Source organism: Pseudomonas sp. A125 (assembly GCF_055409485.1).
In genome coordinates this window covers 1-55,730 of record NZ_JBUZVP010000023.1, presented here as the reverse complement: position 1 = coordinate 55,730, position 55,730 = coordinate 1, and the positions used below count along the sequence as shown (strand labels likewise).

Sequence of the window (55,730 nt, the reverse complement as noted above, 5' to 3'; positions counted from 1 at the left end):
CAAGGGCACGCTGCTGGAACTGGGCCTAGGCCTGCTCGCCGCGATCGTTGGGTTGTTGCTGGTGTGGCTGATGGCCCGCAGCGTGACCCGGCCGATCCTCGGTGTGGCGCGCATGCTGGAAGACATTGCCAGCGGCGAAGGCGACCTGACCCGGCGCCTGGCCTACGACAAACACGACGAACTCGGCGAGCTGGCCGGCTGGTTCAACCGGTTCCTCGATAAGCTGCAACCGATCATTGCCCAGGTCAAACGCTCGGTGCAGGACGCCCGTGGCACCGCCGACCAATCGGCCGCGATTGCCACGCAAACCAGCGCCGGCATGGAGCAGCAGTACCGCCAGGTCGACCAGGTGGCCACCGCCTCCCACGAGATGAGCGCCACCGCCCAGGACGTCGCCCGCAGCGCAGCGCAAGCCGCCCAGGCTGCCCGCGATGCTGACCAGGCCACGCGTGAAGGCTTGACGGTAATCGACCGCACCACCACCAGCATCGGCCACCTTGCAGCAGATATGAGTACGGCGATGAGCCAGGTTGAAGGACTGGCGGCCAACAGCGAGAAAATCGGTTCGGTACTGGAAGTGATTCGTGCGATTGCCGAGCAGACCAACCTGCTGGCACTGAACGCCGCCATCGAAGCCGCCCGCGCGGGTGAAGCCGGTCGTGGTTTCGCCGTGGTCGCCGACGAAGTGCGCAACCTGGCGCGGCGCACGCAAGAGTCGGTTGAAGAAACCCGCCTGGTGATCGAGCAATTGCAAAGCGGCACCCAGGACGTGGTCGGCTCGATGAGCAACAGCCATCGCCAGGCCCAGGGCAGCGTCGAACAGGTGGGCCAGGCTGTGACAGCGCTGCGCCAGATCGGCGATGCGGTGACAGTGATCAGCGACATGAATCTGCAAATCGCCAGCGCCGCCGAAGAGCAAAGTGCGGTGGCCGAGGAGATTAACAACAACGTGGCGACGATTCGGGATGTGACGGAGTCGTTGTCCGAGCAGGCGAATGAATCGGCGCGAGTCAGCCAGGCGCTGAACAGCTTGGCGAACCAGCAGCAGGGCCTGATGGATCAGTTCAGGGTTTGATGAGCTGCTGGATACTCCGGCAATAAGCCCGAGTATCCCGTAGCAGCTGTCGAGCCTCGGCGAGGCTGCGTTGGCGGTGTGTCAGGCATACCGCAACGCAGCCTCGCCGAGGCTCGACAGCTGCTACGGTTTGTTTTCAATGGCGGCGTGGCAGGTCGATAACTACCTTTAACCCGCCCAGCTCGCTCTCCTGCAACAAAAGTCCCCCGCCCCACACCTCGACGATATCCCGCACGATCCCCAGTCCCAGGCCATGGCCGTCAGTCTGCTCATCCAGCCGTGTGCCTCGGCTGAAGACCTGGTCGCGCTGGCTCTCGGGAATTCCCGGCCCGTCATCTTCCACCGCCAGCCGAAAGCCTTCGGCGGTTTCGCCGATGCTCAACACGATCTCCGCATCCGCCCATTTACACGCGTTATCCAGCAGGTTGCCCAACAGCTCCAGCAGGTCCTCGCGGTCCCACGGCAATTGCAAACCGGGGCGTACGCGGTAACTCAAATCCAGATGTTCGCCATGGATCATGTTCAAGGTCGCCAGCAGGCCCGGCAACTCGCCATCGCAGTCAAACAGGGCGCCGGGCAGCGTCTCGCCGGCCAGGCGGGCACGATTGAGTTCGCGGTTAAGCCGTTGCTGCACCTGCTCCAACTGTTCGCGCAGCAACTTGCTCAACTGCGGGTGGTCCTTGAGCTGCTCGCTGGACGCCACGCTCAACAGCACCGCCAATGGGGTTTTCAAGGCATGGCCGAGGTTGCCCAAGGCATTGCGTGAGCGCTTGAGGCTGTCTTCGGTGTGGGCCAGCAAATGGTTGATCTGCGCCACCAGCGGTTCCAGTTCCACCGGGACCTGGGTGTCCAGTTGCGAGCGCTGGCCTTGTTGCAGTTGGGCGATCTGGTTACGCGCAGTCTCCAGCGGGCGCAAGGCGCGGCGCACGGTGACCCGCTGCAGGATCAGGATCAGTAACAGCGCCGCCAGCCCCAGCACCAGGCCAATCTGGCGCATCAGGCGAAAGCTTTCCCTGACCGGGGTGTAGTCCTGGGCCACGCTGATGGAAATCGACTGGCCGAAGCGTTTGTAGTCCGAACGCAACACCAGCAACTGTTGGCCCTCCGGGCCCAATTGCAGGTTGCCCTTGAGCCCGGCCTGGGGCAGCTGTGGCAGTTCCTGGTCCCATAACGAGCGCGAACGCCAGTGTGTGTCGGCAAAGTCGATACGAAAATAGTGCCCGGAAAACGGCCGTTGGTAGGCCGGCGACAGCCGTTGCTCATCCAGCTGCACACCCGCTGGCCCACGCACAAGCGCTACCAGCAGGTTCTCACTGTCGTTGCGCAAGCCCGATTCCAGGTAGCGCTGCAGGCCCATTTCGAACAGCCACAGGCTGGTCTGCGCCAGTACCAGGCCGACGATCACCATCACGCTGATCAGCCCCAGGCTCAGGCGCCGCTGGATCGACTTCATGCAGGGCTGGCGCCAAACCGGTAACCCTGGCCGCGCCGGGTCTCGATCACGCTGCGGCCCAACTTGCGGCGCAGGTGATTGACGTGCACTTCCAGCACATTGGAATCACGCTCGGTCTCGCCATCGTACAAGTGCTCGGCCAAGTGGCTTTTTGAAAGGATTTGCTCGGGGTGCAGCATGAAGTAACGCAACAACCGAAACTCGGCGGCGGTCAGCTGGATCTCCTCGCCGTCACGCATCACGCATTGGCGGCCTTCGTCCAGATGCAAGCCGGCGGCTTGCAAGGTGGGCTGATTGGCCTGGCCATGGGAGCGCCGCAGCAACGCCTGGATACGCAGGTGCAGCTCCTCGGGATGGAACGGCTTGCTCAGGTAATCATCGGCCCCGGCCTTGAGCCCTTCGATGCGTTCGGCCCAGGAGTCGCGGGCGGTGAGGATCAGCACCGGCGTGGCCAGGCCAGCGGCGCGCCACTGCGTCAATACCTCAAGCCCCGGCAAACCCGGCAGGCCGAGGTCGAGGATGATCAGGTCGTAGGGTTCGCTGCGCCCCTGGTACACCGCATCGCGCCCGTCCGCCAGCCAGTCCACCGCATAACCCTGGCGGTTGAGGCCGGCCATCAGTTCGTCGGCCAGGGGTACGTGGTCTTCCACCAGGAGCAGGCGCATCAGTCGTCTTCCTTGTCTTTGAGCAGTTGGCCGGTGTTGGCGTCGAGTTCGATCTCACGCACCACGCCTTCCACCGTCAACAGTTCGATTTCATAGATATAGCGCACAGGGCGATCCTTGTGCTCTTCAAGCTCGGCGTCGAGCAGCTTGGCGCCCGGGTAGCGCTCGAACGCGGGGCCCAGCAGATGTTCAAGCGGCGCGATCACGCCCTTCTGGCGCAGGCGCAGCGCTTCGTCCGGGCCCAGGTCCCGAGCAGCCAGGCCTGAGCAAAATGCCAGGAGCACCAGTGCCATTTGAGCGCTGGTGCGCAGATTTACCTTCATTACGTATCCTGATGATCCTTGAGGACAGCCCCGGTGACGGCGTCCAGTTCCAGGTCCCACTCAACGCCCTGGGCGTCACGCAGTTCAACCTGATAAAGGTATTTGCCGTATTCCTCTTCAAGCTCGGTTTCATGAACGGTGGCGCCAGGATGTTTGGCCAGGGCCGTGGCATTGAGCTTCTCGAAGGACACGATGGTACCAGCGTCGCGCAACTTCAGTGCTTCGTCCGGCCCCAGGTCGCGAGCCTGGGCGACACCCGCGGTGAGGGTGATGATACTGCTGGCGATCAAGGCTGTGAGGGTTTTCATGGTGAGTCTCCGTTTCAGGATATTTTGCCTACGGGCTCACGGTACTGGATCCAACTTAACTGAAACTGAATTGCCACCATGGCAATTCTCTGCAACACCTTTGCCTGCAACCGGCCAGGATTTTCTATACTGCCCTGCTTGCGGTAAATGAGACCGGTATGACTGCTATCCATATGAAGTTCCCAGCCTTGACCCTCAAGGCCGGCAAATGTGCCTTCGCGCGCATCCGCGAGCAGGGCCTCGCGCCTGCAGATGTCGGCATCCTGCCCGGCGCCGCCGGTGGCCCCAAGGCCTTGGGTATCCAGGGGCTGGACCTGGCGCTGTTCGGTGACTGGCTGCCGCGCGCGCCACGCGAGCGTGCGCTGATCGGCGCCTCGATTGGCTCGTGGCGTTTCGCCAGTGCCTGCCTGCCCGACCCGGTGCAAGGCCTGCTGGACCTGGGCCGGTTGTATAACGAACAGCGCTTTGCCAAAGGCGTGACCATGGCCGAAGTCAGCCAGAGTTGCGTACGCATGCTCGACGACCTGCTGGCCGGCCGCGATGCGCGGGTACTCGACAACCCGAACTACCGGCTGAACATCATGGTGGTCAAAAGCCACGGCCTGCTCGCCGACGACCACCGTGGTCGTCTCGGCCTGGGCCTGTCATCCGTGATCGCCGACAACCTGCGGGGCCGCGCACGCCTGTCACGCCACTTCGAACGGCTGATCGTCCACGACCCACGCCAGGCGCCACCGCTGCATGCGCTCACGGATTTCCCCTCGCGCTTCCTTAACCTGGAACTGGGCAACCTGCGCCAGGCGCTGCTGGCGTCCGGCTCGATCCCCATGGTGATGCAAGGTGTGCGCGACCTGCCGGGTGCAGGCACAGGCACTTACCGCGATGGCGGCCTGCTGGACTATCACCTCGACCTGCCCTACCACGGCGATGACATCGTGCTGTACCCGCACTTCACCGACCGGGTTATCCCCGGCTGGTTCGATAAAGGTTTGCCGTGGCGGCGCGCCAATCAACAAGGGTTGCAGGATGTATTGCTAGTGGCGCCGTCGAAGGAGTATCTCGCCCGCCTGCCTCACGGCAAACTGCCAGACCGCAGTGACTTCAAGCGCTTTATGGGCGATGACCCTGGCCGTAACAAGTACTGGCAAACCGCGATGAGCGAAAGCCAACGGCTGGGGGATGAATTTTTGCAACTGGCCGATAACGGGCAATTGGGCGAACGCCTGCTGGCTCTCTGACGCCCCCCGTAGCAGCTGTCGAGCCCAAGCGAGGCTGCGTCAGCAGCACCTCGGTTTGCCAGACAAACCGAAAACGCCGCCTCGCCAAGGCTCGACAGCTGCTACGCGGTATGTGCGCGGCGAGGTAACAAACTGTTAAACTCGCCGCCTGCCAGACACCTCACCGAGCTGAAAAACCCTGTGGAAATCTTCAAAGAATTTACATTCGAATCTGCCCACCGCTTGCCCCACGTTCCGCAAGGCCACAAATGCGGGCGCCTGCATGGCCATTCGTTCAAGGTGGCGATCCACCTCAGCGGCGACCTCGACCCGCATACCGGCTGGATCCGCGACTTCTCGGAGATCAAGGCGATTTTCAAGCCGCTCTACGAACGCCTCGACCACAACTACCTCAATGACATCCCAGGCCTTGAGAACCCGACCAGCGAAGTGCTGGCCAAGTGGATCTGGACTGAATTGAAACCGCTGTTGCCGGAACTCAGCGCGATTCGCATCCATGAGACCTGCACCAGCGGCTGCATTTATCGCGGCGAATAAGCGGCGATGTAAAAAACCACTGTGGTGAGGGGGCAAGCCCCCTCGCCACAAGTGATTCTGGAGGTCCGCCGCGATGCCAACCCTTATCCGCCCCGCCACCGTTGACGATATCGCAACCATCGAGACCATCGTCCACGCCGCCTACTCCCCTTACATCGAACGAATCGGGCGCAAGCCAGGGCCGATGCTGGATGACTATCGTCAACAGGTCGCCGCTGGGCGGGTACACGTTCTGGAGCGCGCAGGCCAGGTGCACGGCTTTGTCGTGCTGATCCATCACGACGAGTACCTGCTGCTGGACAACCTGGCGGTCGACCCGGGCGCGCAAGGTCTGGGTTACGGGAGCCTATTGCTGGCGTTCACGCAAAGCCAGGCCACCCATGGCGTCATCCGTCTCTACACCAACGAAGCAATGACCGAAAATATTGCGCTGTACGCCCGCAAAGGCTATACGCAAACCCATCGCACCGAGGAAAACGGCCTGCGCCGGGTCTACATGCAGAAAGACCTCGGCGCTTCTCACTGAAGGAGCTCCCATGGAAAACACCTGGCTCGCCCAAGCCAAGCGCTTGCAAGCATTGGCCTCCACGGGGCTGCACTTTTGCACCGATGACTTCGAACGCGAGCGCCTCGAAGAAATCGCCCAGATTGCCCACAGCATGCTCGCGCAGTTGGGCGAGGTGCCGCTGGAACGCATCAGCGGGCTGGTGCCGGATTTTGCCAAGCGCTATTCGACGCCGATGATTGATGTGCGCGGCGCGGTAATCGACGGCGACCGGATCCTGTTGGTGCGTGAACTGACAGATGGCTGCTGGGCGCTGCCCGGCGGTTATGCGGACATTGGCCTCTCAGCGGCTGAAAACATCATCAAGGAAATCCACGAAGAGGCCGGGCTGACCGTCACTGCCCGGGCGCTGTACAGCGTCACTCACAAGGCCAAAGGTTTGTACCGGCCGGATATCCGGGACTTCTACAAACTCTACTTTCTGTGCGAACGAGTGGATCAACGGGCGCCGATGGCCGGTTTCGAAACCACCGAAGTCGGGTTCTTCCGCCTCGACGAACTGCCACCGCTGTCCCGCGGCCGCACTATCGAAAGCGACCTTGAAGCCGCCTTTGCGTTTCATCGCGGGGAAACCACCCACACCCTGTTCGATTGAATAAGGGTGATCCAATTTGTATCACCGCTGCACCGCTTTCGCGCCTGACTGGGCACAAAGACCAATCCCGCCGGCATGTTCTGCCGCTTTTGCTATAAATACTGTGCAGTATGCACAGCCCCCACCGTGCGCCGGTCACTGGCCTGCACTTGGCACGACGGGTGCAACGGGCCTGCGTCACTCATTCAGGGAGAAAGGCACATGACGCAGAACGAACCGGGCAATGACTACCCTCTCAGCGAGGTGCCCATGCACGCCCGCAAGGGCCTGGCCTCCACCGCAATGGTGTTGTTGGGCTTTACCTTTTTTACCGCGACCATGTTCGCCGGCGGCAAGCTGGGGGTGGCCTTCAGCTTTACCCAGATGCTCGGCGTCGTGGCCCTGGGTAACCTGCTGTTGGGTATCTACGCCGCAGGCCTGGGTTACATCGCGTTCAAGAGCGGTTTGAATTCGGTGCTCATGGGGCGCTTCTGCTTCGGCGAAGTGGGCAGCAAGTTGAGCGACTTGATCCTCGGGTTCACCCAGATCGGCTGGTACGCCTGGGGCACCGCTACCGCCGCCGTGGTGCTGGGCAAGTATTTCGAATTGGGCCAGGGCAGCGTATTGGGACTGATGGTGCTGTTCGGCATGGTGTTCTGCGCGACGGCCTACGTGGGCTATCGCGGGTTGGAGATCCTGTCCTACATCGCCGTGCCGGCCATGGGCATCTTGCTGTTTCTGTCGATGTGGGTGGCCACGGTCAAGGTCGGCGGGCTGGACGGGCTGCTGGCGGTCGTGCCCACGGGTGAACTGGACTTGTCCACTGCGATCACGTTGGTGTTCGGCACCTTTGTCAGTGGCGCGACCCAGGCCACCAACTGGACGCGGTTCTCGCGCTCGGCCAAGGTCGCGGTACTGGCCAGCCTGATCGGCTTTTTTATCGGCAATGGCTTGATGGTGCTGATCGGTGCTTATGGCGCCATCGTCTACCAGCAACCAGACGTGGTCGAGGTGCTGCTGTTGCAAGGCTTTGCCATGGCCGCCATGGCAATGCTGCTGTTGAATATCTGGAGCACCCAGGACAACACCATCTACAACTTCGCCGTCGCCGGCTGCAACCTGCTGCGCACCAAACGGCGCAAAACGGTAACCCTGGTCGGTGCAGTCATCGGCACCGTGCTGGCGCTGCTGGGCATGTACGACATGCTGGTGCCCTACCTGATCCTGCTGGGCACGGTCATTCCGCCGATTGGTGGCGTGATCATGGCGGACTTCTTCTACCGCTATCGCGGCCAATACCCGCGCCTGGCCGAGACGCGTTTGCCGGCATTCAATTGGCCGGGGCTGATCGCCTACGCGGTGGGTACAGTGCTGGCGTTTCACTCACCCTGGGTGGCGCCGTTGGTGGGGATTGTCGCGGCGTCGCTGACCTACATCGTACTGACCAGTGTGCTGCGGGTGCGGGCACCTTTGGCTGACGCCCGGGCATGAGCCTGACGATCGCCGATGTGCTGGCCTTGCCCGGCCTGGAGTCGATGTGCCTGCGGGCCGGGGAAGCTGGCCTGCAGAACACCGTGCGCTGGCCCTATGTCGCAGAAAACAGCGGCATCGCCGAATGGGTGCTGGGCGGCGAGCTGGTGTTCGTCACTGGCATCAATCATCCACGGGATGAGGCCAACCTGCTGGTGTTGCTGGACGAAGCGTGTCAGCGCCAGGTGGCTGGCCTGGTGATCCTCACAGGCGCGGATTACATCCAGGCCATTCCCCAGCGCTTGCTGCAAGCGGCGCAAGAAGCGGGCATGCCGCTTATCGAACAGCCATATTCCTTGAAGATGGTCCTGGTAACCCAGGCGGTCGGTTCGGCGCTGATCCAGTCGCAACAGCTGGGGCGCTCGCGGCATGACGTACTGGAACGCCTGTTGGCTGGTGATTATCAATCCCTGGATTTGCTGCTGCATCGCGCCGCGCAGTTGGGCATGCCGTTGGCCGGGCATTGGCAGCTCGTCCAATTGCAACTGGACGGCAGTGATGCCCTGTTTGCCCAGGCAGAGGCGCCCGTGGTCGAGGCGCAACTGGCACGTCAGCACGATGCGATTACTCGGCGTTTGCGCCAGTTTTCGGCGCAGCACCCCTCGCGCCTGCCGGTGCTGGGGCGCGCCGGGCAGTGGACGTTGCTGCTGCCTGCAATGGATGCGGGTGCCGCATTGGCCAACCGCCAGTTGTTGGCGGGTTGGTTAAAAGGGCTGAACCTGCGCCTGGCACCGTTGAAACTGTTTATCGGCCTGAGTGCTGCCGCACACCCGCCCGCTCGGCTGGCCCAGGCATTGGATGAGGCACGCCAGGCGCTGGCCGCAGCACGACGATTCAGTGAGCGCGCCGGGTTGTGTGTCTACGACGAGTTGGGGGTGCTCAAGTTGCTCAGTGGCGTGCGAGATCGCGCCCTGCTCGACCAGTTTCTTAACGAACGCCTGGGGCCGCTGCTGCGCCACGACCTGCACCACGGCCCGAGCCTGATGCCAACCCTGCAAGCCTGGTTCCACGAGAATGGTAACCTTGTGGCCGCCGCGCAGCGGCTGGCGGTTCACCGCAACACCCTGACGCACCGCGTCCAGCGTATCGAGGCCCTGTGCGGGCTGAAGCTGGACAACTCTTATGACCGCCTGGACATCGGCATCGCGCTGATGATCTGGCGGCTGTCTGCCTGATTGTTTTTTGCCAAGAGGAACTTGCCCATGCACATCATCAACGCCCGCCTGCGCAACCGTGAAGGCCTGCATGATCTGCACCTGGAACACGGCCGGATCGCCAGCATCACCCCCCAAGGCGCAGCCCCCATAGCAGGCCCCGAAGACCTGGATGCCGCCGGCAACCTGGTGGTGCCGCCCTTTGTCGAACCGCACATCCACCTTGACGCAACGCTGACCGCCGGCGAGCCGCGCTGGAACATGAGCGGCACACTGTTTGAAGGCATCGAATGCTGGGGCGAACGCAAGGCCACCATCACCCTGGAAGACACCAAGGCCCGCGCCAAAAAAACCATCCATACCCTGGCCGCCCATGGTATCCAGCATGTGCGTACCCATGTCGACGTCACCGACCCGGGTCTCACCGCGCTCAAGGCCATGCTCGAAGTGCGCGAGGACAGCGCCCACCTGATCGACCTGCAAATCGTCGCGTTCCCGCAGGAAGGTATCGAGTCCTACCGCAATGGCCGCGAACTGATGGAAGAAGCCATCCGTTTGGGCGCCGACGTGATCGGCGGTATCCCGCACTTTGAATACACCCGCGACCAAGGGGTGAGTTCGGTAAAGTTCCTGATGGACCTGGCCGAGCGCACCGGCTGCCTGGTGGACGTGCACTGCGACGAAACCGACGACCCGCATTCGCGTTTTCTCGAAGTGCTGGCCGAAGAAGCCCGCAGCCGCGACATGGGTGCCCGCGTGACCGCCAGCCACACCACGGCCATGGGTTCCTACGACAATGCCTACTGCGCCAAACTCTTCCGCCTGCTGGGGCATTCGGGCATCAGCTTTGTCTCCTGCCCGACGGAAAGTATTCACTTGCAGGGCCGCTTCGACAGCTTCCCGAAACGTCGGGGCGTAACCCGGGTGAACGAATTACTGGAGGCTGGCATGAACGTCTGTTTCGGCCAGGACTCCATCGTCGACCCTTGGTATCCGCTGGGTAACGGCAACATTTTGCGAGTGCTGGAAGCCGGTTTGCATATCTGCCACATGCTTGGCTACCGCAACCTGCAAAGCGCGCTGGACCTGGTGACCGACAACAGCGCCAAGGCCATGGCCCTGGGCGATCGTTATGGCCTGGAGCCGGGGCGCCCGGCGAACCTGCTGATCCTGTCTGCAGACAGCGACTACGAAGTGATTCGCAGCCAGGGCTTGCCGTTGTATTCGATTCGCGCAGGCAAGGTGCTGATGAAGCGCCAGCCGGCGCAGGTGGAGTTTTTATAAACGCCGCGCCGTTCCGAACAGGCTGACGTGCAGCAACTCACCCGCTTGTGCGTGTAAGCGCACCGGCGCCGTACCGCCGGGCATCACCACCGCCACTTCCCCGGCAGCCACCCATCCTGCAGACCAGGCGGCGCACGCCACGGCACTGGCGCTGGTCCCGGAGGACGCCGTTGGCCCCTCGCCGCGCTCAAATACACGGGCGACAACACGATTGCCTGAATCCCGGGCCGCCCACTGCAGGTTCACCCCCGAAACACACGGTTGACCGGCCCCGGCAGGCGGCGCAAAAGCGATCGCCCTCAGCGGGTCGAACAACGCTGGCCGATGCATCTGCGCGTTGTCCGGCAACGCCGACGCATCCTGCACCAGCGTCACGCAATGAGGGTTGCCCACGCGCACAAACTGGCTGTAACTCCACTCGGGGTTGAGTGCAGCCAGCGGCGCAACATGGCTCACCTCGGTGCCTTCAAGCCAGACCACACCAACGCCAACCGCCCCCACCGCCGAAGGCCCCCATTCGGGGCGCCCCAGCGCCAGCCAGAAGCCCTGCACCTCCTCGTACACTGCAGGCTCAACCCGTGTAACCACCGGAGACTGTGCATCCGCCTTGTCGTGATGCACCCGCAGGTCACAGGCTTGAGTCATCAATGCCTGGTCGGTCAACGACTGGGCAAAAATCGTCAGGCCATTGCCACTGCGCTCCGCCAAGGATCCATCGGTGTTGACGATCAGCAGGTCAAACGGCGGTTCGGCCTGGAACGGTCCCACCAGCAGACCATCACACCGATGAGCCTTGGCCTCGGACGGGCGCGGTTGCGAACCCCAACCGCACTCTGAAGCAATCGCCGCCAGTGCCCAGGCGCTCCGACTGTTTGCGGCCAAGGCGGCGTTGTCCGGCACCTCGACACCTTTACTGCGCAACAACGCCGGGCTGGTCACACCGTAAATATTGCCCCGCGCATCGTAGAAAACGCTCATTGCGCAGTCCGCATAAAGATCCGTACCACCTCTTCCAGGTGCTTGCGCATGGCCTGGCGCGCACCTTCCACGTCCCGCTGCTCCAGGGCATCGAGGATCTTGCGATGCTCGTCTTCCGAACGATGGGGCATGTCGTCCGAGGTGTAGTGCGCCTGCAACCGCTGGAACATGCTGCCGTATCGATGCCCCAGCAAGTGCGCAATCATCAGCGCATAGGCCGGATTGCCCGAGGCCTGGGCGATGCGAATGTGGAACAGGCGATCACCCGGATGGGTGTGGGAGCCTTCGCGGTTGTCCTGTACGTTGCGTTCGAACGCCTCGCGGATACCCGCCAACTCTTCATCGGTAGCGTGTTTGGCGGCCAGGGCAGCGGCTTCCGGCTCAATCAGGCGACGGGCTTGAAGCAAGGAAAACGGCGGGATTTCGGCATTGAAGTCGACGTGCAGATTGAGTTCCGGATCGAATTCTTTCCATTGGTCCCGGGTGGCCTGGGCCATCACCGGTTCTTGGCTGACTTTGGGCTGCACCGGTTCGCACACCAGCACGCCATTGCCCACGCGCACGTCCACCAGGCCGATCACTTCTAGGGCAATCATCGCTTCGCGCACAGAGGCGCGACTCACGCCCAACAGTTTGGCCAGCTCACGTTCGGCTGGCAGACGGCTGCCCGGCGGAAATTCTCCACTGTCGATCAACGCCCGTAGCTGGTCGGCAATCTGTCGATAAAGACGTTGGTTATCAATAACTTGAAATGGCATCTAGGTTCAGCTCGATTCATGCACGGCACGGTCCAAATGATCAACTCGCGAAAAAGCCGCTTGTTGACCGCGAGAACCCATGCTAAAAATTGGATCAATGGCCTGACCATTGGATCGTTTCCAGTGTGCTGATCATAGCAAACCCACCACGGTTCGCTATGCCGCAGATGCAGGTGTTTTACGCCCTTAATGGCCTGACCATTGCGCCAATAATAACAATCTAGGGAGTCTGTCATGGACCTCACCGGTAAACGCGTGCTGATCACCGCCGCCGCCCAGGGCATTGGCCGCGCCAGCGTCGAAGCCTATCTGGCGGCTGGCGCCGAAGTGATTGCAGCCGATATCAATCAACAGGCGCTCGCTGACCTGCCGGGCGCGCAAACGGTAGTGCTGGACGTGACCGACGCCAGCGCCATCCAACGCCTCGCCGCCGAGGTCGGCCCGCTCGATGTGCTGTTCAACTGCGCAGGCGTGGTGCACGCCGGCACTATCCTTGAATGCCCGGAAAGCGACTGGGCGTTTGCCCTGGACCTCAACGTCACTGCCATGTACCGCATGATCCGCGCGTTTCTGCCGGGGATGCTGGCGGCGGGCGGCGGCTCGATTATCAACATGTCGTCGGTGGCCTCCAGCCTCAAGGGCGTGCCCAACCGCTTTGCTTACTGCGCCAGCAAGGCCGCGGTCATCGGCCTGACCAAATCCGTCGCGGCCGACTTCGTCACCCAGCGCATCCGCTGCAACGCCATCTGCCCCGGCACCGTGGAGTCGCCTTCGCTGCAGCAACGCATCATCGAACAAGCCAGCCGCGAAGGTCGCCAGCAGGACGAGGTGTACGCCGCCTTCACTGCGCGCCAGCCGATGGGACGCCTGGGCACGCCCCAGGAAATCGCCCAGTTGGCGCTGTACCTTGGCTGCGATGCCAGCGCGTTTACCACCGGCACCACCCAGATTATTGACGGCGGCTGGAGCAACTGACCGCCCACTGCCTAACAAGAGGACTGCTCATGAAATTGCTGCGCTATGGTGAAAAAGGTCAAGAACGCCCGGCCCTGCTGGACGCCGACGGCCGTCTGCGCGACTTGTCTGCCCACATCAGCGATGTGGCAGGAGATGCTTTGCTGCCGCATACCCTCGCTCGCCTGCAAGCACTCGACCCTGCGAGCCTGCCCTTGGTACCGGGTAATCCGCGCTTGGGCGCCTGCGTCGGCCAAGTGGGAAAACTCATCTGCATCGGCCTGAACTACGCCGATCACGCCGCCGAAACAGGCGCGCCGATCCCCGACGAGCCGATCATCTTCAACAAATGGACCAGCGCCATCGTCGGCCCCAATGACAATATCGAGATCCCGCGCCACTCCACCAAGACCGACTGGGAAGTCGAGCTGGGCGTGGTGATCGGCCAGGGCGGCCGCTACATCGAGGAAAGCCAGGCCATGCAACACGTGGCCGGTTACTGCGTGATCAACGACGTCTCCGAGCGCGAATTCCAGCTGGAACGCGGCGGCACCTGGGACAAGGGCAAAGGCTGCGACACCTTCGGCCCGCTGGGCCCGTGGCTGGTCAGCCGGGATGAAATCGCTGACCCGCACCAGCTGTCGATCTGGCTCGAAGTCGACGGCCACCGCTACCAGGACGGCAACACCCGCACGATGATTTTCCAGATCCCCAAGCTGATCAGCTACCTGAGCCAGTTCATGAGCCTGCAACCGGGGGATGTGATTTCCACCGGCACCCCGCCCGGTGTCGGCCTGGGCATCAAGCCGACGCCGGTCTACCTCAAGCCTGGGCAAAAGATCCGCCTGGGCATCGAAGGCCTTGGCGAACAGAACCAGACCACGGTCGACGCCTGACAAGAGCCAAGGAGCCGTTCATGACCACCATTACCGCGATTCGCGTCGAAGATATCCGCTTTCCTACGTCCCAGTCCCTGGACGGTTCCGATGCCATGAACCCGGACCCGGACTACTCGGCCGCCTACGTGATTTTGCAGACCGACAACCCGGCCCTTGAAGGCCACGGCCTGACCTTCACCATCGGCCGTGGCAACGAGATTTGCTGCGCGGCGATCCAGGCCATGCAGCCGCTGCTGGTGGGCCTGACCCTGGAATGGATCGCTGAAGACATGGGCCGTTTCTGGCGGCATGTCACCAGCGACAGCCAGTTGCGCTGGATCGGCCCGGACAAGGGCGCGATCCACCTGGCCACTGGGGCAATCGTCAACGCCGCGTGGGACTTGTGGGCCAAGGCCGAAGGAAAGCCCTTATGGCGCCTGGTGGCCGACATGAGCCCGGAACAGCTGGTGCGGTGCATCGACTTCCGCTACATCACCGACTGCATCACCCCAAGCGAAGCCCTGGCCTTGCTGCGCCAGCGCGCCGAAGGCAAGGCCGAGCGCATGGCCGACCTGCAAGCCAATGGCTACCCCTGCTACACCACCTCCGCCGGCTGGCTTGGTTATGGCGACGAAAAGCTGCGCAGGCTGTGCCAGGAAGCGGTGGATGCCGGGTTTAACCACGTCAAACTCAAGGTCGGCCACGACTTGCAGGACGACCTGCGCCGCGTACGCATCGCCCGTGAAGTGCTGGGGCCGGACCGTCAGTTGATGATCGATGCCAACCAGGTCTGGGAAGTCGACACCGCCATCGACTGGGTGCGCGAATTGGCATTTGCCAAGCCGTGGTTTATCGAGGAACCCACCAGCCCCGACGATATCGAGGGCCATCGCAAGATTCGCTTGGGTGTGGCGCCGGTCAAGGTCGCCACCGGCGAGATGTGCCAGAACCGGATCATCTTCAAGCAACTGATCATGCGTGAAGCCATCGATGTGGTGCAGATTGACGCCTGCCGCCTGGGCGGGGTCAACGAGGTGCTGGCGGTGATGCTGATGGCGGCTAAATATGGCCTGCCCGTTTGCCCACATGCCGGTGGCGTCGGGCTTTGCGAGTATGTGCAGCACCTGTCGATGATCGACTACCTGTGCATCGCCGGTACCCATGAAGGCCGGGTGATCGAGTATGTCGACCACCTGCACGAGCATTTCGAGGACCCTTGCGTGGTGCGCGGCGCGGCGTATCTGCCGCCGCAAGCCCCGGGCTTCTCGATCCAGATGAAAGCCGCGTCCCGGGAGCAATACCGCCACCGGCCGTGACCTGAAATGCATTTTTGAATGGACGGAGCACAATAATAATGTCGTCCCCATCACCTCTGAGGCTCGATGCACACCAGCACTTCTGGCGCTACCGGCCCGCTGATTATCCGTGGATCGGTGCGGCTGAAGCCGACCTGCGGCGGGACTTTCTCCCACAGGATTTGCGGCCGTTGCTCGATGCAGCCGGCCTGGATGGCTGCATTGCCGTGCAGGCTCGCGCCGGTGAACAAGAAACCGATGCGCTGCTGGACATGGCGCGGCAGCACCCGTGGATACTCGGCGTCGTCGGCTGGGTCGACCTGTGCGACCCAACCCTTGAACAACACCTGGAACAGTGGCGTGACGCACCGCGCCTCAAGGGCTTTCGGCATCAGATTCAGGATGAGCCTGCGCCTGCCAGCTTTATGGCTGACCCGGGGTTTGCCCGTGGCCTGCAGCACCTGCAGCAACAAGGCTACGTTTACGAAGTGCTGATCCGCTGCGCCGATCTCGACGCCGCCACAGCCCTGTGTCAGCGCCATGACCGTCATCATCTGGTGCTCGATCACCTGGGCAAACCAGACATCGCCAACGGCCCAGCAGGTTGGGCCGAACACCTGGCGCCGCTGGCCGCCCTGCCCCACGTCAGCTGCAAGCTGTCGGGCCTGCTCACCGAAGCCGGTCCCGACCAACGCAACGCCCGTGCCCTGCGCCCTTACATCGAACTGGCCCTGGAACTGTTCGGCGCCGACCGCCTGATGTTCGGCTCGGACTGGCCGGTTTGCCTGTTGGCCGGCGAATACCAGGGCACCTGCCAATTGCTGCAACAGACCCTCGGCTTACTGTCGCCCGTTGAACAGCAGGCGATCTGGGGCGGCACCGCCCAGCGGGTCTATCACCTTGAAGGAAACTGCCCATGAATCTGCACTTGCAGGACCGCGTGATCATCGTCACCGGCGGTGGCTCCGGGATTGGCGCCGCCATCTCCCTGGGGCTGATTGCCGAAGGCGCGATCCCGGTGATTTTCGGTCATCAACCGTTGTCGGCGGCTTTCGCGGCCGAGCTTGAACAGCAAGGTCAAAGCCACTTCATCCGCGTCGAACTGCGCGACGAAGACGCCTGCCGCGCGGCGGTCAACGACGTGTTGCAACGTTTCGGGCGCATCGACGGCCTGGTGAACAACGCCGGGGTCAACGACGGTGTAGGCCTGGAAGCAGGCCGTGCAGCCTTTGTCGAATCCCTGGAAAAGAACCTGATTCATTACTACCTGATGACCCACCTGTGCCTCGACGCTCTCAAGGCCAGCCACGGGGCAATCGTGAATATCAGCTCCAAGACCGCCCTCACCGGCCAGGGTGGCACCAGCGGTTATACCGCGGCAAAAGGTGCGCAATTATCCCTGACCCGGGAATGGGCAGCCTCGTTGCTGGAATTCGGCATCCGGGTCAATGCCGTGGTGCCCGCAGAGGTCTTGACGCCGCTGTACCAGCGCTGGATCGACGGCTTCGACAACCCCAAAGCCAAGCTCGCCGCCATCGTCGAAAAAATCCCCTTGGGCAAACGAATGACTAGCCCTGAGGAAATCGCCGACAGCGTGCTGTTCCTGCTCTCACCCCGCGCTTCCCACACCACCGGGCAATGGCTGGTGGTGGACGGTGGCTACACCCACCTCGACCGGGCACTGACATGAGCGGCCAACGTTACTGCCTGGCCCTGGACCTGATCGACGATGAGGCATTGATCGCCGAGTACCAGCAGTTGCATCAACGCATCTGGCCCGCCGTGGCTGGGCATCTGCGCAGCCAGCACATCGCGCAAATGCAGATCTGGCGCCTGGGCACGCGGCTGTTCATGGTCATGGACACCACCGCCGGGTTCAGCTTCGAAGGGCTCGACCAGGCCGCCCGCGACAACCCTGAAGTGCAAGCCTGGGAAACCCTGATGTGGCGTTTCCAGGCGCCCACGCCATGGACCGACCCCGGGGGCAAATGGCAGCCCCTTACGCAGATTTTCAGCCTTACCGACCAACCTTGATACCCGCTGCATCGCACGCCTTGATCCCATAAAAACAACAGGAGAAGCGTCATGTTAAGCAAAGACACACACCTGCCAGGCACCCGCGCCGTGCCGACTTATCGTTGGGCACTGATGCTGGTGACCAGTCTGTTCTTCCTGTGGGGCTTGTCCTACGGTTTGCTGGACGTCCTGAACAAGCACTTCCAGGAAGTGTTGCACGTCAGCAAGGCCCAGTCCGGGCTGCTGCAAAGCGCGTATTTCGGCGCGTATTTCCTGATCGCCCTACCGGCGGGGTTGCTGATGGACCGCCATGGCTACAAGGCCGGGATCCTGCTGGGCCTGTGCCTGTATGCGGCGGGCGCGTTGCTGTTCATGCCCGCGGCAGCGGCGGCGAGTTTTCCGTTCTTCCTGTTCGCGCTGTTCGTCATCGCCTGCGGCCTGGGTTGCCTGGAAACCGCTGCCAACCCGTATGCCACCGTGCTGGGCGAACCTCAGGGCGCCGAGCGGCGGTTGAACCTGGCGCAATCGTTTAACGGCCTTGGCCAGTTCTTCGGCCCGCTGATTGGCGGCGCGATGTTTTTCAGCGCCAGCAGCACACCGGCCTCGGACATGAGTTCGTTACAAACCACCTATGTGGTGATTGCCGTTTTGGTGTTGCTGGTGGCGCTGTTGATCGCCCGCACGCCGTTGCCGGATTTGCGTGCCCAGGAGCAGGCACTGCAACCTGTGGCCGGCAAGGGCTTGTGGCAGTACCCGGAATTCGTCGGAGGGGTAATCACGCAGTTTTTCTACGTGGCGGCCCAGGTCGGGGTCGGTGCATTTTTCATCAACTATGTCACCGAGCACTGGGCGCAGATGGGCAATCAGCAAGCGGCCTACCTGCTGTCGATCGCGATGCTGGCCTTTATGTTCGGGCGTTTTTTCAGCACCTGGCTGATGGGACGGGTCAGCGCGCAGAAACTGCTGCTGATGTATGCGCTGATCAATATCGGGTTGTGCGCGCTGGTGGTGGTCGGGTTAGAGGGTATCTCGGTGATCGCGCTGATCGCGGTGTTCTTCTTCATGTCGATCATGTTCCCGACGCTGTTCGCCATGGGCGTGAAAAACCTTGGGCCGCACACCAAACGCGGCAGTTCGTTCATGATCATGGCGATTGTCGGCGGCGCGCTGATGCCCTACTTGATGGGTAAGGTGGCGGATAACAGCACGGTTGCGCTGGCTTACCTGTTGCCTATGGGGTGTTTCGTGATTGTGGCGGTGTATGCCCGTAGCCGTTTGCGCCATCCATAAAACAGTGAGTGAGAGGGTCGGCCTGGAAGGTGGTAATCCACCGCAAGAAGCCCGGGGTTCGCCAGTTCTTGCAGGGATTACGCACCTTCCAGACCACCTCGTACATCAAACCACTATTTGCCCTACAAGCTGGTAGTGGCCCAAAAGGGCAATAGCGTTCCATGGTCATGGAAAAAATGCAGACGACGGCAGGCACGCCAAGGGAACCTGGCTCGCTCGATACGGCCTGATGTGCAAGGATGTTGCGCTGCACATCGTTCGTTGAACGCAAAACCAAGGATTTGTCATGACCGCCATCAGCACCCCAGCGCCCGTGGTACCCGGGCGGCTGGAACAAATGTCGACCCGCATCGCGTTTTTTATCGCAGGTTTCGGCATCGCCGCCTGGGCCCCGCTGGTGCCGTATGCCAAGGCCCGCGCCCAACTCAATGAAGGCACCCTCGGCCTGTTGCTGCTGTGCCTGGGGGTGGGGTCGATGATCGCGATGCCGGTCGCTGGGGCCCTGGCCTCGCGCCACGGTATCCGGCGCGTGGCCACCGGCGGGACGATCCTGATTTGCCTGGGCCTGCCGATGCTGGCCACTGTCACCTCGATTCCGTTGCTGATGGCCGCGCTGTTTGTGTTCGGGGCCGGCCTGGGCACGGTGGACTCCACCGTCAACCTGCAAGCGGTGATGGTCGAACGCGCCAGCGGCAAGACCATGATGTCGGGCTTCCACGGGTTATTCAGCCTGGGCGGGATCGTCGGTGCGGCGGGTGTCAGCGGGCTGCTGGGGTTGGGCTGGTCGCCATTGCAGGCGACCTTTGCCGTCGTCGTCATTATCGCGCTGGCCTTGCTCAAGGCCGGGCCGCACTTGCTGCCCTATGGCAGTGAAAGCTCAGGGCCGGCGTTTGCCGTGCCCCATGGGGTGGTGCTGTTTATCGGCTGCCTGTGCTGCATCGTGTTTCTCGCCGAAGGCGCCGTGCTGGACTGGAGCGCGGTGTTTTTGAGTGCCGAGCGCGGCCTTGACGAAGCCTATGCAGGCCTTGGCTACGCCGCATTTGCCTTGACGATGACGGTCGGGCGCCTGACCGGCGACGGGATTGTTCGCCGCCTGGGCGCAACCCGGGTGATTGTATTCGGCGGCGCACTCGCGGCCGCCGGTATGTTGCTGGCCACGCTATTGCCTGCCTGGGAAACTGCCCTGCTGGGGTATGCACTGGTAGGTGCCGGGTGTTCGAACATCGTACCGGTGCTGTACACCGCCGTGGGCAAGCAGACCGTCATGCCGGAACACATTGCCGTGCCGGCCATCACCACGCTGGGTTACACCGGCATTCTCGCCGGCCCGGCGGTGATCGGCTTTATTGCCCACGGCAGCAGCCTGAGTACGGCCTTTGTACTCATCGCCGTGATGCTGATCGGCGTGGCGATCAGCGGCAAAATACTTCGGGTATGAGGCCTTACCGGGTTTTTTTGAGTTCAAGCCAGCGATCGAGGGTTTTGCTACTGAGCCAGCCCTCCTGGTAATGGCTGCCAAAGATCCGCCGCCCGCTGCCATGGGCGGCTTGCAGGGATTGCAACAACCCGGGTCTGTCCACGATATTCTTCGCCAGATATACCTGCTGTTCATCGTACTTTTTGCGCGCCAGCCCCGTGGCGGGGTCGAGCACCGGTTCGCTCCGGCTGTCGAGTTCGTCCGGGTCTTTGCTCATGTTAACCAGCACCTCGATGTTGACGTAGCCGATGTGTTCAAAGAACCCCTTGCGGTCCCGGCTCCTGTCACGCAATTGGGTAAACATCGCCTTGAACACTTCAATGAGCTCGGCGTTGCTCTTGGCGTGGAAAGGATCCGGGCTGAACGCACCCGGGTCGCTGTTGCCGAACACCACACTCTGGGCCCTCGAAAGGCCTTCGCTGGTGATATTGCCGTCCTTGTCGGTGATCGCATCGATCAGCCGCGGGCGCTGCACAAGCGCCTTGGCCAGCAGGATGGCGCTATCGGCTTGCGGGTTTACGCCGAGCTTTTTGCCGGCGATTCGCTGCAGCGAGGACAGCATCAGCCCATCACTTCTCATTGAGTTTTTTCAGCATGGGAAATTGGCTGCTCACCGCTTTCAACAACTCGCTGTCCGGAAAGTCAATGTAGGGGTTGGACCGCCGGGAGTGGTTGACAGCATCGTTCTGGAGCGGCAAATGGTTGAGCAAACTCCTCCAGTGATTTTCACCGCGCAACGGTGGCCTGTAACCGGAAGACCTAAAAGCCGTGGCGCCCGGTTGATGATTGGCTTGCCGGCAAGCATCAACCGGTTCATTTGAAGCCACCTGCGCGGTACGCACGCCCTCATCCGGTGTCACCTCAAATCGGCCCGTACCACCGGGCTGCAAGTAGCCTGACCCGCGATCAATTCTCATGATTCATCTCCACCAATTTTAGATCCACGCTTGCCTGGTCATCACATCGGTAACGGCCGTTTCGCTCGCGCGATTAACAAGCCAAAAGTGTGTGGTGCCCCGACGGCAATGGTTCCGCACTCGCGAAGCGTTCCCATGACAACATGTAAAAATCCCTGGATCAGTCAGGTTTCCGCGCCGCTGGACAGCTCGGTTTCTTCACCTGCCAAAGGCTTTTTATCGCACTGACCATAGACCCCACCACGCTGCAAAACTGGCGCACCGCAGAAGCTTGCGTGGCAGGCAACTGCCCGTGGGGCAACATGCCTTTGATGAAATCGTCAGCAGCGGGGACCTGAAACGTGTGCTGCCCGGTAAAGTTCTTCACGCGACGGGCTTCGGCACCCTCCACGCGGTTATTGCCCTTGGATACAGCGACGCTGCCCGGCGGCGCACCACAGGCAGGCTTGGGGCAGGCATTGGGGTGGCCAAACGAAATTGAGGCCATGTCTAAACCTTGGCGCAGGATATAGAAGCAGCAAATTCATCAACACGGTAAATCACGCCACGATGCAGTCGCGGCGTGATCAGGTCCAAACGGGTTTAGCGAGACAACCAGCGCAGGGCGTGCTTGCTGATTTTGCCGTTGGCGTGTCCGCTGCTACCCTTGTCCATTGCTTCCAACAGGCTGGAGCGCTGGGTGACTTCCCGTGCCAACTGGATGAGTTGGTCCTGCTTTGGGTTCCCCGACAAAGGCGCCGCGGCCAGGCGTCGCAGATCGCTGATACTGACGGACTTTCTCCAGAAACCGCCCTTCAGGCCATTAAAGTCATTCAACATCTGTTCGGCGATCTGTTTGTCGCTCTGGTACTTCAACGGGTTGTCGGAGCTGAGTACGGCATCGAGGTCCTGCCGGGTGATTCGACCATCCAGGTTGCCGGTTCCACCGCTTCGATCAAAAGCTTGCATTACCTCGGGACGTCGCAGCAGTTCCCGGGCCAAAAGAATGTTCTGGTCATTGGCCTCGTTACCGGTCAACCGCTTGCCGGCCATGTCTTCCAGGCTTTGTTTCGTGACATGGGACCTGCCTGGCGCCTTGAATGCGTTGAAGTTGTCCTTGAGCAACTCCCCCAGTTGATCGTTGCTGCGCCTCGAATAATGTGGGTCCGGGCGGCCGTAGCCGGGCGAGGGCTTGGCAGGAGTCGGGCGGCAATACCCGGGCGTTGGCCGGGCGGGATCGGGCCGGCCATTGAACAGCGCCTTGATGCGGTCAAACAGTGCCTGCAACTGCCCCATCAGGCCGCCCGGAAGGCTGTTGGCGTTTGACGCAGTAGATGAACCGCGCGGTTCCATGGGGCTGTGCATCGGCGAGTTTGCGAACATCGGGCCGGTTTTATTCTCCGGCGCGCCGAAACTGACGGAGACCGATTCTTGCCCGGAAGGTGAGCGTGCCAGCGTCAACGTGACGGTATCAGCCGGGGGCTGCGCGGGATTATTGGGGGAATTGGCAACGGATTGATTGAGCACGGGTACCGACATCTGCATCTCCAGTTCGGCGTATTGACACGATTCACTCCCGGATCAAAGGCACCTCGGCGATGCAAGGTATCCCCTGGAAAGTGGGCACCTCCTTGTGTGGCGAACGGGTCGAATTCAGTTCCTGCAGACGCAGAAATCGCTCGAAAAAGAGTAGGAAGAAAGGCTGAGGCGAGAAGGCTTGCCCTCCTCGCCACATCGGTGTGCCGATGCCTTGGATCAGCTCACATCAACCACCCATCAAAATCCTACGCTGGCCTGCACGAAAAACGTGCGCGGCGCGCCCAGGTAAAGCCCCGCGTTGTTGTCGCTGGAGCGGGTGTAGTGCTCCTGGTTGAACACGTTTTTAACCCCTACGCCCAGCTTCAGGTTCGACAGTTGCGCGCCAAAGTCATAACCGCTGCGTACGTTGACCGAAACGTAGCCCGGGATATCACCGTATTGGCCATCGGCCGTGCCCTGGGTAACGTAAGTGGTGCCGGTGCCGGGCGCGCGCTGGCCGGACTGGGCGTAGACGTCCAGGTTGTGGGTCCAGTGGTTGATGTCGTAGCGCAGGCCTGCCGTCGCCACTTCACGGGAGTACAGCGGCAGGTCACGGCCCTTGAAGGCTACATCACCTTCCGAGGTGGCCTTGGTGTAGGTAAAGCCTGCGTTGGCGGTGAGACCGTCGAGGCGCGGGTCGAGGTTCGACAGGTCGTAATGGGCCGAGGTCTCGATCCCCTGGTGCTTGGTGGCGCCCAGGTTGGTCCAGCCCACATCGTTGCTGACGTATTGCAGTTCGTCGGTAAAGTCGATGTAGAACAGAGTGACCTCGGCGCCCCACACGTTGTTGTTGTAACGGGTGCCTATTTCATAGGTCTTGGCTTTTTCCGGGGTCAGGCCGTTGGCGGTCTGGTCACCGTTGCCACCCTGGATCACCTGGGCATATTGCTGGCTGCCGAAAGACGTTTCGTAGTTGGCGAACAGTTTCCAGGCATCCGACACGTGGTACATCACGCTCAGGGCCGGCAATGGCTCGTTGCTGTTGACCTTGCGGTTTTTCTCCAACACACGCTGGCCATTCAAGGCGACGACCGGGCGATCATGCAGGTGCGTGTTGATCCGCTCAAAACGGATGCCCGGGGTAATCGTCCACTTGCCCACATCGATCTTGTCATCGATGTAGAACGCATTGGCCTCGGTGCCGCCGGTGCGGTCCTGGTAGACGTGGCCGTCGTTCTGGCCAACCGGCGTCGGCACGTTGTTGACCAGTGCCAGGCTGCTGGCCTGCTCATGCATGCCCTCCTTGAGGTAGCGATAACCCACGCCCACTTCCTGGGTGGTGGGGCCCAGGTCGAACACCGTGGACACCCGTGGCTCGATGCCAAAGGTGTAGTAACTGCGCGGGTAGACACCCAGGGTCTTGAGGTCGCGGTTGGCGATGTGGCTGCCACGGAAGCTGTCGGTGTAGTACGTCAGCACTTCGGCCTGGGTGCGGTCGCTGATTTGGCGGATGTAGTTGAAGGACACGTCCTTGCGGCGGCCCGTGAAGTCGTCCCAGTCACGCACCGACTGGTACGGGTTGGCGTTGAACTGCTTCTGGGTCAGGCCGCCCGGCATGTCGGCGGTGGCGTCGTAGTAGTGGAAGTTGAGGGAGAAATCGTCTTGGTCGGTCGGTGCCCAGTGAGTCTTCAACAGCACATCGTCAATGTCATTGGAATTGTTGCGGTCGCGGTAGCCGTCACCCTTGGTGCCCGAATACAACAGCGCTGCGCCAATGCCGTTGTCAGCGGTGCCACCAATAAAGGCGTTTTCGATGTGCTTCCAGCCGCCGTGGGCCGCAGTTTCCAGGGTGGTGCCGACTTCACCGGAGAATTTCTCGGGAATGGCGCGGGTCACAAAGTTGATTACACCGCCGACGTTTTGTGGCCCATAACGCACCGAACCGGCGCCGCGCACCACGTCAATGCTGTCCAGGTTGCCCGCGGAAATCGGCGCCATCGACAACTGTGGCTGGCCGTAGGGGGCAAACGCCGCCGGCACGCCATCGATCAGCACGGTGGAGCGCGGCGACAGGCGCGAGGTCAGGCCACGCACGCCGACGTTGAGTGACACATCACTGCCGCCCGTACCGTTGGCTTCCTGTACCTGCACACCCGGAACCCGGCGCAGCACGTCACCGACGTTCATCGCGCCCTGCTCCACCATGGCTTCGCGGCGCACTACAGTGCGCGCACCCGGGTGGTTTTGCACCACTTCGGCGTTCGCGTCACTCAGCCAGTCACCCACTACCTTAATGTCGGTGGCACCTAGTTCCAGCGGGGAACCTGCTTCGCCGGTGCCTTTGGTCAGTGGGTGCAAGGTCACGGAGCCCGCATCAATCTGGTAATCCAGGCCGCTGCCTTGCAGCAATTGGCGCAGGGCCTGTTCGGGCGACAGGTTGCCGTCCACGGCCGGGGCTTGTTTGCCGGCCACCATGTCGGGGCTGAAGAACACTTGCAGGGACGTTTGCTGGCCCAACTGGCTCAGGGCCGAACCCAAAGACTGGGCCTTGATATGAATGCCATCGTCGGCAAACGCCGAAGGCATCGCGGCGCTTACCGCCAATGCCAGCGCAAGAGGTGCCCAGCGGGATGATTTATTGTTTTTCACGGCGAGTTTTTTCACGTCGAACGGAGTCCTGTGATCGCAAGAGAGTGCGGCTGTTAATGCAAACCAGTTGCAGTTGCACAAGAAGACGAAGAACTCGGAAAAAACCTGAATCTATCGTGAAATTATTTCCTGGCTACCGTCAGGCAGGGTGCGCAAGGCCACCGGAAGGATGTGCGGCAAGGCCTTGAGCAAGGCGTCGGTGTCGGTGGACTTGAACACGCTGGTCAATCGCAGGTTGCTCACCGCCGGTGCACTGACCCGCAACGGTTGCTCGCGGTACCGCGAGACTTCCCGGGCCACTTCGCCGAGGGTGGCGTTGTTGAACACCAGTTTGCCGGTGCGCCAGGCGGTCAACTCTGCGGGGTTGACGGCGTAGGCCGTTGCCACCTGGCCCCGGGCATCCACATGAGTGCCGAGGCCGGCCGTGAGCATTACGATTTCATCCGGTGAGCGCCCTTGCACCTTGACCGTACCGGCCTCGACCACCACGCGGGTCTGGTCTTCATCGCGGCGCACATCAAAGCGCGTACCGGTAACCGTCACCTGCCCTGCCCCGGCCGCCACCACAAAGGGCCGGCTGGCGTCGTGCTCGACGCTGAACATCGCCTCGCCCTGTTTGAGTTCGATGCCGCGCCGGCCTTTTTCATAGTGCACCGCCACCACGCTGCGGCTGTTCAAATCCATCAGCGACCCGTCGGGCAATGCCACCTGCCGGCGCTCCCCCAGCGCCGTGCGGAACTCGGCGCTGTACGCCGCCGGATGGTCCAGGCCACTGAACAAACCCAGGCCCAAGGCCACCGCCAGCACACTCGCCGCCACCGCATACCGCAGCACGGGCCGGCGCTTTGCCCGTGGCGCGGGGGAATCGCACAACGCCTGCAAGCGCGCCTTGGGCAACAGGTCGGTGGCGCTCCACACCCCTTGCAGCACATCAAATTCGTATTGGTGTTCGGCATGCTCGGCACGCCAGGCGTCAAAACGCTCGCGTTCTTCGACGCTCAACGGGCTGTCCTGCACACGCACAAACCACTGCGCCGCCTCATCGCGGGCCGTGGCACTGCCGCAGGCACACTCACGGGTATCCATCATGGAAGATCCTGTTTCAAACCGGGCATTGGTCATGGGGCCATCGCGTCCAGGCGGTCACGTAGATGCCGCAGGGTGCGGATCATATACTTTTCCACCATGTTTTTAGACAGGCCCAGGCGCTCGGCGATTTCCTGTTGGGTCAGGCCTTCGATTTTCTGCCAGATAAAAATCTTGCGGCAATTGAGCGGCAGCTCGGCCAAGGCCCGCTCGATGGAGTCCGCCAGCTGGATCGCGTGCATGAAATGCTCCGGGTCGCCACTGTGCGGCGAACTCTGATCAAACGCTTCCAGGGCCATCGCCTCCCGACGGTCTTCGCGGCGATAAGCGTCAACCGCGATATTGCGCGCCGTTTGATGCAGGTAGGCGCGAGGTTGCGCAACCGTGGTGGACGTGGACTCAAGCACCCGCACAAAGGTGTCGTGGGCCAGGTCCTCGGCCTGCTGGCGGTTTCTCAGGCGGCGCGTCCAGGTTCCGATCAACTCTTCGTAGTGCTCGAAAAAGCCTGTTCTGCGGGGCGGCTGAGGAGTCATCGGGGGAGCACTGGGGAGGCGGGGCGTGAATAGTAATGCTTCCTATTAAGCAGGGCAATTGCTTCCCGTCGCCCGAGGCCAGGTGTGACCGGCTCCGCGCCTGCGGCAGGTGTGGAGTCAAGCGTTCAGATCCCGCTGAACCAGTTGTAGCCTTGGTCTTCCCAGTAGCCCCCGGGGTTGTCATTGCCAATGAAAACCTCGACCACATGCTTGGGGTTCTTGAAGCCCAGCTTGGTGGGCACGCGCACGCGCAGCGGATACCCATACTCCGCAGGCAGTGCAACTTCACCGTAGTCCAGCGCCAACAGGGTTTGCGGGTGGAGTGCGGTGGGCATGTCCAGGCTGGAGTAATAACGGTCGGCACACTTGAAGCCCACATACTTGGCGGTAGTGTCTGCGCCGATGTGTTCCAGAAAGGTCTTGAGCGGCACGCCGCCCCACTGCCCGATAGCGCTCCAGCCTTCCACGCAGACCAAGCGCGTGATGTCGGTTCGTTGCGGTAGCGTGCGCAACCCTTGCAGGGTCCAGGGTGCTTTGTCTCGAACCAGGCCAGACACGGCCAGCGAATAACTCGACAGATCGACTTCGGGTATGTCGTCCTCGCCGTAGAACGCGTTGAAGGGAAATGGCGTGGTCATTTGCGCCTTGCTGAAGGTCGGTGCCAGTGTCTGCCCACTGAACAGCCAGGCCTGGACCCGGTCGTTCCAGCGCGACATGGCCCATAACACTTTGTCTACCTGGTCGCCGTCCTGCAAATTGCAGCCGGTGAGCATTGCCATGGCGCCGACGGTCAGGCCGCCGCGCAAAAAGTGCCGACGCTGGATACTTTCCAGCTGAAGCTGCTGGGCGGGCTCGAGCCTGATGCGCTGAATCGTGGTTTTTTTGGGTTCATTCATGATCGAAGCTCCCCTTTTCAATTGGCCGTACGCCACCTGTGATCATGGGCAACAGGGTTTTCGGCACCAGCAGCACCAATACCAGGTGCACGACGACAAACGCGCCAATGGCCGCCATCGCTGCAAAATGTACGTAACGCGCGCTGTCATAGCCGCCGAGCAGCGCGACCAATTTCTGCAACTGGATCGGCTTCCAGATCGCTACGCCCGAAACCACCACCAACGCCCCGGCCGCCAGCACCACCCCATACATCAGGCGCTGTACCGCGTTGTAGACGCCCTTCTCATGGGCCAGGCGAAAATGCAGTGCATCGTTCAGATCACGCTTGACCGCCTGGACGGTAACGGGCAGGAAATCACGCTGGAAATGGCGGCTGAACAGGCCGTAGAGCACGTAAACAAGGCCGTTGATCACCAACAACCACATAAACGCAAAATGCCAGGCCAGCGAGCCGCCCAACCAGCCACCCACCGTCACCTGCACTGGAAACCTGAACGCAAACAGCGGGGACGCGTTATAAATCGCCCAACCGCTCATGAACATACACACCATGCACATGGCGTTCAGCCAATGGGTGAGGCGCACAGGCCAGGGATGGATTCGCTTTCGTTTCATGCTGCTCCCTCCTGCAACGGCGAGGCGGCGCCTGCGGGAACGAGGCCCGGGGGCCTCGCTGCCACAGTACCGACGTTTTACATAGGTGGCTGGAAGCCGTCCTTACCAACCGCGACCCCGCGTGCGCTGCCATCTTGTGCAGGGAACACCACAATTTTCGCGCCTTTTACCAACTCATCGGCCTTGCCAGGCTCGACGTAAGCAATGGGCACATCAGTGGGCACGACCAGCTGTTTCTCACCGCCTTTGTAATTGACGGTCAGTGTGCGGCCGCTGGCATTGGACAACTTGCCTACAGTGCCATTGGTCATGGTGCCCGTCGTGCCATCGGCATTTTGCCAACCGTAGTGGCCCTCACCGCTGCCCTTGAGGCTGGATTCGAACACGGTGACTTCCAGTGCCTTGAGCGTGCCGTCCGCTTGCGGCGTGGCGGCCGAACCCACAAAGCTATCGGCCTTGATTGAATCGATATCCGCCTTGGACACCCGGACAATGCCGGTCTTGTCGGTCAGGCCGATGGTTTGGTGGGCACCGGTGCGGGAGGTAAAGGTCAGGGTGTTGTTGTCGACACTTTCGACCACGCCGCGCAACGGCTTGATCACCGGCATATCCGCCGCGGCGGCAATCGCGGCAGCGCCCACCATGAATAAACCAAACGTGGTGGACAGAGCACTCTTGAGCTTCATGTTGGGGATTCCTCACTGGTTTAAGTGGGTTCATCTTCCAAACCCAACCGGGCCTCCACGATGACCTGCAGATGACATTTTTGTCATCGACGGCCCCGGCACCGCGAATGACAAAAATGTAACCCGCGACAATCCCATAGCTGGTTAAACTTTGTTTCATATTAGGCTTGTAGCCATCTGGCAGAGAGAGCCGAGCACACCTGAATGCATATTTTGTTGATTGAAGACGACGCGAGCACCGGCGAGTACCTGAAAAAGGGCCTTGGCGAGTCCGGCTATAAAGTCGATTGGACCCAGCACGGCGCCGACGGCCTGCACATGGCACTGGAAACAGCCTACGACCTGATCGTGCTGGACGTGATGCTGCCCGGCATCGACGGTTTTCAGATCATCGAACTGTTGCGTGCCCGGCAAGACGTCCCGGTGCTGTTCCTGACGGCCCGCGACCAACTGCACGACCGCATTCGCGGCCTGGAACTGGGGGCCGACGACTATCTGGTAAAACCCTTCTCTTTCACCGAACTGCTGTTGCGCATTCGCACTATCCTGCGCCGTGGAGTGGTCCGGGAAATCGATCACTTTCACCTTGCCGACCTGGAGCTGGACCTGGTCCGCCGTCGTGTCACCCGCCAGCAGCAAGTCATCGTATTGACCAACAAGGAGTTCGCCCTGCTGCACCTGTTCCTGCGCCGGGAAAGCGATGTGTTGTCCCGGGCACAGATTGCTTCGGAGGTCTGGGACATGAATTTCGACAGCGACACCAACGTGGTGGATGTCGCTGTCAAGCGCCTGCGCAGCAAGGTCGACCTGCCCTACCCGGTCAAACTGATCCATACGGTGCGCGGCATCGGCTACGTCTGCGAGGTACGGTCATGTGGCCCCGACGCCAGCCATCCCTGACCCTGCGCTCGACGCTGGCGTTCTCGCTGGTCGCCATGCTCGCCGTGGCCGGTGCAGGCTTTTACCTGTACGCCTCCATGCGGGCGTCAGTGCTGATGAACACCGACCATGCCGTGATGGGACGCCTGGACCACTTCCGCAAGCTGCTGCACTACGAGCTCGCCCTGGACAAGCTGCGCGACAGCCCGCAAATTTTCAAGAACATGCTCGACAGTGAAGACGACATCTTCATCATCGGTGAGCCCGGCCAGGAGCCCGTGATCAAGGTCAACCCACTGGGTGTTGTACTGCCGGACCTGCCCGTGATCAATCCGGACGCCGCGATGCGTGTTGAGGACCTACGCAGCGCCATGACCGACGCCGGCGTGCCGCTGCGCGCCGCCACCGTGCAAACGACTTCCGAGGGCCGCGAGGTTCGGCTCACCGCCGCGCACCTCATGGACAAGGAAATGGCCATGCTCAAGGACTTTCGCGAGCGCATCTACCTGGCGGTGAGCCTGGCATTTTTGGTCACCGCGGTGCTCGGCTACTTACTGTTGCGCCGCGGCCTGCGCCCGTTACGCAAAATGGCGGTACACGCGGCGAACATCACGCCTCAGCGGCTCGACAGCCGTATGAACAGCGCAGACACGCCGGTTGAATTGCAGCAACTGAGTGACGCCTACAACGCCATGCTCGACCGACTCGCCAACGGTTACCAGCGCCTTGTACAGTTTTCTGCCGACCTGGCTCACGAAATACGCACCCCGCTTGGCTCATTGATGGGGCATTTCCAGGTTGCACTGCGCCAGCCACGCACCCTGGATGAGTACCAGGCACTGCTCGCTTCAAACCTGGAAGAACTGGAGCGTATTTCCCGCATCGTCGAGAGTATTTTATTCCTTGCACGGGCCGACGAAGCGCAGGCGCTGGTGGAGCGTCAACCGCTGTCGCTGCATGACGAAATCCAGCGCATCTGCGACTACTTCGAAGGCCTGGCAGAGGAGCGCCAGATCACCCTGCAGGCTGTCGGCAATGGCATGGCCAACGCAGACCCATTGCTGCTGCGCCGGGCATTGAGCAACCTGGTAGCCAACGCCATTCGCTACGCAGACGAAGGCAGCAAGGTTTTGATGCGAGTGGCCGCGACCCGGTCCGGGTGGCGCATTGACGTGGAAAATCAAGGCCCGGTGCTGGCCGATGAAACCCTGCGCAAGTTGTTCGACCGCTTTTACCGAGGCGATGCGTCCCGCCACCAGAGCTCCGATTCATACGGCCTTGGCCTCGCAATCGTTGCGGCGATCATGCAACTGCATGGCGGTCAGGTAAGCGTCGAACAACCAACGCCGGGGACCATTCGTTTTTCGTTGTGCTTCCCCGCTGACTGAGCCGGCAACCGTCCAGGCGGCGGGTACCTTCATTTATTTTGCAGCAGAGAAGGCGCAGGCAAGGAGCCTTTCAAGGATTTTATGTCGGCTTGATGAAAAATCCGGTCTGGCCGCCCACCATTGCCACCATTGTCCAAATTGCGCACAAGGGTGGAACGCCTCTCGCTGAAGAGCTCACGGGCTACGGCTTGTGCCTCACGACTGAACACCTGGGTGGTTGGCCGTAGCCCGGCCGCCTCTTCAAGCGTGTCGTAGCCAACAAACTTGCCCTGGTTGTCACCGAAGGCTGCCATGAGCTCATCGAAGACGCTCGCCAGGCGGTCAAGAAGATCCTGGTCACTCGTGTTGGCATACGGGTTGATGAACTGATCGAGCGAGTCCCTGGAAATTTTACCGTCGAGTTTCCCGTCGCCTTTGTCGAACTGGGTAAATAAACCGCCCTTGTCCAGAATCGCATTGGCCAGGTTGATCTCCGCCTGCGAAGCCGGTGTACCGTCCGAATGTTTCCCGGAGGCGACTATGGCGAGGGACTTATCGGTGATAAACCCGTCTGCGTCTGCCAGTGAACTGAAACGGGCCAGCGCGTAATCGGCAAGTTGCGCGCCACTGTTGCCCGCATAGGGGTTGGGCTGCCCGGTGCCCTTGTCAGCGTTCTCAACCCGTTGGCGCGCCAGGCCATCGCCCTGCGCCCCTACCGGCAAATCCTTCTTTTTTTCATCTGTTTTAGGGGCTTCCCACTCATACTGCGGCACCAACGTTTTATTCAACTCAGGGCGTCGCAGGATTTCAGTGGCCAACACCGTCATATTGTCGTCGGCCACCTTGCCGGTCAGTGGGCGATTGGCAATTGCGCGAAGTCGCGCCTGCGTCGGCTTCCCGGTTTCTTCGTCGGTAAAAATGTCCACATTGACTTTAAATGCCGCACTGATGTCTCGATTGTTTGCATTCTCATAGGGGTTAAACACTGGTTGAGAATTAGTGTTCTGACCGTACTGATTCGATCCGGGCATTTGGATGTGCGGCATGTTGATTGATGACATTGAGACTGACTCTCCAATAGGTTGGGTTTTGTAATTCCCTCTGGGGCCGAGGTGCATCGACCCCCTGACTGGCCACCTTGCCAAGCAGGAAGATGGTCCACTGTTCTGTGGTAATCCGCGCAAAAACAGTTCCAAAGCCGCAGCTTCCCTGAGGGAAAAAGCCCATCACGCCGTAAGAAAGTCACACCAACCGTTTGATCTGCTTGTGCCTCCACACCAATCGGTAATACGCCGTCTGCAACCCCAACATCGCCAGGTAGGTCACCGGAAACGCCATCCACACCCCTTCCAGCCCAAACCGCGCATTGAGCAGGTACGCCACCGGCAGTTCCACCCCCAATACGCAAACGATCGAAATCCCCACCGGCACCAGCACCACGCCGCTGGCGCGCATGATCCCGCCCACCACCGCCTGGAAGCCAAACACCAGAATGCTCCAGAGCATGATATGCAGCAGGTGCTCGGCCTTGAACCGTGCATCCTCGTCGGTGATGAACAACCCCAGCAGCCAGTGCGACAACCCATACCCCAGCACAATCAACCCGCCTGTCAGGCACAGGTTGATCAGCAACCCGGTGCGCAGGATCGGCCCGATCCGTTCCAGCCGCCCGGCCCCGATTGCCTGCGCCCCCAGGATCGATGCGGTAATGGCAATCGACAGCGCCGGAAACTGCACATAGTTGACGATCTGCGTCACCGCCCCATACGCCGCAGTTGCCTGGGAACCGTGGCTGTTGACCAGCGCCAGGATCACCAACTCCGACAGCGACAGCACCACCATCTGCAACCCGGTCGGCAATCCAATACGCAGCACCTTGCCCAGGATCACCCGGTCCAGCCGCAGCGCCGCCAGTAACTCGCGATCCGGCGCCATCACGTGGTTTTTATGGCGCAGGCGCAGCACCAGGAAGGTCATTGCCAGGGTATTACCCACCAGCCCCGCAAGCACCGCGCTCTGGATGCCCATCGGCGGCAAGCCCAGCCAGCCCTTGATCAGCGCCGGGGTCAGCACCAGCCCCACCGTGGTCGAGACCACCAGCGCCAACAACGGCGACACCGTGTCGCTCACGCCCCGCAGCAGTTGGGTGAACAGGATGAACACCAGCAGCAGCGGCATGATCAACATCATCATCTGCGCGTAGCCTACTGCGTCATCCAGCACGTCCACCGGCGTGCCCAGGGCCTGCATGGCCGGGCGCGCAAACACGCTGCCCAACACGGCCGCGATCACTCCGATCAAGGCACCGAGGGTCAGGGTGGCGCCGGTGATCGACTTGACCATCGAGGTTTCCTGCGCGCCCCATGCCTGGCCGATCAACACCGAGGCGCCCGCCCCCAGGCCGATCACCAGGGCGATGAAGAAAAACACAATGGGGAACATCCCCGACACTGCCGCCAAGGCCTGGGTGCCAAGCATTTGCCCGACGTAGATCCCGTTCAGCGTGCCGGAAAAACTCTGGAGGAAATTGGATAGCACCATGGGTGCCAGAAAGATCAGGTAGATCTGCCATAACGGTCGCTGCTGGGTGACTTCCATGAAGGTTCGAATCTCAATGCAATCAGGTAGGGAAAGCGTTGCGTGACAACCAGGCCAGGTACAACTTCACATCCACCGGCCAGTGCGCAATCTTGTTGGAAAATTCAGCGCCGTCCTCGGCAAACAACGCCCGTGAGGCTTCTTCAAAACCTGGCAGGTCGCCGCCGATGGCGCTCATGAAACGATAGCTGGATTCTTTGGCCTGGCGGCGCTCATCGTGCTCGGCATGGGCGTTGCGCGCTTCATCCACCAGCCGGCGCAAGGCCGCCGAGGCGCCGCCGCGCTGTTGCCCCAGCCACTCCCAATGCCGTGGCAGCAGGGTGACTTCACGGGCGACCACGCCCAGCTTGGGTCGCCCTACAGCCGGTGACGCCGGCACCTGCGCCTGCGCCTGCGCGGCCATTGGCTGTTCGGGCGCATAACCGGCGGGCCACGGATGGTCGACTTGAACACCGCTGGCGTCATCGAACACCAACAGGCTGCCCGCCGACAGTTCGAGGCTGGCCAGGTGTGCGGCGACGTCAGAATAGAAACCGGCAGCCACGCGTTGGTGGCCAAGGAAGGCAGTGCAGCAGGGAAAATGGGGCGAGCTCATGATTTTTACCCGGGCGTTATTGTTCTACCCGGGTGATATTAGCCTTAATCTCATAGGTTGCAAGCCGCAAGTCGTGAAACGAGCACACGGTCACCCCCGGCTGTCGCAGCCATGCTGCGCACGCCCGGGTCACGCAACAGGCATTCGGCAATCGCCGGTTCAAGCTCCACCCGCAATCGCCGGCCCAGGGCGCGTGCGCCAAACCGTACGTCATGGTCGCGACACAGCCAGGCCCGTGCAGGCTCATCCAGCACCAACGAGCGCTGCTGCACCGCAAGGCGTTGATTGAGCTTGCCCAGTTCCACCTCCAGCAACGCTTCGAGCCACGGATGATCGATGGGCTCGAACATCAGGATGCGGTCGATGCGATTGAGAAACTCCGGCTCGAAATGGCTGTGCAGGGCGTCCTCCAACACCCTCGCCTCACCACGGCCCCACCAGCGCAACGGGGCAAACCGCTGCCGATGCCGACGCGCTTGCTGCGCGCCGATATTGCTGGTCATGAAGATCAGGCTGTTGCGAAAGTCCAGCGTGCGAGCGCCGCCCGCCAACGTCAGCTGGCCGTTTTCCAGAATGCCCAACAGGCTGCGTACCACCTCCTGGCTGGCCTTTTCCAACTCGTCGAACAACACGATGCCGGGGCGGCTGTAGCTGCCCTGGATCAGTTCGCTGTTGAACAGGCTGATGCCCTCCTTGCTGCCGACATAACCGGGTGGAGCACCGGTGAGGGCGGCGGCGTAATGTTCCTGGGCCAGGGTATGCATGTCGATACGGCAAAAACCATCAGTACGCCCGTGCAAAGCCAGGGCCAGCAGGCGCACGATTTCCGTCTTGCCGACCCCGGTAGGCCCCATGAACAGGTTGACGCTCAACGGCCGCTCGCGCTCACCGATGTCGGCCTTGACCACGTTGAGCAACCCTTCCACCTGGGCCAGAGCGGCCTCCTGGCCGATGATACGGCTGCGCAGCAAGGCCATGACCTGAGCCGGTTCAAAGGTAAACCGCATGCCTTAACCCGCCGTTTTTTGTTTACCGCCATGGGGCAATTGCCCCACCGGGCATTCGGCAACACCGACGGTATTGCGGGTGAATGCTTCGACATTCTCCTGGGCCTTTTGCGCATCCAGCACCCAGGTGCGATAGAACTCGAACGGGCAGTCCGCCACGCCCTTGTCGCCGTCGCCCGAGGCATGCATGCCGGTGTAGCCACGGTGCAGCAGTTTGAACAGATGGTTCTGTGACTGGTCGTTGGCCCGCGCATCGCGGATCTGCGAGACCGACAGCTGGGCGTATTGAATGCCCATTTCTTCCTCGCCACATTCGCCCAGGGTACGGCCATCAAAACCGATGATCGCCGAATGCCCGAAGTACGAATACACCCCATCGAACCCCGCCGCGTTCGCCACCGCCACGTAGCAATTATTGGCCCAGGCCATGCTCTTGGACATCTGCACCTGCTGCTCCTTGGCCGGGTACATATAGCCCTGGCAGCGCACGATCAGCTCGGCGCCTTTCATCGCGCAATCGCGCCAGATCTCCGGGTAGTTGCCGTCGTCGCAGATGATCAGGCTGATCTTCATGCCCTTGGGCCCGTCGCACACGTAGGTGCGATCGCCCGGGTACCAACCCTCGATCGGGCACCACGGAATGCACTTGCGGTAACGCTGCACGATCTCGCCGAGGTTGTTGATCAGCACCAGTGTGTTGTACGGCGCCTTGTGCGGATGTTCTTCGTGCCGCTCGCCGGTCAGGGAGAACACGCCCCAGGTGTTGGCCTGGCGACAGGCCGCCGAGAAAATCGCGGTCTCCTCGCCGGGGATGCTGGCGGCAGTAGCCATCATCTCATCGTGGTCGTACATGATGCCCATGGTGCTGTATTCGGGGAACACCACCAGGTCCATGCCGGGCAAACCCTGCTTCATGCCGACGATGATCTCGGCAATCTTCTTCGCGTTATCGATGACCTCGGCCTTGCTGTGCAGGCGCGGCATCTTGTAGTTCACGACAGCAACGCCGACCGTGTCCGGGCTGCTGGATATGTCGCCATGGCGCATTGCAAATCTCCTCGGTCAGTGACTGATCATCCAGGGCCGCGGCCCGGTTTTGGTCTTCAGGCCCAACGGGTTGGCCTTGCTTGGCACCACCGGTTTGCTGGTGCCACAGCAACTGCAGCCAGCCGGGTGCTTGCGTGCTTCCTGATATTCGCTGACGGTTTGCGGTGCGTGGGCGCTGCGTTCGTTGCCGGCGATTGCCTTGCGCTGGTTGGCCGACAAGCTGGTCAGCGCCGGTGCCGACAACTGCAACGGCCCGCCCGGGCTGTCGCAGTACGGGCACTGGCTGGGCGCGTGACGCTGGGCCATGGGCCGCAGCATCGTGAAGGTGCCGCAGGACTCACAGGCGTATTCGTAGGTCGGCATGGCTACAGGTCCGGGGCAATGGGCAGGTCGATGCTGCCGTCGAGGAACTTGGTGGGACCGTTGGCGTTGGGGTTGATATCGAACTCGAAGATTTCCGTCGGCAACCACAACGTCGCGCACGCGTTGGGAATATCCACCACGCCGCTGATATGCCCCTGCACCGGCGCCGAGCCGAGCAACGCATAACCCTGGGCCGGCGAGTAGCCGAACTTGGTCAGGTAGTTGATTGCATTGAGGCAGGCCTGGCGGTAAGCAACGTTGACGTCCAGGTAGTGCTGCTGGCCCTGTTCGTCGACGGAGATGCCTTCGAAGATCAGGTAGTTTTTGTAATTCGGGGTGATCGGGCTGGGCTTGAACACCGGGTTCTTGATCCCGTACTTGGCCATGCCGCCCTTGATCAGCTCGACCTTCATGTGCACCCAGCCGGCCATTTCGATGGCGCCGCAGAAGGTGATTTCGCCGTCGCCCTGGCTGAAGTGCAAGTCACCCACTGACAGGCCGGCACCGTTGACGTACACCGGGAAGTAGATCTTCGAACCGCGGGACAAGTCCTTGATATCGCAGTTACCGCCATGCTCACGCGGCGGCACGGTGCGGGCACCAGTGGCGGCCGCGTCGTCACGCGCCGAACCCTTTAGTTTGCCCATGTGTGCGGTGGCGGCCAGCGGCGCGTTGGCCAGGGGCGGCACGCGGGTCGGGTTGGTGTCGATCAGTTCCTGCTCGCGGCGGTTCCAGTCGGCGAGCATCACCGGGTCGGGCAGGCAACCGATCAGGCCGGGGTGGATCAGGCCGGCGAAGTTGACGCCCGGGATGTGCCGGGAACTGGTGAACATGCCCTTGAAATCCCAGATGGCTTTTTGCGCGCTGGGGAAATGGTCGGTGAGGAAACCGCCACCGTTCTGGCGCGAGAAGAAACCGTTGAAGCCCCATTGGGACTCGGCCTTGGCGCCGATGTCGAGCAAGTCGACCACCAGCAGGTCGCCGGGTTCGGCGCCGTGTACGCCCACCGGGCCGGAGAGGTAGTGCACGGTGGAGAGGTCGACGTCGCGCACGTCGCTGGCGTCGTCGTTGTTCTTGATGGCGCCGGCGGTCCAGTCATAGGTTTCGAGGATGAAGTCATCGCCGGGTTTGACCCAGCACGCCATCGGGATATCCGGGTGCCAACGGTTGTGGATCTGCTCGTTTTCGGTGACGGGTTGGTTGAGGTCGACTTTGATCAGCGTATCGGTCATCTGCGTGCTCCCGAGGGATGGCGTGGGCGTTGGGGCCAGTCTCCGGGGAATGGGGTGAAACGGGGAATACGTTGGATGACGTATCTGGGGTTGATTGGGGGGTATCTCCGTTATTTGGGTAACGCCCGCCCAGGGTTCCAATTTCAGCCATCACCCAAATAACGGATATGTACCCCAAAAAAATCACACAGACAGGTAACGGCTGATGGTCGCCTCATCCACTCGATCCCGAGTCTCCTCAATCACAAAACGACCTTTTTCAATTACCAAAAACCGATCAGCAATCTCCAACGTAAACGACAACACCTGCTCCGACACCACAATGGTCAAGTCCCGCAAATTGCGGATCTCCTTCAAGGTGCGCGCGATGTCCTTGATGATCGAAGGCTGGATGCCCTCCGTCGGCTCATCCAACAACAATACCTTCGGATTCGTCGCCAAAGCCCGGGCAATCGCCAACTGCTGTTGCTGGCCGCCCGACAGGTTGCCACCCTTGCGCGAGCGCATGTCATGGAGCACCGGAAACAGTGCATACAGGTCTTCAGGCACTTTGCCCCGGGCCGACGCCGGCAACCCGGTCTGGATATTCTCCAGTACACTCATGCTGGGGAAAATCATCCGCCCCTGAGGCACATAGGCAATCCCGCGCTCCACCCGCTCATGGGTTTCAAGACGCGACACATCGTGCCCGTCCACACTGACCTGCCCTTGCCACTGCGGCAAAATACCCATCAGGCTCTTGAACAAGGTGGTCTTGCCCATGCCGTTGCGGCCCATCACCGCGACGATCTCGCGCTTGGCCACGTTCAGCTCCAGGTCGTGAAGAATCTGGCTCTGCCCGTACCCACACGACAGTTTGTCGATCTTGAACATGCCCGACTCCTCAGTGGCCCAAATACACTTCAATGACTTTCGGATTGCTCTGCACCGACTCCATGCTGCCCTCGGCCAGCACCTTGCCCTGGTGCAGCACCGTGACTTTGTGGGCGATACTTTTGACGAACTCCATGTCGTGCTCGATCACCAGCACCGAGCGGCCCTGGCTGATGCGCTTGAGCAGCTCGGCGGTCTGTGCGCGCTCGTTGACGCTCATCCCGGCCACCGGTTCGTCGAGCATCAACAACTCCGGGTCTTGCATCAGCAGCATGCCAATTTCCAGCCACTGTTTTTGCCCGTGGGACAGCAGGTCGGCTTGCTGGTCGAGCAGCTCGCCAAGGAAGATCTCCCGCGCCACCTCCTCGACCCGCGCGATCACCTGGGCATTGCGCTTGAAAAACAGCGCGCCCCAGACCTTGCGCCCGGCCGGGTACGACATCTCGAGGTTTTCAAAGACTGTGAGGTTTTCGTAGATCGACGGGTTCTGGAACTTGCGCCCCACGCCTGCACGCACGATGTTGTACTCGCGCATTTTGGTCAGTTCCTGGCCATCGAACTGGATGCTGCCGCTGGTGGCGCGGGTCTTGCCGCAGATCAGGTCCAGCACCGTGGTTTTGCCGGCACCGTTGGGGCCGATCACCACCCGCACTTCATTACGGTCGATATACAGGTTGAGGTTATCGACAGCCTTGAAGCCGTCGAACGATACGGTGAGGCCTTCGATAGCCAACACGGGTTTTTTCATTTCAAAACCAACGGCGGTCATGGCTGTGTCTCCAGGATCTTGGCTTCAGCCTTGGGTTTGATCTTCACAGGTTCAGCTTTGACCACCGGCGGGCGCCGCAACAACCTGGCCAGGGCCTGGCGACCATGGCTGTCCCACAACCCCGCCAGGCCGTTGGGAAAGTACATGACCACGGCGATAAACAGCCCGCCCATCAGGTACAGCCACAGCTCGGGAAACGATTCGGAAAAGTAGGTCTTGCCGTAGTTCACCAGCAACGCGCCATACACCGCGCCCAGCAGCGACATGCGCCCGCCGACCGCCGCAAAGATCACCATCTCGATCGACGGCACGATGCCCACGAACGAGGGCGACATAAAGCCCACCTGCAAGGCAAACATCGCCCCGCCAATCGCCGAGAACGCCGCCGCCACGCAGAACACGAAGATCTTGAAGCTGGCCACGTCGTAGCCGGAGAACCGCACCCGCTCTTCCTTGTCGCGCATCGCCATCAACAGCCGGCCCAGCTTTGACGCGAGGATGAAACGCCCGATGAAAATGCAGCCAAACAGCAACCCGGCGTTGATGAAGTACAAGATCATCTTCGCGCCGTCACCGCGCAGGTCCCAGCCCAGCAGGGTCTTGAGGTCGGTGATGCCGTTGACGCCGCCGGTGAGGCCCTGCTGGCCGACGATCAGTACCGTGAGGATCAGCGCAATCGCCTGGGTGACGATGGAGAAATACACATCACCCACCCGCCGCTTGAACAGCGCCATGCCGATAATGAACGCCAGCAGCACCGGCACCGCAATCACCGCGAACAGGGTGAAGGTGAAGCTGTGGAACGGCACCCAGAGCCAGGGCAGTTCGGTGATCTGGTTCCAGTCCATAAAGTCCGGTATGCCCGGCGTCGACTGGATTTTGGTGCTGATCGGGTCCGAGGCCTCGAGCTTCAGGAACATCGCCATGCAGTAGCCACCGACGCCGAAAAACACCCCCTGCCCGAGGCTGAGGATCCCGCCATAACCCCAGCACAGCACCAGGCCCACCGCGACGAACGCGTAGGTCAGGTACTTGCCGACCATGTTCAGGCGGAACGCATCCAGGGTCAGCGGGAACACCACGAGGATCAACAGCGCCAGCAGCGCGATGCCGATCAGGTTTTGCTGGCCGCCCAGCAACTTGTCTAGAGCCTTCATCGGTTCGCCTCTACTTGCGCACTTTGATGGAGAACAACCCTTGCGGGCGCAGCATCAGGATCAGAATCACCGACGACAGCGTCAGCACCTTGGCCATCGAGCCACTGAGGAAAAACTCCGACAGCGATTGGGTCTGGGCGATCACGAACGCCGAGGCAATGGTGCCGAACAGGCTTTGCGCGCCGCCGAATACCACCACCAGGAAGGTGTCGACGATGTACTGCGAACCTGCGGTCGGCCCGGTGGAGCCGATGGTGGTGAACGCCGCACCGGCCACGCCCGCCACGCCGCAACCGAGGGCGAAGGTCATGCGGTCGACCTTGCGCGTATTGATGCCCACCGCACGGCTCATCAAGCGGTTTTGCACGGTGGCGCGCACTTGCAGGCCCCAGCGCGAACGGTAGAGCATGACAAAAATCGCACCGGTCAGCAGCAGGGTCAGGCCCATCATGAACAGGCCGTTGCGCGGGATTTCGATGGCGTCGGTGAGGTTCACCGAACCCATCAGCCAGGCCGGCGGTTCGGCACTCACTTCACGGGCGCCGAACACCGAACGGAAGGTTTGCTGCATTACCAGGGACAAGCCCCAGGTGGCGAGCAACGTGTCCAGCGGCCGCTTGTACAAACGGCTGATCATCGCCCACTCCACCAACCAGCCAACGGCGCCGGCGACGAGGAATGACAGGGCAATGGCAAAGAAAAAGTAATACGGCTGAAAGCTCGGCGCGAAGTGCGCGGTGAGGCTGGAGCAGACATACGTGGTGTAGGCGCCAATGGTCAGGAACTCACCGTGGGCCATGTTGATCACGCCCATCTGGCCAAAGATGATTGCCAGTCCCAATGCCATCAGCAACAGCACGCAGAACACGGACAAGCCGTTGAACCCCTGCATCGCCGCGATGGCTCCAAATTCCGATAGCCATTCCATGATGATGGTCTCCTGGGACCTGGTGAAAAACATTCCCGTAGGAGCCGGCTTGCCGGCGATGGCATCACCTCGGTTTAACTGACAGACCGAGTCGCCTGCATCGCCGGCAAGCCGGCTCCTACACGGGTTGTGTTAACCCTTGGGGTTATTGGTAGCCTTTCGGGAACGGGTTCGGCTCGATCAGATCCGACTCGTAGATCACCTTGAACTGGCCGTTGGGCAGTACTTCGCCAATGCGCGACTTGCTCCACAGGTGATGGTTTTCGTGGACCTTCACGTAGCCTTCCGGCGCATTTTTCAGCTCGATGCCCGGGGACGCGGCGACGACTTTATCCACGTCGAAACTGCCCGCTTTCTCTACCGCCGCTTTCCACAACCATGGCCCGAGGTAAGCCGCCTGGGTCACGTCGCCGATGACTGCATCCTTGCCGTACTTGGCCTTGAACGCTTCCACAAAGGCTTTGTTGTTCGGGTTGTCGAGGCTCTGGAAGTACTTCATCGAGGCATAGAAACCGGCCATGTTTTCGCCGCCGATGCCCAGCAGTTCGTCTTCGGTCACCGACAGGGTCAACAGGGTTTGCTTGGACGAATTCACGCCCGCCGCGTTGAGTTGTTTGTAGAAGGCCACGTTGGAGCCGCCCACCACGGCTGCGAACACCACGTCAGGCTTTTTCAGCTTGACCTTGTTGATCAGCGAACCGAATTGGGTGTTGCCCAGCGGGTAGTAGTCTTCGCCGACCACGGTGCCGTGCAGCACGTTTTCAATGTGTTTGCGCGCGATCTTCATCGAGGTGCGCGGCCAGATGTAGTCCGAGCCCACCAGGTAGAAGGTCTTTGCGCCCTTGGTCTTGGCGATCCAGTCGAGGCTGGCGAGAATTTGCTGGGTGGCTTCCTGGCCGGTATAGATCACGTTTTTCGACTGTTCCAGGCCTTCATAGAACGTCGGGTAGTAGAGCAGGCCATTTTCTTTTTCGAAGATCGGCAATACAGCTTTGCGTGACGCTGAGGTCCAGCAGCCGAACACCGCCGCCACCTTATCGTTGACCAGCAGTTTCTTGGCTTTCTCGGCGAAGGTCGGCCAGTCGGACGCGCCGTCTTCCTGGATCACCTTGATCTGCCGCCCGAGGATCCCGCCCGAAGCGTTGATCTGCTCGATGGCCAGGCGTTCGGCCTGGATCGAACCGGTTTCGGAAATCGCCATGGTGCCGGTGGCCGAGTGCAACTGGCCAACGGTGACTTCCGTCGGCGTGACGGCCAGGCCTTCGTTATCGGCCATGACGCCATGGCTGAACAGGCTGGCCGCCAGCAGTGATAACGCCAGCAACGGTTTGGAGCGGATCAATCGTGATTCCATGGGGCGACTCCTCTGCAATGAGGGGGTCAGCATGGCGGCAGGTGGCCAGGGCGGGTATACGCAGCCTGACGTAACGGAGTACGTCATTTGACGTATGCCGTTACGCACCATTTTCGAGCAGCCTGTGGTGAGCGGGCTTGCTGTGGTGAGCCCACTTGCTGTGGTGAGCCCACTCACTGTGGTGAACCCACTTGCTGTGGTGAGCGGGCTTGCTGTGGTGAACCCACTTGCTGTGGTGAACCCACTTGCTGTGGTAAGCCCACTCACTGTGGTGAGCCCACTTGCTGTGGTGAGCGGGCTTGCCCCGCGCTGGGCTGCGAAGCAGCCCTAACAAAGCCACCGTTTATCTTCAGACGAACCGAGGCGGCAGGTTTTGGGGCTGCTTCGCAGCCCAGCGCGGGGCAAGCCCGCTCACCACAAAAGCCGAACCCCACAGGACTGGGGCACGAATATTGCTGCCATCCCCCCATCCTTGCAGGAGTTCTCCACCGTGCATCCCCTCCCCGGCACCCAGCGCATCGTCAAGATCCGCCGCGACTACAATTCCTGGGTCGCCGACGAGACCATGGAAGACTACGCCCTGCGCTACACCCCAAAATCCTTTCGCAAATGGTCGGAGCTGCGCATCGCCAACACTGCCTTGGGCGCGGTGTCATTCCTGGCACTGGAGGCCATCGGCGGCGTATTGGCCTTGAGCTACGGCTTCACCAACACCTTCTGGGCCATCCTCGCCATCAGCCTGGTGATCTTCCTTACCGGCCTGCCCATCAGCTACTACGCCGCACGCTATGGCGTAGACATGGACCTGCTGACCCGCGGCGCAGGCTTCGGCTATATCGGCTCCACGATCACCTCGCTGATCTACGCCAGCTTCACCTTCCTGTTCTTCGCCCTCGAAGCGGCGATCATGGCCCTGGCCCTGGAGTTGTATTTCCACATCCCGCTGGCCATCGCCTATGTGATCTGCTCGCTGCTGGTGATCCCGTTGGTGGCCTACGGTGTAACCCTGATCAGCCGCCTGCAACTGTGGACACAACCGCTGTGGCTGGTGCTGCTGGTGCTGCCTTACGGCTTTGTACTGTGGAAAAACCCAGAAGCCTTCAGCGATTGGACCAGCTTCGTCGGCCGCAGCAGCGACGGTGGCGACTTCAACCTGCTGTCGTTCTGCGCCGCCTGCACCGTGGCGCTGTCGCTGGTCACGCAGATCGGCGAGCAGGTGGACTACCTGCGCTTTCTCCCGGAAAAAACCAGCGCCAACCGCAAGCGCTGGTGGGCCGCGCTGCTGTGCGCCGGGCCCGGCTGGATCGTGCCGGGCGCCTTGAAGATGTTCGCCGGGGCGTTCCTGGCGTTCCTCGCCCTGCAACATGAAATCCCCATGGAGCGCGCTGCCGAGCCGACCCAGATGTACCTCGTCGCCTTCGGCTATGTGTTCTCCTCACCCGAATGGGCGCTGGGGGCGATGGTGCTGTTCGTGTTCATCTCGCAGATGAAGATCAACCTGACCAACGCCTATGCCGGCTCCCTCGCCTGGTCGAACTTCTTCGCCCGTGTGACCCACAGCCACCCCGGCCGTGTGGTGTGGCTGGTGTTCAACGTGGCGATTGCCCTGATGCTGATGGAGCTTGGGGTGTTCGATGTGATCGAGCAGGTACTGGGGCTCTACGCCAATATCGCCATCGCGTGGATCGGCACGCTGGTGGCGGACCTGGTGATCAACAAGCCGTTGGGCCTGTCGCCCAAACACATCGAATTCAAGCGCGCGCACCTCTACGACATCAACCCGGTGGGCGTCGGCTCGATGCTGATTGCCTCGCTGCTGTCGATCCTCGCCCACTTCGGCCTGTTCGGCGCGCTGGCCCAGGCCGCGCCGCCGTTTGTCGCACTGGGCACCGCGCTGGTCATGGCGCCGTTGCTGGCGTGGCTGACCCAGGGCCGCTACTACATTGCACGCAGCAGCGAGGCGCAGTTGATTCACCCCCAGCCCGGCACCGGCCTGGTGATCTGCGGGCTGTGCAGCAACCCGTTCGAGATGGCGGACATGGCCTTCTGCCCGGCCTACAGCACGCCAATCTGCTCGCTCTGTTGCTCGCTGGATGCGCGCTGCGGCGACCGCTGCAAACCGCATGCGCGCCTGGCCACCCAGTTCGAAAACGTATTGCGTTGGTTGCTGCCCTCCACGTTGGTGCCGCGCCTGCATACGCGGTTGGCGCATTATTTGGGGTTGCTGATCGCACTGGTGCTGATGCTCGCCGGCGCGCTGGCATTGATCTACATGCAGGCGGCCCAGGGCTTGCCCCATTCGCAAACCTTGTACCAGGCGTTTTTCAAGGCCTTCCTCACACTCTCGGTGTTGGCCGCCGTGCTCGCCTGGTGGGTGGTGCTCACCCGCGAAAGCCGCCGCGTGGCCCAGGAAGAATCCGACCGGCAAACCTCATTGCTGATGCAGGAGATCGCCGCCCACAGCCTCACCGACCAGGCCCTGCAACAGGCCAAGGAAGCCTCGGAAGCGGCGAACGCAGCCAAGAGTCGCTACGTCACCGGGCTATCCCACGAACTGCGCACGCCGCTCAATAGCATCCTCGGTTTCACCCAGATTTTGCAGCGCGACGGCGCCATGCCCGAGCAGCACCAGGACGCCCTGGCGACAATCTTGCGCAGCGGCTCGCACCTGTTGTCACTGATCGACGGCCTGCTCGACGTGGCCAAGATCGAGGCCGGCAAGTTGCGCTTGGAACTCACCGAAATCCCCTTCCCGGAACTGATCCACGACCTGGAGCTGATGTTCACCCCACAAGCCGAAGACAAGGGCCTGCGCTTTCGCCTGGATTGCGTGGGCAAGATCCCCGCCGTGGTGCGCGGCGATGAAAAACGCGTGCGGCAGATCCTGATCAACCTGCTGGGCAACGCGATCAACTTCACCGACAGCGGCGAGGTGCGCCTGCGGGTCAGCTACATGCGCGAGACCGCCAACTTCGAGATTATCGATACCGGCATCGGCATTGACCCGGAGCAGATCGAGCGGATTTTCCAGCCGTTCGAACGCGGCGACCTGATGCGCCAGGACAAAGGCGTGGGCCTGGGCCTGACCATCACGCGCATGCTGACCTCGTTGATGGGCGGCGAATTGCGGGTGGTCAGCGAGTTGGACAAGGGCACCTGCTTCCAGGTGCGGTTGTTTCTGTCCCAGGTGCGCGTGCCGCAAGCCGTGGTGCATGTGGAGCACGACATCATCGGCTACCACGGCGAGCGGCGGCGCATCCTGGTGGTGGACGACCATGTGGACCATCGCAAAGTACTCAGCGGCATGCTCACGCCCCTGGGTTTCGAGGTGGCCCAGGCCAGCAACGGCCAGGACGCGATCCGCCAGGTCGCGCTGCTGGCGCCGGACCTGATCCTGATGGACCTGTCGATGCCGACCATGGACGGCTGGGAAACCAGCCGGCTGATCCGGCGTAACGCGTTGTCCACCGCGCCGATCATTGTAATTTCCGCCAACGCCTTTACCGACGACCGCGAACGCAGCATTGCCGGCGCCTGCAACGACTACCTGGCCAAGCCGGTACGCACCCCGGAACTGCTCGGGCGCCTGCAGTTGCACCTGGATTTGCAATGGCTGCGCCGCAGAACACCGATTGCAGCGCCTGTGGCCACCCCGGGCGTGCTGCCGAGTGCCGAAGACCTGGCCGTGCTCGCCGAACTCAGCGCCATCGGCTACGTGCGCGGCCTGCATGAAAAACTCGAAGCGATCCTGGCTCAAAACCCCGACACCGCACCGTTTATCACCTCACTCCGGGCGCTGCTGAAAAGCTTTCGCCTGGAAGAACTCAACCGAATCCTGAAGGAGGCCGAAGATGAATGCCTTGACCCGCAGCGCTGAACCCGGCGTGGTGCTGATTGTCGACGACACCCCGGACAACCTGGCGATGCTCTCCGACGCACTGGACGATGCCGGCTACATGGTGCTGGTGGCGCTGGACGGCCTCAGCGCGCTGAACCGCGTGCAACGCCGGCGCCCGGATTTGATCCTGCTGGACGCGGTGATGCCCGGGCTGGACGGGTTTGAAACCTGCCGCCGGCTCAAGGCGCAACCGGCCAGCGCGGATATCCCGGTGGTGTTCATGACCGGGCTGACCGACAGCAAGCATGTGGTGCAGGGCTTTGAAGTGGGCGGCAGTGATTACGTGACCAAGCCGATCCAGACTGATGAGGTGCTGGCGCGGGTGGCGGCGCATTTGCGTACGTCACGGATTTTGCTGTCGGCGCGGGCGGCGACGCAGCCGAGCGTGATCACCCTGGACGATGAGCCGGCGCATAAGCTGCTCTCGGCGCGGTTTCAATTGACGGAACGCGAAGTGGAAGTGCTGCGCTGGGTGGCGTGTGGCAAGACCAACAGGGATATTGGCGACATTTTGGGCCTGAGCCCGCGCACGGTGAACAAGCACCTGGAGCATGTGTATGTGAAGTTGGGGGTGGAGACGCGCACGGCGGCGACTTCGGTGGCGATGGCGGCGATGAGCCCGGTGCGCTCCCAAACCATGGCGACAATCTAATGTAGGAGCTGGCTTGCCTGCGATGGCGCTCTATCAGTGACAAAAAGGTTGGCTGACCCACCGCTATCGCAGGCAAGCCAGCTCCCACATTAGAGCTCTGTTGTGGCGGACAACTGCTAACCACCGAAGATCTGCGAAGGCCGGCGCAACGTCGGATCAAACGGGTTGATTTTCGGCCCGATCGCCGCCGCCTCACGCTTGAGCAACTCCACCACCGTGGGCAACCGCCCCGGCCCCAGCCGGTCACTGATGGTCGCCACACTCAACGCCGCCACCGCATGCCCATTGCGGTCCAGGATCGGCACCGCCAAACCGGCCATGCCTTCCAGCACCCCGGTATTACGCGCGGCATACCCCAACCGCCGAACACTCTCGACCTCCGAGCGCAAAAACACCTCGTCGTACAGATGGAAATCCTTGAGCCGGGGCAAGTTGTAGCGGATCACCGTCTCGCGCTCTTCCTCCGGCAGGAACGCGAGGATCGCCAGGCTGCCCTGCCCCACGCCCAACGCCACGCGCCCGCCGATGTCACCGGTAAACGTGCGGATCGGGTACGGCCCTTCACTGCGGTCCAGGCAGATCGCATCAAACCCGCTGCGCGCCAACAGGAACAATGAATCCCCCAACGACGCACTGAGGCGCAACATGCTCGGCCGCACCAGGTCCCGCAGGTTGCCGGTGTTGCCCGCATTCGCCGCCAGGGCAAAGAACTCCAGGCTCAACCGATAGCGCTTGCTGCGCGCATCCTGCTCGACCATGCCTTCGTCCATCAGGCTGCGCAGCAGCCGGTGGGTGGTGGGTTGGGACAAACCCACCTGCTGCGCCAACTGCGTCACTCGTTCGCCGCCGTCCGGCGCCGCGCCGAGGATGCGCAGCAGCGCAAACAGCCGTGAGACGCCACCGGCGCCGACTTCCTTGACACTTTCATTCCGCTCAGTGGAATCCATAAGCCGATATCTCACACTAAATTCTGGTCAGTGAATGAAACTGAAAAAAGTAGTCTATCCAGTGAAATTCCATCTTCCGCCATCCTAGTCTTCGCCCTAATCTGCGTCCACAGGGGCGAAATGAACAACTAACGGCAGCCGACTCAAGATCGAGCGCCAACGCACCCGCACTACCCTTTTCGCATCTGCCCAAAACAAAAAAGCGCGTTTCGACGCGACTCAAAAAAGGTGGAACGCAGACATGGCTTTTCTCCAACTCAACGCCTTGAGCAAACGCTACGGCGCCGTCGACGCGGTGGTCGCCACTGATCTTGCGGTGGAAAAAGGCGAATTCGTTTCCCTGCTCGGCCCTTCGGGCTGCGGCAAGACCACCACCTTGCAAATGATCGCCGGCTTCGTCGATGTCACGGGTGGGCAGATCCTCCTCGATGGCCGCGACATCACCCACGCCAAACCTGCCAGCCGGGGCTTGGGCGTGGTGTTCCAGAGCTACGCGCTGTTCCCCCACATGACGGTGCGCGACAACGTCGCCTTCGGCTTGAAGATGCGCAAGGTACCCGCCGGCGAGATCGCCAGCCGAGTCAAGAGCGTGCTGGAACTGGTGCGCCTCGCTCCTCATGCCGAGCGCTACCCGCGTGAACTCTCCGGCGGCCAGCGCCAGCGCGTGGCCCTGGCCCGCGCCTTGGTGATCGAGCCGCCGGTGTTGCTGCTGGACGAGCCGCTGTCGAACCTCGACGCCAATTTGCGCGAAGAGATGCAGTTCGAAATCCGCCGCATCCAGTGCGAAGTCGGGATCACCACCTTGATGGTCACCCACGACCAGGCCGAAGCCCTGTCCATCAGTGACCGGGTGGTGGTGATGCAGGCCGGGCGCGTGACGCAGATCGACGCGCCCTACAAACTCTATGAGCACCCACGCACGCGCTTTATCTCCGACTTTGTCGGCAAGGCCAACCTGCTGGCGGGCGACTTCGATCAACTTGGCGCGCCGCAAGTGCGTTTCGAGCCAGGCGCAGGCGAACTGACCCTGAGCCTGCGACCGGAAAAAATCGACCTGGTGGCCACGGGCTCAGGGCGCCTGCAAGGCAAGATTCTCGACAGCTACTTCTTCGGCAGCCAATGGCTGTACCGCATCAAGACCGACATCGGCGAATTGACCGTGGTGCGGCGCAACGACGGCAGCGCGCCGCTGGGTTGCGGTGCACCTGTGGGCCTGGATTGGGAGTCACACCTGCTGCGGGTGCTGGCCGCCGATGAGGTGCACGCATGAGCCGTGGCTACCTGTTGTCGTTGCCGGCGCTGGTGTTGTTTTTCGGGCTGCTGATCCTGCCCCTGGGCCTGACGCTGGTGCTGTCGTTCAACGTGTTCGATTACCAAGTGGGCGTGAAGGCCGATGAGTGGACCTTCGCCCACTACCTGTCGCTGTTCAGCGATTCGTACTTCTACGAGATCTTCTGGCGCACCTTCTGGATCAGTGCCCTGGTGACCTTGCTCTGCGTGGTGATCGGGGTACCCGAAGCCTACATCCTCAGCCGCATGGGCACGCCATGGCGCTCGATCTTCCTGATCCTGATCCTCACGCCGTTGCTGATCTCGGTGGTGGTACGGGCGTTTGGCTGGAGCTTGCTGCTGGGCGCCGATGGCCTGGTGAACCAGGTGATCCAGGCCCTTGGCGGCAAGCCGGTGAAGCTGCTGTACACCTCGTTTGCCGTGATCATCGCGTTGGTGCACGTGATGCTGCCGTTCATGATCATCCCGGTGTGGACCTCCCTGCAAAAGCTCGACCCGTCAGCCGAGCAGGCGGCGCTGTCCCTGGGTGCAAGCCAGGCCACGGTAATGCGCAAGATCGTGTTGCCACAGGTGATGCCCGGTGTGCTGTCCGGCACCTTGATCGTATTCGGGCTGGCCGCCAGCTCCTTCGCGATCCCCGGCCTGTTGGGCGGGCGCCGGCTGAAGATGGTCGCCACGGTGGTGTACGACCAATACCTCTCGGAACTCAACTGGCCCATGGGCGCGACCATCGCGGTGGTGCTGCTGTTGGTCAACCTGCTGATCATGTTGAGCTGGAACCGCATGGTCGAAGGCCGCTACAAAAAGTCCCTGGGAGTATAAGACGATGTCCAGAAACGGTCCTTTGGCCCTGGGCTTTCACGGCCTGGTGGTGCTGTTCATGATGGCGCCGCTGGTGGTGGTGTGCCTGGTGGCGTTCACCCCGGAAAACACCTTGAGCCTGCCGACGTCGGGGTTTTCCCTGCGCTGGTTTCATGCAGTGTTTGAGCGTGCCGACTTTATCCAGGCGTTCTATAACAGCCTGGTGCTGGCGTTTGTCGCCGCCACATTAGCGACGCTGATCGCGGTACCGGCGGCGCTGGCGATCAGTCGCTACCAGTTCCCCGGTCGCAACTTTTTCAGCGCGCTGTTCCTCTCGCCGATCATCATCCCGCACCTGGTGCTGGGGGTGGCGATGCTGCGGCTGTTTGCGATGATGGGCGTCAACGGCAGCTTCACCTGGTTGATGCTGGCGCACGTGGTGATCATCACGCCCTACGTGTTGCGCCTGGTATTGGCCGCCGCCATCGGCATTGATCGCAGTGCCGAGCAGGCTGCCGAATCCCTAGGTGCCAGCCGCTTCACCCTGTTTCGCCAGATCACCTTGCCGATGATTTTGCCCGGCGTAGCCGGTGGCTGGTTGCTGGCGTTCATCAACAGTTTCGATGAAGTTACCCTGTCGATCTTTGTCAGCTCGCCGGCCACTCAAACCTTGCCGGTGCGTATGTACGTGTACGCCACCGAATCCATCGACCCGATGATGGCGGCCGTGTCGGCGCTGGTGATTGGGTTGACGGCGGCGGCGATGATTTTGCTGGACCGGGTCTACGGCCTGGACCGCGTGTTGGTAGGAAAGCATTGATGGCTCTGTTCAAACGACTGGCCGAGACCGAGCGGCCAACCCTGGCCTTCACCCTCGACGGCCAGCCCGCCACGGGTTTGCTCGGGGACACCTTGCTGACCGCCGTACTGACCTGCGCCGAACACCTGCGAGGCAGTGATTTCAGTGCCGAGCGCCGCGCCGGTTTCTGCCTGATGGGCGCCTGCCAGGATTGCTGGGTAAGGCTTGAGGACGGTCGGCGGGTGCGCGCCTGTTCGACCTTGCTCGAAGACGGCCAGGCGATTCGTCGTGATCCGGGGCGCCAGGCATGAATACAGTGGTGATAGTGGGCGCAGGCCCGGCGGGCATTACCGCAGCACGCACCTTGCTCGATCATGGCGTAACCCCGGTGCTGGTGGACGAAAGCCTGCGCGGTGGCGGGCAGATTTATCGGCGCCAGCCAGCGAACTTCCAGCGCTCGCCCAAGCAGTTGTATGGCTTCGAAGCGGGCAAGGCGACGGCGCTGCATCGCACCCTGGATGAACTGGCCATGTTGATCGATTACCGCCCGGAAACCCTGGTGTGGAATGCCGAGAACGGTCGCCTGGACATGCTCAACAACGGCCACGCCGAAAGCATCGACTACACGCAGATCATCGTCGCCACCGGCGCTACCGACCGTATCCTGCCAGTGCCGGGCTGGACCTTGCCCGGCGTGTACAGCCTGGGCGCTGCGCAAATCGCGCTGAAGTACCAAGGCTGCGCCATCGGTGAGCGCGTGGCGTTTTGTGGCAGCGGGCCGTTGTTGTACCTGGTGGCGTATCAGTACGCCAAGGCCGGGGCCAAGGTGGTAGCGGTACTCGACAGCGCGCCGTTCAGCGCCCAATGCCGTGCGTTACCGGCGCTGCTCGGCCAACCGGCGACGCTGGCCAAGGGGTTGTATTACCGCGGCTGGCTCACCGCCCATGGCATTCCGGTGCACCAGGGCGCAACCCTGTCGCACATCGACGGCGAGCAGCGGGTCACGGGCATTCACTGGGATAAACAGCAGATTGCCTGTGACGCCGTGGCCTTCGCCCATGCGCTGCGCAGCGAGACCCAACTGGCGGATTTGCTCGGGTGTGAGTTTGCCTGGAGCGAATTGAATCGCGCCTGGTTGCCCGAGCGTGATGCGGCCGGACGCAGCAGTGTCGCGGGCGTGTATCTGGCTGGCGATGGCGCCGGGATCATGGGCGCCGACGCTGCGCAAATGGCTGGCGAGCGAGCGGCATTGGCGTTGCTGGCAGACACCGGCATCGCCATCGACCAGCGTCGCGGCCCCGCGCTGGAGCAGCAATTGGCGGGCATCCAGCGCTTTCGTCATGGTCTGGAAACCGCCTTCCCGTTCCCCGAAAAATGGGCCGCCAGCGCCCCGGATGAATTGATCCTGTGCCGCTGTGAAGAAGTCAGCGTCGGCGAGGTGCGCGCGGTGGTGGATGAAGGCCACTGGGAAGTGAACCGGGTCAAAGCCCATTGCCGGGTTGGCATGGGCCGTTGCCAGGGCCGGATGTGCGGATTGGCGGCGGCGGAAATCATTGCCGAACGCAGTGGGCGCGAGATTGAAAACATTGGCCGCCTGCGGGGCCAGGCGCCGATCAAACCCTTGCCGTTTGGCGTACAGGTGCAGCCATGATCGACAGCGAAGTGATCGTATTGGGCGGCGGGATTGTTGGCGCTTCAGCGGCCTTGATGCTGGCGCAAAAAGGTCGGCGAGTGGTGCTGCTGGAGCGGGACTTTTGCGGCTCGCACTCCAGTGGCGTCAACTATGGCGGCGTGCGCCGGCAAGGTCGTCCGTTGCATCAGTTGCCGTTGTCGCAACGCTCCCATGAGCTGTGGTCCGACTTGCCGGGGCTGATTGGCATCGACGGTGAATACGTGCGCTCCGGGCATCTGAAGCTGGCCCGCAGTCACGATGACCTGGCCGCGCTGCAGGCGTACGCCGACGCTACACATGGCTTTGGGCTGGGCCTGCAAATGCTTGATCACACTCAACTGCGCGCGCGGTTCCCGTGGGTGGGCGATGTGGCGGTCGGCGCTTCGTTGTGCCCGCAAGACGGTCACGCCAACCCGCGCCTGGTCTCCCCTGCCTTTGCCCGCGCCGCGCAACGCCAGGGTGCCAGGGTGATGGAGCAAACCGAAGTCAGTCAGGTTGAACATGACGGCCAGCGATTTCAGGTGCGCTGTGCCAATGGCCTGCACCTGCAAGCCCCGTGGCTGCTGAACTGCGCCGGCGCCTGGGCCAATACCGTGGCCGCACAATTTGGCGAGCCGGTGCCGATGACGTCGGCGCACCCGGCAATGCTGGTGACCGAGCCATTGGCGGTAGTGATGGACGTGAGCACCGGCGTCGAAGGCGGCGGGATCTACGCGCGGCAGGTCGCCCGTGGCAATTGCATCCTGGGAGGCGGTCGCGGCTTTGCATTGGGCCCGCAACAGGCACGCCCGGGGCAAGCGGCGGTGCTGGAGATTCTGCGCAACGCCGGCGAGCTGTACCCGTTCCTCAAAGGTGCCCAGGCCATTCGCACCTGGAGCGGCACCGAAGGTTATCTACCCGACCACGAACCGGTGATCGGCGACAGCAGCACCCAACCCGGCCTGCTGCACGGTTTCGGCTTTGCCGGCGCCGGGTTCCAGCTCGGCCCTGCGGTCGGTGAAGCCCTGGCAGAGATCGTCTGCGCGGGGACCAGCCGGCAACCCATCGAAGCGTTTTCCATCCGTCGTTTCCAAGCCTGAGAGGAAGAACATGTCCATGATCAAACGTACTGCGCTGTCTTGCCTGTCCCTCGCCCTGTTGAGCACGGCGGCCCACGCCGCACCGACGCTGTACCTGGGCATGAACGGCGGCACCATGGAACGGGTCTACGCCGACAAGGTGCTGCCCGCCTTCGAGAAGGCCAACAACGTCAAGGTGGTGATCGTGCCGGGCACCTCGTCGGACATCCTGGCCAAGGTGCAGGCCAACAAGGACAACCCGCAGATGCACGTGATGTTCCTCGACGACGGCATCATGTACCGCGCCATCTCCATGGGGCTGTGCGAGAAGCTCACGCCTAACCCGACGCTGGATCAGATTCCGGCCAAGGCCAGGATCAAGGACGAAGCGGTTGCGGTGACGCTCGGGGTGACTGGCTTGGGCTACAACGCCAAGATGTTCAAGGAAAAGGGCTGGGCTGCGCCGACGTCGTGGATGGACCTGGCAGACCCGCGGTTCAAGGACAAGGTGGTGTTCCAGTCCCTGGCCTCCTCGACGTTTGGGCTGCATGGGTTTTTGATGTTCAACCGGATTCAGGGGGGCAGCGAGACTAACGTGGAGCCGGGGTTCAAGGCGTGGCCGAAAACGGTTGGGCCTAACGTGCTGGAATATATTGCCAGTTCGGCGAAGATTTCCGAGATGGTGCAGACGGATGAGGCGGCGATCTTTCCGCTGACGCCGACCCAGGTGACCACGCAGCAGTTGTTGGGTGTGCCGATGGAGTATGCACAGCCCAAAGAGGGCGCGGTGGTGTTGAACGTGGCGGAGTGTGTGATTGCACGCAATGACCAGCCGGAGTTGGCGCAGAAACTGGCGCAGTTCTTGTTGACCGCGCAAGCGCAGGCGCCTGCACTTGAGTTGGGGGATCAGATTCCTTCGAACCCTACTACGCCGACGACTGACAAAACCCGAGCGCGGGTGGAGGCCATGAACAGTTATTTGCAGACGGCGATTTCGATTGACTGGGACCAGGTGAACCAGGCGCGACCGGAGTGGAATGCGCGGTGGAGTCGGTCGATTGAGCGGTAGGGCTTTTGGTGTGTATATCCATTTTTGGGGTGATGGCTGGTATTGGTTCCGCTCTTACAGCGGGTCACTTTTGAAAGGAGCCCAAAAGTAACCAAAAGGCTCTTGCCCCACCACTCGGCACCTCGCTTAGGCTCGGTGTGCCC

56 protein-coding genes (1 of these 56 running past the window's edge) are annotated in these 55,730 nt (G+C 61.8%); 27 read left to right on the top strand and 29 right to left on the bottom strand.

Features of this window, described 5'->3' with window-relative positions; translation table 11 throughout:
- On the top strand, nt 1–1,075 hold the 3' portion of the coding sequence (locus ACZRN6_RS26095) for a methyl-accepting chemotaxis protein (RefSeq protein WP_464009187.1). It extends 1,073 nt beyond the left edge of the window; 1,075 of the gene's 2,148 nt are visible here — the last part of the coding sequence; its start codon lies beyond the left edge, outside the window; its stop codon occupies nt 1,073–1,075.
- Between the two features lie 136 nt (nt 1,076–1,211).
- Here ACZRN6_RS26095 and ACZRN6_RS26090 read toward each other — a convergent pair whose 3' ends face one another.
- From ACZRN6_RS26090 to ACZRN6_RS26075, 4 genes are read right to left on the bottom strand one after another with little or no spacing between them, the layout of a single operon-like run.
- Nucleotides 1,212–2,528: a sensor histidine kinase gene (locus tag ACZRN6_RS26090; protein ID WP_464009186.1), complete on the bottom strand. Its 1,317-nt coding sequence runs from the start codon at nt 2,526–2,528 to the stop codon at nt 1,212–1,214.
- The gene (locus ACZRN6_RS26085) at nt 2,525–3,193 is read right to left on the bottom strand and encodes a response regulator transcription factor (RefSeq protein ID WP_017476155.1); all 669 of its coding nucleotides are present in this window, start codon (nt 3,191–3,193) and stop codon (nt 2,525–2,527) included. Before ACZRN6_RS26085 ends, ACZRN6_RS26090 begins: the two co-directional genes overlap by 4 nt.
- Nucleotides 3,193–3,516 (bottom strand): PepSY domain-containing protein, encoded by a 324-nt coding sequence (locus tag ACZRN6_RS26080; RefSeq protein ID WP_322145932.1) that lies wholly within the window; start codon nt 3,514–3,516, stop codon nt 3,193–3,195. The genes ACZRN6_RS26085 and ACZRN6_RS26080 overlap by 1 nt, the downstream gene beginning before the upstream one ends.
- Nucleotides 3,516–3,824, bottom strand: a complete 309-nt coding sequence (locus ACZRN6_RS26075) for a PepSY domain-containing protein (protein WP_322145933.1) — start codon at nt 3,822–3,824, stop codon at nt 3,516–3,518. Before ACZRN6_RS26075 ends, ACZRN6_RS26080 begins: the two co-directional genes overlap by 1 nt.
- 158 nt (nt 3,825–3,982) lie before the next feature.
- Between ACZRN6_RS26075 and ACZRN6_RS26070 the strand changes: the two genes are divergently transcribed.
- From ACZRN6_RS26070 to codA, 7 genes are all read left to right on the top strand, one after another.
- Complete coding sequence (locus ACZRN6_RS26070) at nt 3,983–5,062, top strand: patatin-like phospholipase family protein (protein ID WP_464009185.1); 1,080 nt, start codon at nt 3,983–3,985, stop codon at nt 5,060–5,062.
- 180 nt (nt 5,063–5,242) lie between these two features.
- Nucleotides 5,243–5,599, top strand: a complete 357-nt coding sequence (gene queD / locus ACZRN6_RS26065) for a 6-carboxytetrahydropterin synthase QueD (protein WP_219268315.1) — start codon at nt 5,243–5,245, stop codon at nt 5,597–5,599.
- A gap of 73 nt (nt 5,600–5,672) precedes the next feature.
- A complete protein-coding gene (locus ACZRN6_RS26060; RefSeq protein WP_464009184.1) occupies nt 5,673–6,125 on the top strand; it encodes a GNAT family N-acetyltransferase in 453 nt (150 codons plus the stop codon).
- Nucleotides 6,126–6,135: 10 nt separating this feature from the next.
- Nucleotides 6,136–6,759: an NUDIX hydrolase gene (locus ACZRN6_RS26055; RefSeq protein WP_322145936.1), complete on the top strand. Its 624-nt coding sequence runs from the start codon at nt 6,136–6,138 to the stop codon at nt 6,757–6,759.
- A gap of 201 nt (nt 6,760–6,960) precedes the next feature.
- On the top strand, nt 6,961–8,229 hold the full coding sequence (codB, locus tag ACZRN6_RS26050; RefSeq protein WP_464009183.1) for a cytosine permease: 1,269 nt from the start codon (nt 6,961–6,963) through the stop codon (nt 8,227–8,229).
- Nucleotides 8,226–9,443: a PucR family transcriptional regulator gene (locus tag ACZRN6_RS26045; RefSeq protein ID WP_464009182.1), complete on the top strand. Its 1,218-nt coding sequence runs from the start codon at nt 8,226–8,228 to the stop codon at nt 9,441–9,443. The genes codB and ACZRN6_RS26045 overlap by 4 nt, the downstream gene beginning before the upstream one ends.
- Before the next feature lie 27 nt (nt 9,444–9,470).
- Nucleotides 9,471–10,706, top strand: a complete 1,236-nt coding sequence (codA, locus tag ACZRN6_RS26040; protein WP_464009181.1) for a cytosine deaminase — start codon at nt 9,471–9,473, stop codon at nt 10,704–10,706.
- Here the strand turns inward: codA and ACZRN6_RS26035 are convergent.
- The gene (locus ACZRN6_RS26035; protein ID WP_464009180.1) at nt 10,701–11,684 is read right to left on the bottom strand and encodes a diaminopimelate epimerase; all 984 of its coding nucleotides are present in this window, start codon (nt 11,682–11,684) and stop codon (nt 10,701–10,703) included. The two genes, codA and ACZRN6_RS26035, sit on opposite strands and share 6 nt — an antisense overlap.
- Nucleotides 11,681–12,442, bottom strand: coding sequence for a FadR/GntR family transcriptional regulator (locus ACZRN6_RS26030; RefSeq protein WP_076016736.1), 762 nt, complete (start codon nt 12,440–12,442; stop codon nt 11,681–11,683). Before ACZRN6_RS26030 ends, ACZRN6_RS26035 begins: the two co-directional genes overlap by 4 nt.
- 234 nt (nt 12,443–12,676) lie before the next feature.
- Between ACZRN6_RS26030 and ACZRN6_RS26025 the strand changes: the two genes are divergently transcribed.
- From ACZRN6_RS26025 to ACZRN6_RS25990, 8 genes are all read left to right on the top strand, one after another.
- On the top strand, nt 12,677–13,417 hold the full coding sequence (locus tag ACZRN6_RS26025) for an SDR family oxidoreductase (protein WP_464009179.1): 741 nt from the start codon (nt 12,677–12,679) through the stop codon (nt 13,415–13,417).
- Between the two features lie 29 nt (nt 13,418–13,446).
- Entirely contained in the window at nt 13,447–14,292 is an 846-nt protein-coding gene (locus ACZRN6_RS26020; RefSeq protein ID WP_464009178.1) for a fumarylacetoacetate hydrolase family protein, read from the top strand.
- 20 nt (nt 14,293–14,312) lie between these two features.
- A complete protein-coding gene (locus ACZRN6_RS26015) occupies nt 14,313–15,590 on the top strand; it encodes an L-fuconate dehydratase (RefSeq protein WP_322145943.1) in 1,278 nt (425 codons plus the stop codon).
- 38 nt (nt 15,591–15,628) lie between these two features.
- Nucleotides 15,629–16,489, top strand: a complete 861-nt coding sequence (locus tag ACZRN6_RS26010; protein ID WP_464009177.1) for an amidohydrolase family protein — start codon at nt 15,629–15,631, stop codon at nt 16,487–16,489.
- Nucleotides 16,486–17,259 (top strand): L-fucose dehydrogenase, encoded by a 774-nt coding sequence (locus tag ACZRN6_RS26005; RefSeq protein WP_464009176.1) that lies wholly within the window; start codon nt 16,486–16,488, stop codon nt 17,257–17,259. Before ACZRN6_RS26010 ends, ACZRN6_RS26005 begins: the two co-directional genes overlap by 4 nt.
- On the top strand, nt 17,256–17,603 hold the full coding sequence (locus tag ACZRN6_RS26000; RefSeq protein ID WP_464009175.1) for an L-rhamnose mutarotase: 348 nt from the start codon (nt 17,256–17,258) through the stop codon (nt 17,601–17,603). The genes ACZRN6_RS26005 and ACZRN6_RS26000 overlap by 4 nt, the downstream gene beginning before the upstream one ends.
- Before the next feature lie 51 nt (nt 17,604–17,654).
- Nucleotides 17,655–18,875 carry a sugar MFS transporter gene (locus tag ACZRN6_RS25995; RefSeq protein ID WP_322145947.1) on the top strand — a complete coding sequence of 407 codons (1,221 nt, stop codon included), beginning with the start codon at nt 17,655–17,657 and terminating at the stop codon, nt 18,873–18,875.
- Between the two features lie 286 nt (nt 18,876–19,161).
- A complete protein-coding gene (locus ACZRN6_RS25990) occupies nt 19,162–20,313 on the top strand; it encodes an MFS transporter (protein WP_322145948.1) in 1,152 nt (383 codons plus the stop codon).
- A 4-nt stretch (nt 20,314–20,317) separates the two neighbouring features.
- On the opposite strand, the gene ACZRN6_RS25985 is transcribed toward ACZRN6_RS25990, so the two are convergent.
- From ACZRN6_RS25985 to ACZRN6_RS25940, 10 genes are all read right to left on the bottom strand, one after another.
- Entirely contained in the window at nt 20,318–20,914 is a 597-nt protein-coding gene (locus ACZRN6_RS25985; RefSeq protein ID WP_323570976.1) for a type III secretion effector protein, read from the bottom strand.
- A 7-nt stretch (nt 20,915–20,921) separates the two neighbouring features.
- A complete protein-coding gene (locus tag ACZRN6_RS25980) occupies nt 20,922–21,269 on the bottom strand; it encodes a hypothetical protein (protein WP_322145950.1) in 348 nt (115 codons plus the stop codon).
- A 160-nt stretch (nt 21,270–21,429) separates the two neighbouring features.
- Nucleotides 21,430–21,756: a hypothetical protein gene (locus ACZRN6_RS25975; protein ID WP_464009174.1), complete on the bottom strand. Its 327-nt coding sequence runs from the start codon at nt 21,754–21,756 to the stop codon at nt 21,430–21,432.
- A gap of 95 nt (nt 21,757–21,851) precedes the next feature.
- The gene (locus ACZRN6_RS25970) at nt 21,852–22,787 is read right to left on the bottom strand and encodes a type III secretion protein (RefSeq protein ID WP_464009173.1); all 936 of its coding nucleotides are present in this window, start codon (nt 22,785–22,787) and stop codon (nt 21,852–21,854) included.
- Nucleotides 22,788–23,024: 237 nt separating this feature from the next.
- Nucleotides 23,025–25,430 carry a TonB-dependent siderophore receptor gene (locus ACZRN6_RS25965; RefSeq protein WP_464009172.1) on the bottom strand — a complete coding sequence of 802 codons (2,406 nt, stop codon included), beginning with the start codon at nt 25,428–25,430 and terminating at the stop codon, nt 23,025–23,027.
- 96 nt (nt 25,431–25,526) lie between these two features.
- Complete coding sequence (locus ACZRN6_RS25960) at nt 25,527–26,501, bottom strand: FecR family protein (RefSeq protein ID WP_464009211.1); 975 nt, start codon at nt 26,499–26,501, stop codon at nt 25,527–25,529.
- Between the two features lie 32 nt (nt 26,502–26,533).
- Nucleotides 26,534–27,034, bottom strand: a complete 501-nt coding sequence (locus ACZRN6_RS25955) for a sigma-70 family RNA polymerase sigma factor (protein ID WP_322145954.1) — start codon at nt 27,032–27,034, stop codon at nt 26,534–26,536.
- A 125-nt stretch (nt 27,035–27,159) separates the two neighbouring features.
- Nucleotides 27,160–27,930, bottom strand: coding sequence for a molybdopterin-dependent oxidoreductase (locus ACZRN6_RS25950; protein WP_464009171.1), 771 nt, complete (start codon nt 27,928–27,930; stop codon nt 27,160–27,162).
- On the bottom strand, nt 27,923–28,546 hold the full coding sequence (locus ACZRN6_RS25945; protein ID WP_322145956.1) for a cytochrome b/b6 domain-containing protein: 624 nt from the start codon (nt 28,544–28,546) through the stop codon (nt 27,923–27,925). Before ACZRN6_RS25945 ends, ACZRN6_RS25950 begins: the two co-directional genes overlap by 8 nt.
- Nucleotides 28,547–28,623: 77 nt before the next feature.
- Nucleotides 28,624–29,232 carry a hypothetical protein gene (locus tag ACZRN6_RS25940; protein ID WP_322145957.1) on the bottom strand — a complete coding sequence of 203 codons (609 nt, stop codon included), beginning with the start codon at nt 29,230–29,232 and terminating at the stop codon, nt 28,624–28,626.
- Between the two features lie 204 nt (nt 29,233–29,436).
- Between ACZRN6_RS25940 and ACZRN6_RS25935 the strand changes: the two genes are divergently transcribed.
- Nucleotides 29,437–30,132: a heavy metal response regulator transcription factor gene (locus ACZRN6_RS25935; protein WP_322145958.1), complete on the top strand. Its 696-nt coding sequence runs from the start codon at nt 29,437–29,439 to the stop codon at nt 30,130–30,132.
- On the top strand, nt 30,105–31,499 hold the full coding sequence (locus tag ACZRN6_RS25930; protein WP_322145959.1) for a heavy metal sensor histidine kinase: 1,395 nt from the start codon (nt 30,105–30,107) through the stop codon (nt 31,497–31,499). The genes ACZRN6_RS25935 and ACZRN6_RS25930 overlap by 28 nt, the downstream gene beginning before the upstream one ends.
- Nucleotides 31,500–31,528: 29 nt before the next feature.
- Here the strand turns inward: ACZRN6_RS25930 and ACZRN6_RS25925 are convergent, their stop codons facing one another.
- From ACZRN6_RS25925 to urtA, 12 genes are all read right to left on the bottom strand, one after another.
- Nucleotides 31,529–32,539: a hypothetical protein gene (locus tag ACZRN6_RS25925; protein ID WP_464009170.1), complete on the bottom strand. Its 1,011-nt coding sequence runs from the start codon at nt 32,537–32,539 to the stop codon at nt 31,529–31,531.
- Nucleotides 32,540–32,720: 181 nt separating this feature from the next.
- On the bottom strand, nt 32,721–34,076 hold the full coding sequence (locus tag ACZRN6_RS25920) for an MATE family efflux transporter (protein WP_322145961.1): 1,356 nt from the start codon (nt 34,074–34,076) through the stop codon (nt 32,721–32,723).
- 22 nt (nt 34,077–34,098) lie between these two features.
- Nucleotides 34,099–34,671, bottom strand: a complete 573-nt coding sequence (locus ACZRN6_RS25915; protein WP_464009169.1) for a DUF2239 family protein — start codon at nt 34,669–34,671, stop codon at nt 34,099–34,101.
- A gap of 50 nt (nt 34,672–34,721) precedes the next feature.
- Nucleotides 34,722–35,678: an AAA family ATPase gene (locus ACZRN6_RS25910; RefSeq protein ID WP_464009168.1), complete on the bottom strand. Its 957-nt coding sequence runs from the start codon at nt 35,676–35,678 to the stop codon at nt 34,722–34,724.
- Nucleotides 35,679–35,681: 3 nt separating this feature from the next.
- Nucleotides 35,682–36,725: an aliphatic amidase gene (locus ACZRN6_RS25905; protein WP_322145964.1), complete on the bottom strand. Its 1,044-nt coding sequence runs from the start codon at nt 36,723–36,725 to the stop codon at nt 35,682–35,684.
- A 15-nt stretch (nt 36,726–36,740) separates the two neighbouring features.
- On the bottom strand, nt 36,741–37,088 hold the full coding sequence (locus ACZRN6_RS25900; protein WP_464009167.1) for an FmdB family zinc ribbon protein: 348 nt from the start codon (nt 37,086–37,088) through the stop codon (nt 36,741–36,743).
- 2 nt (nt 37,089–37,090) lie between these two features.
- A complete protein-coding gene (gene fmdA / locus ACZRN6_RS25895) occupies nt 37,091–38,320 on the bottom strand; it encodes a formamidase (RefSeq protein WP_322145966.1) in 1,230 nt (409 codons plus the stop codon).
- A 183-nt stretch (nt 38,321–38,503) separates the two neighbouring features.
- The gene (urtE, locus tag ACZRN6_RS25890) at nt 38,504–39,193 is read right to left on the bottom strand and encodes an urea ABC transporter ATP-binding subunit UrtE (protein WP_322145967.1); all 690 of its coding nucleotides are present in this window, start codon (nt 39,191–39,193) and stop codon (nt 38,504–38,506) included.
- 10 nt (nt 39,194–39,203) lie between these two features.
- Nucleotides 39,204–39,962: an urea ABC transporter ATP-binding protein UrtD gene (gene urtD / locus ACZRN6_RS25885; protein ID WP_088427091.1), complete on the bottom strand. Its 759-nt coding sequence runs from the start codon at nt 39,960–39,962 to the stop codon at nt 39,204–39,206.
- Nucleotides 39,959–41,119, bottom strand: coding sequence for an urea ABC transporter permease subunit UrtC (urtC, locus tag ACZRN6_RS25880; RefSeq protein WP_322145968.1), 1,161 nt, complete (start codon nt 41,117–41,119; stop codon nt 39,959–39,961). The genes urtD and urtC overlap by 4 nt, the downstream gene beginning before the upstream one ends.
- A 10-nt stretch (nt 41,120–41,129) precedes the next feature.
- Nucleotides 41,130–42,047 (bottom strand): urea ABC transporter permease subunit UrtB, encoded by a 918-nt coding sequence (urtB, locus tag ACZRN6_RS25875; RefSeq protein WP_169387756.1) that lies wholly within the window; start codon nt 42,045–42,047, stop codon nt 41,130–41,132.
- A gap of 145 nt (nt 42,048–42,192) precedes the next feature.
- Nucleotides 42,193–43,401, bottom strand: a complete 1,209-nt coding sequence (urtA, locus tag ACZRN6_RS25870; RefSeq protein ID WP_322145969.1) for an urea ABC transporter substrate-binding protein — start codon at nt 43,399–43,401, stop codon at nt 42,193–42,195.
- A 490-nt stretch (nt 43,402–43,891) separates the two neighbouring features.
- On the opposite strand from urtA, the gene ACZRN6_RS25865 reads away from it, so the two are divergent.
- Entirely contained in the window at nt 43,892–47,278 is a 3,387-nt protein-coding gene (locus tag ACZRN6_RS25865; RefSeq protein ID WP_464009166.1) for an ATP-binding protein, read from the top strand.
- Complete coding sequence (locus tag ACZRN6_RS25860) at nt 47,253–47,951, top strand: response regulator (RefSeq protein WP_322145971.1); 699 nt, start codon at nt 47,253–47,255, stop codon at nt 47,949–47,951. Before ACZRN6_RS25865 ends, ACZRN6_RS25860 begins: the two co-directional genes overlap by 26 nt.
- 116 nt (nt 47,952–48,067) lie before the next feature.
- On the opposite strand, the gene ACZRN6_RS25855 is transcribed toward ACZRN6_RS25860, so the two are convergent.
- Entirely contained in the window at nt 48,068–48,898 is an 831-nt protein-coding gene (locus ACZRN6_RS25855) for an IclR family transcriptional regulator (protein ID WP_003218269.1), read from the bottom strand.
- Between the two features lie 241 nt (nt 48,899–49,139).
- Here ACZRN6_RS25855 and ACZRN6_RS25850 point away from each other — a divergent pair, with 241 nt between their 5' ends.
- Genes ACZRN6_RS25850 through ACZRN6_RS25820 form a run of 7 tightly spaced genes read left to right on the top strand, consistent with a single transcriptional unit; the run spans nt 49,140 to nt 55,587 of the window.
- On the top strand, nt 49,140–50,168 hold the full coding sequence (locus tag ACZRN6_RS25850; protein WP_322145973.1) for an ABC transporter ATP-binding protein: 1,029 nt from the start codon (nt 49,140–49,142) through the stop codon (nt 50,166–50,168).
- Nucleotides 50,165–51,010: an ABC transporter permease gene (locus ACZRN6_RS25845; RefSeq protein ID WP_003218273.1), complete on the top strand. Its 846-nt coding sequence runs from the start codon at nt 50,165–50,167 to the stop codon at nt 51,008–51,010. The genes ACZRN6_RS25850 and ACZRN6_RS25845 overlap by 4 nt, the downstream gene beginning before the upstream one ends.
- A 4-nt stretch (nt 51,011–51,014) precedes the next feature.
- Nucleotides 51,015–51,809: an ABC transporter permease gene (locus tag ACZRN6_RS25840; RefSeq protein WP_003218275.1), complete on the top strand. Its 795-nt coding sequence runs from the start codon at nt 51,015–51,017 to the stop codon at nt 51,807–51,809.
- A complete protein-coding gene (locus ACZRN6_RS25835) occupies nt 51,809–52,099 on the top strand; it encodes a (2Fe-2S)-binding protein (RefSeq protein ID WP_010175266.1) in 291 nt (96 codons plus the stop codon). Before ACZRN6_RS25840 ends, ACZRN6_RS25835 begins: the two co-directional genes overlap by 1 nt.
- Nucleotides 52,096–53,439 carry an FAD/NAD(P)-dependent oxidoreductase gene (locus ACZRN6_RS25830; RefSeq protein WP_464009165.1) on the top strand — a complete coding sequence of 448 codons (1,344 nt, stop codon included), beginning with the start codon at nt 52,096–52,098 and terminating at the stop codon, nt 53,437–53,439. Before ACZRN6_RS25835 ends, ACZRN6_RS25830 begins: the two co-directional genes overlap by 4 nt.
- The gene (locus ACZRN6_RS25825) at nt 53,436–54,539 is read left to right on the top strand and encodes an NAD(P)/FAD-dependent oxidoreductase (protein ID WP_322145976.1); all 1,104 of its coding nucleotides are present in this window, start codon (nt 53,436–53,438) and stop codon (nt 54,537–54,539) included. Before ACZRN6_RS25830 ends, ACZRN6_RS25825 begins: the two co-directional genes overlap by 4 nt.
- A 16-nt stretch (nt 54,540–54,555) precedes the next feature.
- The gene (locus ACZRN6_RS25820) at nt 54,556–55,587 is read left to right on the top strand and encodes an ABC transporter substrate-binding protein (protein ID WP_464009164.1); all 1,032 of its coding nucleotides are present in this window, start codon (nt 54,556–54,558) and stop codon (nt 55,585–55,587) included.
- The last annotated feature ends 143 nt before the right edge of the window (nt 55,588–55,730 follow it).

What these genes read in the sequence shown, in the direction of transcription:
- ACZRN6_RS26055 (WP_322145936.1), top strand. Translation starts at nt 6,136, where the DNA reads ATGGAAAACACCTGGCTCGCCCAAGCCAAGCGCTTGCAAGCATTGGCC.
- ACZRN6_RS25950 (WP_464009171.1), bottom strand. Translation starts at nt 27,930, where the DNA reads ATGAATGAACCCAAAAAAACCACGATTCAGCGCATCAGGCTCGAGCCC.
- ACZRN6_RS26020 (WP_464009178.1), top strand. Translation starts at nt 13,447, where the DNA reads ATGAAATTGCTGCGCTATGGTGAAAAAGGTCAAGAACGCCCGGCCCTG.
- ACZRN6_RS26090 (WP_464009186.1), bottom strand. Translation starts at nt 2,528, where the DNA reads ATGAAGTCGATCCAGCGGCGCCTGAGCCTGGGGCTGATCAGCGTGATG.
- urtD (WP_088427091.1), bottom strand. Translation starts at nt 39,962, where the DNA reads ATGACCGCCGTTGGTTTTGAAATGAAAAAACCCGTGTTGGCTATCGAA.
- ACZRN6_RS25955 (WP_322145954.1), bottom strand. Translation starts at nt 27,034, where the DNA reads ATGACTCCTCAGCCGCCCCGCAGAACAGGCTTTTTCGAGCACTACGAA.
- codB (WP_464009183.1), top strand. Translation starts at nt 6,961, where the DNA reads ATGACGCAGAACGAACCGGGCAATGACTACCCTCTCAGCGAGGTGCCC.
- ACZRN6_RS25975 (WP_464009174.1), bottom strand. Translation starts at nt 21,756, where the DNA reads ATGGCCTCAATTTCGTTTGGCCACCCCAATGCCTGCCCCAAGCCTGCC.
- ACZRN6_RS26035 (WP_464009180.1), bottom strand. Translation starts at nt 11,684, where the DNA reads ATGAGCGTTTTCTACGATGCGCGGGGCAATATTTACGGTGTGACCAGC.
- ACZRN6_RS25820 (WP_464009164.1), top strand. Translation starts at nt 54,556, where the DNA reads ATGATCAAACGTACTGCGCTGTCTTGCCTGTCCCTCGCCCTGTTGAGC.
- ACZRN6_RS26060 (WP_464009184.1), top strand. Translation starts at nt 5,673, where the DNA reads ATGCCAACCCTTATCCGCCCCGCCACCGTTGACGATATCGCAACCATC.
- urtB (WP_169387756.1), bottom strand. Translation starts at nt 42,047, where the DNA reads ATGGAATGGCTATCGGAATTTGGAGCCATCGCGGCGATGCAGGGGTTC.
- ACZRN6_RS25980 (WP_322145950.1), bottom strand. Translation starts at nt 21,269, where the DNA reads ATGAGAATTGATCGCGGGTCAGGCTACTTGCAGCCCGGTGGTACGGGC.
- urtE (WP_322145967.1), bottom strand. Translation starts at nt 39,193, where the DNA reads ATGTTCAAGATCGACAAACTGTCGTGTGGGTACGGGCAGAGCCAGATT.
- ACZRN6_RS25900 (WP_464009167.1), bottom strand. Translation starts at nt 37,088, where the DNA reads ATGCCGACCTACGAATACGCCTGTGAGTCCTGCGGCACCTTCACGATG.
- ACZRN6_RS26005 (WP_464009176.1), top strand. Translation starts at nt 16,486, where the DNA reads ATGAATCTGCACTTGCAGGACCGCGTGATCATCGTCACCGGCGGTGGC.
- ACZRN6_RS25970 (WP_464009173.1), bottom strand. Translation starts at nt 22,787, where the DNA reads ATGTCGGTACCCGTGCTCAATCAATCCGTTGCCAATTCCCCCAATAAT.
- ACZRN6_RS26010 (WP_464009177.1), top strand. Translation starts at nt 15,629, where the DNA reads ATGTCGTCCCCATCACCTCTGAGGCTCGATGCACACCAGCACTTCTGG.
- ACZRN6_RS25850 (WP_322145973.1), top strand. Translation starts at nt 49,140, where the DNA reads ATGGCTTTTCTCCAACTCAACGCCTTGAGCAAACGCTACGGCGCCGTC.
- ACZRN6_RS26075 (WP_322145933.1), bottom strand. Translation starts at nt 3,824, where the DNA reads ATGAAAACCCTCACAGCCTTGATCGCCAGCAGTATCATCACCCTCACC.
- ACZRN6_RS25960 (WP_464009211.1), bottom strand. Translation starts at nt 26,501, where the DNA reads ATGGATACCCGTGAGTGTGCCTGCGGCAGTGCCACGGCCCGCGATGAG.
- ACZRN6_RS26000 (WP_464009175.1), top strand. Translation starts at nt 17,256, where the DNA reads ATGAGCGGCCAACGTTACTGCCTGGCCCTGGACCTGATCGACGATGAG.
- ACZRN6_RS26025 (WP_464009179.1), top strand. Translation starts at nt 12,677, where the DNA reads ATGGACCTCACCGGTAAACGCGTGCTGATCACCGCCGCCGCCCAGGGC.
- ACZRN6_RS25840 (WP_003218275.1), top strand. Translation starts at nt 51,015, where the DNA reads ATGTCCAGAAACGGTCCTTTGGCCCTGGGCTTTCACGGCCTGGTGGTG.
- fmdA (WP_322145966.1), bottom strand. Translation starts at nt 38,320, where the DNA reads ATGACCGATACGCTGATCAAAGTCGACCTCAACCAACCCGTCACCGAA.
- urtA (WP_322145969.1), bottom strand. Translation starts at nt 43,401, where the DNA reads ATGGAATCACGATTGATCCGCTCCAAACCGTTGCTGGCGTTATCACTG.
- urtC (WP_322145968.1), bottom strand. Translation starts at nt 41,119, where the DNA reads ATGAAGGCTCTAGACAAGTTGCTGGGCGGCCAGCAAAACCTGATCGGC.
- ACZRN6_RS25945 (WP_322145956.1), bottom strand. Translation starts at nt 28,546, where the DNA reads ATGAAACGAAAGCGAATCCATCCCTGGCCTGTGCGCCTCACCCATTGG.
- ACZRN6_RS25855 (WP_003218269.1), bottom strand. Translation starts at nt 48,898, where the DNA reads ATGGATTCCACTGAGCGGAATGAAAGTGTCAAGGAAGTCGGCGCCGGT.
- ACZRN6_RS25930 (WP_322145959.1), top strand. Translation starts at nt 30,105, where the DNA reads ATGTGGCCCCGACGCCAGCCATCCCTGACCCTGCGCTCGACGCTGGCG.
- ACZRN6_RS25910 (WP_464009168.1), bottom strand. Translation starts at nt 35,678, where the DNA reads ATGCGGTTTACCTTTGAACCGGCTCAGGTCATGGCCTTGCTGCGCAGC.
- ACZRN6_RS25925 (WP_464009170.1), bottom strand. Translation starts at nt 32,539, where the DNA reads ATGTCATCAATCAACATGCCGCACATCCAAATGCCCGGATCGAATCAG.
- ACZRN6_RS25845 (WP_003218273.1), top strand. Translation starts at nt 50,165, where the DNA reads ATGAGCCGTGGCTACCTGTTGTCGTTGCCGGCGCTGGTGTTGTTTTTC.
- ACZRN6_RS26015 (WP_322145943.1), top strand. Translation starts at nt 14,313, where the DNA reads ATGACCACCATTACCGCGATTCGCGTCGAAGATATCCGCTTTCCTACG.
- ACZRN6_RS25985 (WP_323570976.1), bottom strand. Translation starts at nt 20,914, where the DNA reads ATGCTGTCCTCGCTGCAGCGAATCGCCGGCAAAAAGCTCGGCGTAAAC.
- ACZRN6_RS26080 (WP_322145932.1), bottom strand. Translation starts at nt 3,516, where the DNA reads ATGAAGGTAAATCTGCGCACCAGCGCTCAAATGGCACTGGTGCTCCTG.
- ACZRN6_RS25830 (WP_464009165.1), top strand. Translation starts at nt 52,096, where the DNA reads ATGAATACAGTGGTGATAGTGGGCGCAGGCCCGGCGGGCATTACCGCA.
- ACZRN6_RS25935 (WP_322145958.1), top strand. Translation starts at nt 29,437, where the DNA reads ATGCATATTTTGTTGATTGAAGACGACGCGAGCACCGGCGAGTACCTG.
- ACZRN6_RS26030 (WP_076016736.1), bottom strand. Translation starts at nt 12,442, where the DNA reads ATGCCATTTCAAGTTATTGATAACCAACGTCTTTATCGACAGATTGCC.
- codA (WP_464009181.1), top strand. Translation starts at nt 9,471, where the DNA reads ATGCACATCATCAACGCCCGCCTGCGCAACCGTGAAGGCCTGCATGAT.
- ACZRN6_RS25825 (WP_322145976.1), top strand. Translation starts at nt 53,436, where the DNA reads ATGATCGACAGCGAAGTGATCGTATTGGGCGGCGGGATTGTTGGCGCT.
- ACZRN6_RS25995 (WP_322145947.1), top strand. Translation starts at nt 17,655, where the DNA reads ATGTTAAGCAAAGACACACACCTGCCAGGCACCCGCGCCGTGCCGACT.
- ACZRN6_RS25940 (WP_322145957.1), bottom strand. Translation starts at nt 29,232, where the DNA reads ATGAAGCTCAAGAGTGCTCTGTCCACCACGTTTGGTTTATTCATGGTG.
- ACZRN6_RS25990 (WP_322145948.1), top strand. Translation starts at nt 19,162, where the DNA reads ATGACCGCCATCAGCACCCCAGCGCCCGTGGTACCCGGGCGGCTGGAA.
- ACZRN6_RS25835 (WP_010175266.1), top strand. Translation starts at nt 51,809, where the DNA reads ATGGCTCTGTTCAAACGACTGGCCGAGACCGAGCGGCCAACCCTGGCC.
- ACZRN6_RS26070 (WP_464009185.1), top strand. Translation starts at nt 3,983, where the DNA reads ATGACTGCTATCCATATGAAGTTCCCAGCCTTGACCCTCAAGGCCGGC.
- ACZRN6_RS25905 (WP_322145964.1), bottom strand. Translation starts at nt 36,725, where the DNA reads ATGCGCCATGGCGACATATCCAGCAGCCCGGACACGGTCGGCGTTGCT.
- ACZRN6_RS25860 (WP_322145971.1), top strand. Translation starts at nt 47,253, where the DNA reads ATGAATGCCTTGACCCGCAGCGCTGAACCCGGCGTGGTGCTGATTGTC.
- ACZRN6_RS26045 (WP_464009182.1), top strand. Translation starts at nt 8,226, where the DNA reads ATGAGCCTGACGATCGCCGATGTGCTGGCCTTGCCCGGCCTGGAGTCG.
- ACZRN6_RS25920 (WP_322145961.1), bottom strand. Translation starts at nt 34,076, where the DNA reads ATGGAAGTCACCCAGCAGCGACCGTTATGGCAGATCTACCTGATCTTT.
- ACZRN6_RS25915 (WP_464009169.1), bottom strand. Translation starts at nt 34,671, where the DNA reads ATGAGCTCGCCCCATTTTCCCTGCTGCACTGCCTTCCTTGGCCACCAA.
- ACZRN6_RS26085 (WP_017476155.1), bottom strand. Translation starts at nt 3,193, where the DNA reads ATGCGCCTGCTCCTGGTGGAAGACCACGTACCCCTGGCCGACGAACTG.